The organism is Streptomyces sp. JJ36 (assembly GCF_021696945.1).
Lineage (GTDB): Bacteria > Actinomycetota > Actinomycetes > Streptomycetales > Streptomycetaceae > Streptomyces.
The window spans coordinates 1-57,671 of record NZ_JACYHE010000022.1; the positions used below are offsets into that span (position 1 = coordinate 1).

Consider the following 57,671-nt stretch of genomic DNA (forward strand, 5'->3'; position numbering starts at 1 on the left):
GACGGCTGCAGCTGCCGGAGGTGGCGACACGGCTGCAGCCGCCGGGGGCGGCGACGGGCCCGCGCCCGCCGGTGAGGGTGCCGCCGGGCGGGCCGCGGGGCGGGTCACTCCGGCGGGCAGCGGTCGTCCGGCCTGACCGGCCCGCCGGACCCGCCGGGCGCCTCCGGCCCGCCGGGCGCCCCGGCGGCGCCCTCCGGTGCGACCCGCTCCAGCTCGGTCAGCGCCGCGGCGAGCCACCGGTCCGGTGGCAGCGCGGCGGCACCCCGGCGCAGCCGCCCGAGCCGCAGCGCGCGTTCGGCGTGCGGCAGCCGTAGCGACGCCTCGATCGCCTCCGCCAGCTCCCCGGGGTCCCACGGGTCGACCAGGGTGCACCCCTCCGCGAGGTCGTCCGCGGCGCCCGCGTGCCGGGAGAGGACGAGCGCGGGGCCGCGACGGCCGACGACGGCGCCCTCCTTGGCCACCAGGTTCATCCCGTCCCGCAGCGGGTTCACCACCAGCACGTCGGCGAGCGCCATCGCGGCCAGCCCGCGCCCGAAGTCGTTCCGGGTCTCCAGCACGACCGGCTGCCAGCCGTCCGTGCCGAAGGTCCGGTTGATCTCCCGGGTCAGCGTCTCCACCCGTGCCGCGTACTCCCGGTACGCCTCCAGCTCGCCGCGGGAGGCGTAGGCGAGGACGTAGTGCACCACCCGGCCGTGCCGCTCGGGGTGGGCCTGGAGGAAGCGGGCGTACGCGTCCAGGCCGCGCACGATGTTCTTGGACGGCTCCATCCGGTCCACCCGCACCACCAGGCGCGCGTCCCCGGCGAGGGCGCGCAGGTCCGCCTCGTACCGCTGTACGTCCGGCTCCGCGGCCCGGGCGCGCAGTGCGGTCTCGTCCACGCCCACCGGGAAGCAGCGGACGGCCACCGCCCGGCCCCCGGCGTCGCGTACGGAGCGCGCCGTGCGGTCCACGGCCAGGCCGAGCTCCGCGCAGCAGGCGAGGAAGGCGTCGGCCCAGCGCGGCACCAGGAAGCAGACCATGTCCGCGCCGAGCAGCCCGTCCACCAGTTCCCGGCGCAGCTCCGCGGGGAGCGCGGCGAACTGCTCCGGCTCGGCCCACGGCGTCATGGTGAAGTGCGCGCTGCGCACGTCCGGGCGGAGTGCGCGCAGCCGCCGCGGCGCCAGGGAGAGGTGGTAGTCCTGGAGCAGCACGGTGCCGCCCGGCTGCGCCTCCGCGGCGCAGGCGCGGGCGAAGGCGTCGTTGACCGTGCGGTAGTGCCCCCACTGGGCGTGCAGATCCGCGTCCGCCGTCCGGGGCGTTCCGGGTTCGCGCAGATGGTGCTGGAGGAACCACAGCAGTTCGGTGGAGACGGCGCCGTAGTAGCCGGCGTACGCCTCCGGGTCGTGCGCGAGCAGCCGCACGCCGATCGGGCCCTCGGGCAGCACCAGGACGTCCGGTGCGGAGCCCTCGGCCTCCCGGGCGGCGGCGCGGTCCTCCTCGGTGAGCGCGCTGGCGACCCAGACGCCGCCGTGCGAGGCGAGGGCGGGCCCGAGCACGGCGATCAGGCCGCCGGCGCCGCGGTGCCGGACCACCTCGCCGTCCGGGCCGGTGCGGCGTTCGACCGGCCCGCGGTTCGAGGCGATCACCAGCCGCGCCCGCCTCTGTTCTTCCGCTGTGTCCATCTTCTCCGGTCTCCCGTCCGACGCCGTGGCAAGGGGATGCCGGGTATTCACGCAGATGCGCCATGCCTGCGGGAAGGGAGAGTTGACAGGGTCTCGGACGGAATCCGGACGCCGGGTCCGGGCCACTCCTACGCTCTCGACCGTCGTAGCCGAGTGTCCCGAACGCGAGGTGCCGCATGAGGTCGACGATCGATCCCGCGAGTGTCAGTCCGCGGCGCGTGGCCGCCTTCCAGGACTATCTCGCCGTCCAGCACCGCACCATCCGGCTTCCCGAGCAGGCGGTCGCCGCCCGGCTGCGCGGCCGTACGGTCCTCGTCACCGGTGCCGCGGGGTGCATCGGCCGGGCGCTCCTCGCCGAGCTGGCCCGGTACGGTCCCGCGCGGGTGGTGGGCGCCGGGCTGGAGGAGGCGCCCCGGCTCGTCCCGGGTGTGGAGCACCACCGGCAGGACGTCCGGGACCGCGCGGGGCTCACCGCGCTGGTCCGCCGGGTCCGGCCCGACCTGGTCTTCCACCTGGCCGCCCAGCGCGACCCCGGCCTTGCCGAGCGCGAGGCCGGGCTGACCGTGACCACCAACGTGCTCGGCACCGGCAACGTGATCGACGCCTGCGCGGCCGCCGGGGTGGGGCACCTGGTGTACGCCTCCACGGGCAAGGCGCTGCGCCCCTACACCTCGGACGTGTACGCGCAGAGCAAGCGCACCGGCGAGTGGCTGGTCGCGGACGCCGCGGCCGGCGGGCGGCTGCCCGGTGCCGCCGTCCGCTTCACCCATGTCGTGGACAACGCGATCGTCCTCGACCGCTTCCGTGCCTGGTGCCGCGCGGGGCGGCCGCTGCGGCTGCACGACCGGGACACCGTCTTCTACGTGCAGTCCGCCCGGGAGTCCGCCCGGCTGCTGCTGACCGCCGCCCTCGCGCCGCGCGACGAGCTCTTCCGGCTCTACGCGATCCGGGACCTCGGCTGGCCGGTCAGCCTGCTGGACCTGGCCCACGGCGCGATAGCGGAGCAGTCCCGCACCGCGGAGATCCACGTCGTGGGGCACGAGCCGGGGTACGAGAAGTGCCCGTACCCCGGGCTGTACGACCCGCGCTGCTCGGGCGGGGTCAGTCCGCTGGTGAACGGGCTGGAGGCACCGGACACCGCCCCGGGTCCGGGCGGCGACGTGGACTGCGTCACCGGCCGGCCGCCGCTGACCCCCGGGCTGCGCCGCTCCTTCCGGGGCCTGCGCCGGCTGTGCGGCCGTACCGGTCCGGCGGCCGGGGAGGAGGAGGTGCGGGCGGTCTTCGACGCGCTCGCCTGGGAGTTGCTGGACCATGCGGTGGCCTGTGCGCCATCCGACGCGGTGCGCCGCATCGCCCGGTGCACGGCCGCGCAGCGGGAGACGATGTCGGACGAACACCGCGGCATCGACGACCTGTTCCGCAAGCACGCCGGTCTGCCGGTGGGGTCCTCCGCCACCGCCGGGGTGGGTTCCGGTGCGGCGCTCGTCTGACGTGGCGTCCGGGCGGACGCGGGGGAGGACGGCCGGGGACGGCGGGGCGCCCGTCGCGGAGGTGCGGACACGGCCGGCGCCGCACGGGCCGGCACCGGAGCCGGCGTCGGCGTCGCAGGATCGCGCCGCGCGGGGCTCCGTCCCGAAGGGGCCGGCGTCCGCGGGAGCGGCCTCGCAGGGACCGGGGCCGGGGACCGCGCGGGACGGGTCCACGCAGCCGGACGGGCCCGCCCCGGAGACCCCCGGCGAAGGCCCCGGCGGCGCCGCCGGGCCGGGAGCGGCATCGGCCGCCCGTGGCGGTACGGGGCTGCGGCCGCTGCTCGCCGCCCAGGCGGTGGGCGCCCTCGGGCTGGCCGCGGGCGGTACCGCGGGGCCGCTGATGGCGGAGGGCGTGCTGGGCTCCGAGGCGTTCACCTCGCTTCCGCTCGGGCTGCTGGTCCTGGGCTCGGCGGGCTCCGCCCCCGCGGCCACCTCCCTGATGCGCCGTCGCGGACGCGCGGTCGGGCTGGCGGTGAGCTACGCCGTGGCGACCCTGGGAGCGCTGCTGGTGGTCGCGGCGGGCGCCTTCGGCGACACCCTCGCGCTGCTGCTGGGCAGCCTGCTGCTGGGGGCGGGGAACAACGCGGTCATGCTCGGCCGCTATGTCGCCGCCGACGCCGCGCCGGCCGGGCGCACCGGGCGGGCGGTGAGCGCCGCGATGACGGCGGTCACCGTCGGAGCCGTGGCCGGCCCCGCCCTGCTGGGGCCGGCGGGCGGGCTGGCGCCCTCGCTGGGGCTGCCCGAGGCGACCGGGCTCTACCTGCTCTCCGCGGCCGCCTTCCCGGCCGCCGCCGCGCTGGCCCTCCGGCTCCAGCTCCGCATGCACCCGCGGGGCGGGCCCGGGGCCCGCGAGGGCTCCGCGGGGGGCGACCCGGGGGGTACACCGGGCGGGTACGGCCCCGCCGGGCCTCCCGGCGCCGGGCCCGGGACGGAGGACGAGGACGTCCCTGCCGACGCCCCTCGCGCGGGGCGGCCCGGGGACGACCGTGTCGGGGGCCCCGGGGCAGGGCGCCCGGGTGGTGCGCCCGCGGGCGGCGTCCGCCATGACGGACGGTCCGGAGACGGGCACCGCCTGCGCGCCGCCGACGGCTCCGGCGCGGGGCACGCGACCGCGCGGGTGCCCGGCGATCGCGCCGCGGGGAACCGGGAGGGGAGTGCCCCGGGTTCCCGCACGGCCCCCGGAGGCACGCCGCCCGCGCGGCGGGGTTTCCTGCTCGCCCTCGGCGTCCTCGGCGTGGCGAATCTGGTGATGGTGACCGCCATGGGCGTGACCCCGGCGCGTCTGCACGCGCACGGCTGGGGCCTGGACGCGCTCGGGGTGCTGGTGGCGGCGCACGTCGCCGCGATGTTCGCGCCCTCCGCGCTCTCCGGCCGGCTCTGTGACCGGGCCGGGCCCGTCCTGACCGCGGTGTGCGGTTCCTTCGTCCTGCTGGCCGCGCTGCCGCTGCTCGCCACGGGGCACGGAAGTCCCTGGACCGCCGTGCCGGGCATGCTGCTGCTCGGCCTCGGCTGGAACGTCCAGCTCGTCAGCGGCTCCGCGCTGGTCGTGCAGCGGGTCGCGGCGGCCCGGCGGCACCGGGCCGAGGGGCTCGGCGAGTCGGCGATGGGCCTGGGGGCGGTGTGCGGCACCCTCGGCCTGGCCGGGCCGCTGGTGGCGGCCGGCGGGCTGCCGCTGCTCTGTCTCGCGCTGGGCCTGGTCGTCCTGGTGGCGGCGCTGCCCCTGGTGCGGGAGGCCGGCCGGTGACCGGCTCCGGGGGCACCGCCGGTCCGTACGGCGGTCCCGGCCGGTACGAGGCCCCGGGGGTGGACGGTGATCCGGCCCCGCGCGGCCCGTACGCCCGGCACCCGGCGGGCGGCCCGCGCCGCCCGGACCTCGCCGGCGCGCCCCCCGAGGCGGTGCTCTTCGACTTCTCCGGCACGCTCTTCGACGACACCTCGGTGATCCGCCCGGAACGGCTGGCCGCCCGCTGCGCGGCCCGCGGCCGGCCGCTCGCGCCGGACCGCGCGGCCGAGCTCTGTGCCGCCGTGCTCGCCGTGGTGGACTCCCCGGAGGGACGCCGCCGGCGGGCGGGCGCAGATCTCTCGCCGGAGCGGCACCGCGCGGTCTGGACGGAGCTGGCGGCCTCGGCTCCCGGAGCGGACCGGCTGGTGGCGGAGGCCTTTCACGCGTGCGTGACGGCGGCGGACGGCTGGCGCCCCTACCCCGACGCTCCCGGGGTGCTGACGGCGCTCCGCACCGCCGGGGTCCCGGTGGCGGTGGTCAGCAACACCGGCTGGGACATCCGCGGTTCGTTCGCCGCGGCCGGGCTGGCGGACCTGGTGGACGCGTGGGTGCTCTCCTGCGAGCTGGGGGTGGAGAAGCCCGCACCGGAGATCTTCCGCACCGCCTGCGCGGCGCTGGGCGTGCCGGGTGAGCGGGCGCTGATGGTGGGGGACGACCCGGTCAAGGACGGCGGTGCGGTGGCCGCAGGGCTCCCGGTCCACCTGCTCCCGGCGGAGCGCGGCCCGGACCGGCCGCGGGGGCTGGCGGCGGTGCTGCGGCTCACCGGTGCCGGGCCGCCGGAGCGCCGGCCGCTCTGGACATCCCCGCGGACCGTCGGGTAGCTTCACGCCCAGGGGTGCTGAGCAAGCGCTTAGACAGTGCTTGGCCGGGCGGCCCTGGCCCGGTCCGACGGTCAGTGCGGTGACGAGGAGGTGCGCGCAGTGCGGCGTACGGTGTTCAACGAGGACCACGAGGCGTTCCGCCGGACGATGCGCGACTTCATCGAGGCCGAGGTGGTGCCCCACTACCCGGAGTGGACGAAGCAGGGCTTCGTGCCGCGCGACTTCTACAAGAAGCTGGGCGAGCTGGGCGTCTTCGGCATCGAGGTGCCGGAGGAGTACGGCGGCGCCGGGGAGACCAGCTTCAAGTACAACGCGGTGATCACCGAGGAGTGCGCGCGGGCCGGCGTCAGCTTCGGCGGCTCCAGCGTGCACACCGCGCTCTGCCTGCCGTACCTGCTGGCGTACGCCACCGAGGAGCAGAAGCAGCGCTGGCTCCCGCCCTTCGTCTCCGGCGACATGATGACCGCCATCGCCATGACCGAGCCCGGCACCGGCTCCGACCTGGCCGGCATGCAGACCACCGCCAAGCTCTCCGAGGACGGTACGCACTACGTGCTCAACGGTGCCAAGACCTTCATCACCGGCGGCGTGCAGGCCGACCGGGTGCTGGTCTGCTGCCGCACCTCGCCGCCCACCCCGGAGGACCGGCGCGGCGGCATCTCGATCCTGGTGGTGGACACCTCCTCGGAGGGCTACGCGGTCGGCCGTACGCTCGACAAGCTCGGGCTGAAGACCTCCGACACCGCCGAACTCTCCTTCACCGACGTCAGGGTGCCCGTGGCGGACCTGCTCGGCGAGGAGGGCAAGGCCTTCGGCTACCTCACGCACAACCTTCCGCAGGAGCGCCTGGGCATCGCCCTCGGGGCCTACGCCCAGGCCGCCGCGGCCGTGCGCTTCGCCCACGAGTACGTCAGGGAGCGCACGGTCTTCGGCAAGGAGGTCGCCTCCTTCCAGAACACCAAGTTCGTGCTCGCCGACTGCCAGGCCGACGTGGACGCGATGCAGGCCGTCGTCGACCGCGCCCTGGAGGCGCTGGACGCCGGGGAGCTGACGCCCGCCGACGCCGCCTCGGCCAAGCTCTTCACCACCGAGCTGGCGGCCAAGGTGATCGACAAGTGCCTCCAACTGCACGGCGGGTACGGCTACATGATGGAGTACCCGGTCGCCCGGCTCTACGCGGACACCCGCGTCACCCGGATCTACGGCGGCACCAGCGAGGTCATGCGCTCCATCATCGCCAAGTCCATGGGGCTGTGACCCTCCGGTGAGCGCACTGACCGGCCTGCTCGACCTGCTCGATCTGGAGCGGGTCGAGCAGGACATCTTCCGCGGCCGCAGCATGCACTCCGTCGTCCCCCGGGTCTTCGGCGGGCAGGTCGCCGCGCAGGCGCTGGTGGCCGCCTGCCGGACGGTCCCCGAGGGGCGGCTGCCGCACTCGCTGCACGCCTACTTCCTGCGCCCGGGCGACCCGGGCGCCCCGATCGTCTACACCGTGGACCGCATCCGCGACGGCCGGTCCTTCACCACCCGGCGGGTGGTCGCCGTCCAGCACGGCCAGCCGGTCTTCCACCTCTCCGCCTCCTGCCAGGCGTACGAGGAGGGGCTGGAGCACCAGGAGCCCATGCCCGAGGCCCCGGACCCGGAGACGCTGCCCACCGCCGACGAGGCGATGCCGCGGTACGCGGAGTTCTTCCGCGACCCCGGCGCACCGGAGCGGCTGCTGCGGGCCCGGGCGGCGGTGGACATGCGGTACGTGGAGGAGCCGCCGTTCGCCAGCGCCGGACGGCCGCGCGCGCCGCGCTCCCAGGTCTGGTTCCGCACCGACGGGAAGCTGGACGGGACCCGGGACGACCCCACGCTGCACCTCTGCCTGGCCACCTACGTCTCGGACATGACCCTGCTCGACTCGGTGCTGCTCGCCCACGGTCGCGGAGGCTGGGCCGTCGGTGACGTGGTGGGGGCCAGCCTGGACCACGCGATGTGGTTCCACCGGCCCTTCCGGGCCGACGAGTGGCTCCTCTACGACCAGGAGTCCCCGACGGCCCAGGGCGGCCGGGGCCTCGGCAAGGGCCGCATCTTCACCCGGGACGGGCGGCTGGTCGTCTCGGTGATCCAGGAGGGCGTGGTCCGCGTCCCCCGCGAGGAGCAGTAGCCCCCGGCGACCGGTGCGCCGCCGCCGGGGGTGCACCACCTGCCGGACGGCGTTCCGCGCCGCGGTGCTCCGGGAGCCCGGCGCGGCGCGCGTCCTTCGGGGTCGTCTCCGCGGGCTCCCTGTGCGGCGGGCTGCTCGGCGGTGCGGCCACCCGCTGGTGGGACGACCGCGCCGCACTGCTGGTGGCCGGGGTGCTGCTGGTCCGCCGGGTCAGGCTGGTCGCCGAGGAGCGGCGCGCCGGTGCGGGTCGGTGAGGACCAGGGCGCGGAACAGCTCCGCCCAGTGGTCCGGGTGCACCAGACCCACCGGCAGTGACGGGTCCAGCCCCAGCGCGCGGAACGCCGCGCGCACCCGCGCGGGACGGTGCCGCCGGGAGAGGGTGGCCGCCAGCGAGCCTCCGGTGCCGGTGAAACCGTGCTCGACGAAGGCCCGGTACGCCGGCAGCCGCCCGTACGGCAGCAGCGGGGCGGGGCGGCGCACCAGCCGCAGCACCGCCGAGTCGGTGCGCGGCACCGGTGTGAACGCGGCGCGGCCCACCCGCGGTCCGCGCCGCCAGGCGTACTCCGGCCACGTCCGTACGGTCAGCAGCGACCAGCGGCCGTAGCCCCCGGTGCGCTTGCGCGCGTACTCGAGCTGGGTGAGGAGGGTCGCCGAGGTGAGGGCGGGCGCGGCCAGGCACCAGCGCACGATGTCCGCGGTGCGGGAGTACGGGATGTTGCCGACCACGGCGAACGGTTCCCGGGGCGGGTCCGCCCGCAGGAAGTCGCCATGGACGACCCGGACACCGGCGGCGAGGTCGCCGAGGCGCCGGGGGAGTCCGGCCGCGAGGCGGTGGTCGAGTTCGTAGGCGACGACGCGGCGGCCGCTGCGGGCGAGGGCCCGGGTGAGCGCCCCCTCGCCCGCGCCCGGCTCGACGACCAGGTCGTCCGGGGCGAGTGCGGCGGCGCGCACGATGCGGCGCACGGCGGCGGGGTCGTGCAGGAAGTTCTGGGAGAGCGTGGTGCGGCGGCGTGCCACGGTGGAGATCCTCTGGTGCGAGGACAGACCGGGCGGGCGCACGACGCGGGGAGCACGCGGGCGCGTACGGCGCGCATACGGGCGCAGGGGCTTGGAGCCCGCGCCACGGGGGTGCGGGCGGGCAGGCGGACGCCGGGCCTGTCCGGGTCGACGGGGACACCGGAGGCCCTGGGCACACGGGATGCGGGAGGTCGCGGGACGCGTCACCGGCGGAGCCGGTGCGGCGCGGAGGCGTGCGGGCGTGCCGGCCCGCGCGGGCCGGCACCGGCCGGAACAGTCAGGCGCCGGGGGCGTCCTGGCAGGTCACGGGTGCCAGGGCCGGGCGCCGGTCGCGCGGGCGGTGCAGGAGCGGGAAGCACCAGCGGAGGCACCGCGCACCGGCGTGCGCCCCGTTGGTGATCGCCTGGGAAGCAGCGGACATGTCCCGGACGGTAGCTCCGTGCCCCGGCCGGGACAACCGGATTTCCCGCCGCGCGCCGCCGGACCGGAGATGCCCCGCCCTCACTCCGCGGTGAGCTCCGCCGCGGAGAGCAGATAGGCGGTCATCGGCTCGTAGAAGCGGGGGTCGGCCACATGGTCGTCCAGCGGGACCGCGACCGAGAGGGTGCCCTCGGACTCGCCGAGGAAGAGCGCGGGGTCGTTGCAGTCGGCAAAGCCCACCGCCTCGATCCCGCGCTGGGCGGCGCAGCCGGCCCAGCCGTGGTCCGCGACGACCAGGTCGGGCAGCGGCTCGCCGCCGCGTATCAGCCCGTCCAGGATCTGCGTCATCGGCTCGGGGGAGTGGGTGTGCCACAGCGAGGCGCCCCGCTCGTGCACCGCCACCCCGGCGAACTGCACCACCACTCCCTCGTCCGCGAACAGCCCCAGCGGCACCCGGACGACGTCGCAGCCCGCGGACCGCAGCGCGGCCGCCAGGGTGCCGTGCAGGTCCAGCAGCGCGCCCGGGTGGCCGGTGGCGAAGAGCACCCGCTGCCGCCCCTCGGCGGCCTTCCGCAGCAACGGCGCGGCCCGGTCCAGGGCGCCCACGGTCAGTTCCGGGTCGATGGTGTCCTGGCCGTGCCGGTGGTCCGGGTCGTCGCTGACGCCCACCCGCTCGGCCATCACGGCGAGCACGTCCTGCTCGTCGGACCAGCGGTCGCCCAGCTCCAGGCCCAGCCAGTAGTGCCGGTCGCCGTTGGCGAGCCGCCGGTAGTGGGCGAGGTTGTTCTCCCGCGGGGTGGCGACCTCGCCGGCGATGCGGGTGCGGACGAGATGCTCGATCAGCTCCGTACGGCCGGGAGCCGCGGGCAGGGGCAGAGGCAGTGGCATGCCGCCATTGTCCCCCGTGCCGCGGGTCGATGGACGGAGTGTCCAAAATGGGGGCCGGTCCCCCTCGCATCCGTCCATACGGAGTGCCTGCCTCCGCCTCTACCCTCGCCCCTATGAGCACCTTCCCCACGGACCCCGAGGCCCCCGGACCGCAGCCGCGCGGTCCCGTCGACTCCTCCCGCACACCCCGCTACGCGGGTCCGGCGACCTTCGCCCGGCTGCCCCGCCTGGACCAGGTGGACGCGGCGGACGTGGCCGTGGTCGGCGTGCCCTTCGACTCCGGCGTCTCCTACCGGCCGGGTGCCCGCTTCGGCGGCAACGCCGTCCGCGAGGCCTCCCGGCTGCTGCGCCCCTACAACCCGGCGCAGGACGCCTCGCCCTTCGCGCTCGCCCAGGTGGCGGACGCGGGCGACATCGCGGCCAACCCCTTCCACATCGACGAGGCGGTGGAGACCGTGGAGGCCGCGGCCGGCGAGCTGCTGGACACCGGCGCCCGGCTGATGACCCTGGGCGGCGACCACACCATCGCGCTGCCGCTGCTCCGCGCGGTCTCCCGGCGGCACGGCCCGGTGGCGCTGCTCCACTTCGACGCGCACCTGGACACCTGGGACACCTACTTCGGTGCCGCCTACACGCACGGCACGCCCTTCCGGCGCGCGGTGGAGGAGGGCGTCCTCGACACCTCGGCCCTCTCCCACGTCGGCATCCGCGGCCCGCTCTACGGCCGCAAGGACCTGGACGACGACGAGAAGATGGGCTTCGGCATCGTCACCGCCGCCGACGTGATGCGGCGCGGCGTGGACGAGGTGGCGCAGCAGCTCCGCGAGCGGATCGGGGACCGGCCGCTCTACGTCTCCATCGACATCGACGTGCTCGACCCGGCGCACGCCCCCGGCACCGGCACCCCGGAGGCGGGCGGGCTCACCTCCCGCGAGCTGCTGGAGATCCTGCGCGGCCTGGCCGGCTGCCGGCTGGTCTCCGCGGACCTGGTCGAGGTCGCGCCGGCGTACGACCATGCGGAGATCACCTCGGTGGCGGCCTCGCACACGGCGTACGAGCTGACCACCCTCATGGCCCGGCAGATCGCGGAAGGCCGGGACGCGGGCTGACGCGTACGGCCGGCCACGGGACCGGCCGGCACTCCCTTCTCCCGTCCGAGGTCCCCCGTTCGAGGGACGGTTTCCGGTCGTGTTCGCCCTCCGTTCGGGACGCCCCGTGCGGCGGGGGAACCCGCCGGGTCCACCTGCCGTTGCACGCAGTGCACCGGGAACACGCTGGTGGGAAGCCGGAGCGCGACCGGTGTTCAACTCTCCGTGGAGTTACGGAACGCCATCCGTTTAACACGCAACGTTACTGGTTTTGTTCGGTGCGTGTGCACCGCGTGCAGGTTTCCGACAGACTCACCAGCGTTGTCCCGCGGGACGGGGCGTCGAACGGACGGAGGGCTGGCCCTGTGGGGGGTGCCTGGTCCTGCCGAAGGCCACCGACACGACGCCCCGGACGGTACGGCCCCGGAGAAGTATGCGGCTCCTCCGGGGCCGTCACCGGTTCCGGGCCCGTGCGCCCGGGCGGCCCGCGGCGCCCTCCGCACCGGCCCGATCCGCCGCGCCCGCCGCGGCCCGGCCCCGCTCGTACGGGCACCGCCTCCGCTCCCGCCGGCCCCGGCTCCCCGCCCGCGCCGGAGACGGCTCCGCTCGCGCGGGATGAACTCGCGCGGGATGAAATCGCCGTCACCGGGCGTTGCACCTCTCCGGCAGTATCCGGGACGGCGGAAGGACACGCGGCGTGGGGGACGAACGGACGACGGAGGACGGACCGCGAGGCTGGGCGCGGCGCCTGACCGCCCACTGCCTGCACTACCGGCGCAACGTCCTCCTCGCGCTGGGTGCCTCCCTCGGCGGCATGGCGATCATGGCGCTGATGCCGCTGCTCATCAAGGTGATCATCGACGAGGTCGTGGTCGGCCGGGAGGGCGGCCTGGCGGGCTGGATATCCCTGCTCATCGCCGCCGCGGCAGCCGTGTACGGCCTCACCTTCGTGCGCCGCTTCTACGGCGGCCGGCTCGCCCTCGACGTCCAGCACGACCTGCGCACCCGGATGTTCGAGGCCCTGGTGCGGCTGGACGGCCGGCGGCAGGACGAGCTGAGCACCGGCCAGGTGGTGGGCCGCGGCACCAGCGACCTCCAGCTCGTGCAGAGCCTGCTCTTCATGGTGCCGATGATGATCGGCAACATCCTGCTCTTCGTGGTCGCGCTCGTCGTGATGCTGGTGCTCTCCCCGCTGCTCACCCTGGTCTCGATGGCGGTCGCCCCGCTGCTGTGGTGGATCGCCGACCGCAGCCGCAAACGGCTCTTCCCCGCCACCTGGTACGCCCAGCAGCAGGCCGGCGCGGTCGCCTCCGTGGTGGACGGGGCGGTCACCGGCGTCCGCGTGGTCAAGGGCTTCGGGCAGGAGCGGCAGGAGAGCGGCAAGCTGCGCGCCATCAGCCGCACCCTCTTCGCCGCGCGGCTGCGCACCGTGAAGCTGAACGCCCGCTACACCCCCGCCCTGCAGGCCGTCCCCTCCCTCGGCCAGGTGGCGATGCTGGCGCTGGGCGGCTGGCTGGCCACCCGCGGCCAGATCACGCTCGGCACCTTCGTCGCCTTCTCCACCTACCTCGCCCAGCTCGTGGGCCCGGTGCGGATGCTGGCGATGATGCTCACCGTCGGGCAGCAGGCCCGGGCCGGGGTCGAACGGGTCTACGACCTCATCGACACCGAGCCGACCATGGCCGAGCGCCCGGACGCGCACGAGCTCCCCGCCGACGCCGACGCCACGGTCGAGTTCGACGACGTCACCTTCGGCTACGGCCCCGACGCCCCGCCCGTGCTGGACGGCTTCCGCCTGCGCATCGAGGCGGGGGAGACCGTCGCCGTCGTGGGCACCAGCGGCTCCGGCAAGTCCACGGTCTCGCTGCTGCTGCCCCGCTACTACGACGTCACCGGCGGTGCCGTACGCGTCGGCGGGCACGACGTGCGCGACCTGACCCTCGGCTCCCTCCGCGCGGCCATCGGCCTGGTCCCCGAGAACAGCTTTCTCTTCTCCGACTCGGTACGCGCCAACATCGCCTACGGCGCCCCGGACGCCACCGAGGAACAGGTCCGCGCCGCCGCCCGCGCCGCGCAGGCCGACCGCTTCATCGAGGAGCTCCCCGACGGCTACGACACATCCGTCGGCGAGCAGGGCCTCACCCTCTCCGGCGGCCAGCGGCAGCGCATCGCCCTGGCCCGCGCGATTCTCACCGACCCCCGGCTGCTGGTGCTGGACGACGCCACCTCGGCCGTGGACGCCCGGGTGGAGCACGAGATCCACGAGGCGCTGCGCGGCGTCATGGCCGGCCGCACCACCCTGCTCATCGCCCACCGGCTCTCCACCCTCTCCCTCGCCGACCGGATCGCCGTGCTGGACGGCGGCCGGCTGGTCGACGCCGGCACCCACGAGGAGCTGACCGCCCGCTGCGCCCTCTACCGGCGGCTGCTCACCGACCCCGACGAGCTCGGCGAGGTGGAGCGGGACCCGGCCGGCATGGCCGCCCGGGACGCCCACCGCCGGGTCGACGGCGTCACCCCCGAGCTCTGGGTCCGCCCGGACGGCGAGGAGGAGACCGCCGGCGTGGAGGGCGTGGGCGGCGCCGGCGCCCGCAGCGGCGCCGCCGCCGCACAGAGCGGCCGCCCCGGCAGCTTCGGCGCCGAGCTCGCCGCCATGCCCGGCAGCCCCGAGCTGCTCGCCCGGGTGGCGGCGCTCCCGCCCGCGGACGACGTGCCCGAGGTCGACGAGGAGCAGGCCGAGCGCCCCGAGGAGTCCTACGGGCTGCGCCGGCTGCTGCGCGGCTTCGGCCGGCCGCTCACCGTCGCCCTGTGTTTCGTCGCCCTGGACGCCCTCGCCGGGCTGCTGCTGCCGGTGCTCATCCGGCACGGCATCGACGAGGGTGTCAGCCGGGCGGCCCTGGGCGCGGTGTGGACGGCCTCGGTGCTGGCCCTGCTGGTGGTCGCCGGGCAGTGGGCGGCCCAGACCGCCGCCATGCGGCTCACCGGGCGCGTGGGCGAGCGGGTTCTCTACGCCCTGCGCGTCAAGATCTTCGCCCAGCTCCAGCGGCTCGGCCTGGACTACTACGAGCGGCATCTGGGCGGCGCGGTGATGACCCGGATGACCACCGACGTGGACGCCCTGTCCACCTTCCTGCAGACCGGGCTCGTCACCGCGCTCGTCTCGCTGCTCACCTTCGGCGGCATCCTGGTCGCCCTGCTGGTCATCGACCTCCAACTGGCGCTGGTCGTCTTCACCGCCCTGCCGCTGCTCGTCGTCGGCACGGTCTTCTTCCGGCGGCAGAGCGTCAAGGCGTACGAGCTGGCGCGGGAGCGCGTCAGCGTCGTCAACGCCGACCTCCAGGAGAACGTCGCCGGGCTGCGCATGGTGCAGGCGTTCCGGCGCGAGGAGGGCGGCGCCGAGCGGTTCGCGGAGCGCAGCGGCGCCTACCGCCGGGCCCGGGTCCGCGGGCAGTGGCTGATCTCCGTCTACTTCCCCTTCGTGCAGTTGCTGGCCGCACTGGCCACCGCCGCGGTGCTGGTGGTCGGCGCCGGCCGGGTCGCCGAGGGCACCCTGACGGCCGGCGCGCTGGTGGCGTACCTGCTCTACATCGAGCTCTTCTTCGCCCCCGTGCAGCAGCTCTCCCAGGTCTTCGACGGCTACCAGCAGGCGTCCGTCGCGCTGCGCCGCATCCAGGAGCTGCTGCGCGAGGAGACCTCCACCCCGGCCCCGGCCGCGGCCCGGCCGGTCACCCGGCTGCGCGGCGAGATCGCCTTCGAGGACGTGCACTTCCACTACCGGGGCGAGGACGGCGCGCACGCGGCGGAGGCGGCCCTGGAGGGCGTCGACCTGACCGTGCCGGCCGGGCAGACCGTCGCCTTCGTCGGCGAGACCGGGGCGGGCAAGTCCACGCTGGTCAAGCTGGTGGCCCGGTTCTACGACCCGACCTCCGGCACGGTCCGCGCCGACGGCACGGACATCCGCGAGCTCGACCTGGCCGGCTACCGGCACCGGCTCGGCGTGGTCCCCCAGGAGCCGTACCTCTTCCCCGGCACCGTCCGGGACGCCATCGCCTACGGCCGCCCGGACGCCGGGGACGCCGAGGTGGAGGCGGCCGCCCGGGCGGTGGGCGCGCACGACATGATCGCCTCGCTGCCCGGCGGCTATCTGGCCCCGGTCGCCGAGCGGGGGCGGAACCTCTCGGCGGGGCAGCGGCAGCTCGTCGCCCTCGCCCGCGCCGAACTCGTCGACCCGGACGTGCTGCTGCTGGACGAGGCCACGGCCGCGCTGGACCTGGCCACCGAGGCGCTGGTGAACCGCGCGACCGACCGCCTCTCCCGCACCCGCACCACGCTGGTGGTCGCGCACCGCCTCACCACCGCGGCCCGGGCCGACCGCGTCGTGGTGCTCGACCACGGGCGGATCGCGGAGACCGGCACCCACGAGGAGCTGCTGGCCCGGGACGGCCGGTACGCCGAACTGTGGCGGGTCTACGCGGGCGAGCCGGAGCGCGCCCCGGTGTGACGGAGGGCCGCCGCGGCGCCGCGGCCGGCTGACCCGCCCTCAGCGGCCGGGCCGGGCAGCCGGCCCGGCCGCAACGGCCGGTGCGCGACGGGGTGGACGACACTTCTCCGCCTTCTCCGCCTTCCCCGCCCACCCGTTCCCCGCCCACGCGGTGACCTTCCTGCGCCTGTGGCCCGCCGCGGGACGGTGACCCTGCGGAGCCGCACCCCGGTCCCGCCGCCCGGACGGGCCGGGGGCGCGGTCACCCCGGGCAGTGCGCGATCAGGTACTCGTCCACCGTCTGCACCTCGCCGCCGCCGGGCAGCGGCTCCAGGCCGCGCCGCCAGTGCGCCGCGGACACCTCGGCGTTCGGCGTGAACGGCTGCGGCGCCTCCGTACGGGCGGTGAACACCGCGCCGTACCAGACCCGCTGCCGCGGGCCCAGGGCCGTCCGGGCGAACCCGGCGAAGCGCAGCGCCTCCGGCGGCACCCGCTGCCCGGCCTCCTCCCACACCTCCCGGGCGGCCGTCTCCCGCGGCCGCTCGCCCGGCTCGATGCCGCCGCCGGGCAGTTCCCAGCAGTCCCGGGAGCGTACGTGCACCATGAGCACCCGGTCGCCGTGGCGCAGCAGCAACAGGGCATAGCGCACGGGCGCGTCCGGGAACTCCGCCTCCTCCGCGACCCCGCACGTTCCGCCGGTCGCCCCGGCCTCCCCGTTCTCTCCGGTCTCTCCGGCGCGGTGAAAGGACAGCAGCCGCATGCCGAGCGGGCCGCTCGCCAGCGGGCGGGGTTCCGGGGTGTGGGCCATGTGGCCGAGCGTACGGCCTCCGGCGCCCGCTCCGCCCGGCGGCGGGCCGCCTCCCCGGGGGCGAACTGCTCCGCGTGCGGCGCGACTTCCCGCGGGCGGAGCCGTTAGGGCGCATGGCCCACGTGCCCTGGCGGGGAGGCCACTGCGCCGATAGGTTCGCCTGCGACCTTTGTGGACCCATGGGGAGGGCGTATGCGCAAGGCGCTCAGAGGGCTGTTGTCACTCGTGGTGCTGATAGGCACCATCGGTGCCGGCAGCGCGTCGGCAGGTGCCGCCACCGCGGCCGGGACCGGCGACGGCAGGGACGGCGGCAGGGACATCGAGGACCGCCTGCGGGCGATACCCGGCATGACCCTGGTCGAGGAGAAGCCGGTCGACGGCTACCGCTTCTTCCTGCTCACCTACGAACAGCCGGTCGACCACCGTGACCCGGATGCCGGAACGTTCCAGCAGCGGATCTCCATCCTGCACAAGGACGAGGACCGCCCCACCGTCTTCTACACCTCCGGTTACCACCTCAGCACCCAGCCCCGGCGCAGCGAACCCACGCAGATCGTCGACGGCAACCAGGTGTCGATGGAGTACCGCTTCTTCACCCCGTCCCGGCCCGACCCCGCGGACTGGAGCAAGCTCGACATCTGGCAGGCCGCCAGCGACCAGCACCGCGTCCACCGGGCACTGGAGGACGTCTACGACGAGAACTGGGTGTCCACCGGCGGCAGCAAGGGCGGCATGACCGCCACCTACTACCGGCGCTTCTACCCGCGGGACATGGACGGCACCGTCGCCTATGTCGCGCCGAACAACGTCAACGACCGGCGGGACGGCGCCTACGACGTCTTCTTCGAGCAGGTCGGCACCGCCGAGTGCCGCGCCCGGCTCGACGCGGTGCAGCGCGAGGCGCTGGTGCGCCGCGAGGAGATGGTGGCGCGCTACGCCGCATGGGCGGAGGAGCAGGGCTACACCTTCGACCTCGTCGGGGACGCGGACCGCGCCTACGAGGTCGCCGTCCTCGACCTGGTGTGGGCCTTCTGGCAGTACCACCTGGAATCGGAGTGCGGCGAGGTGCCCGCCGCCGACGCGCCGACCGACGAGATCTACGCCTTCGTCGACCGGATCTCCGGCTTCGCCTTCTACACCGACCAGGGCATGACCCCGTACGTGCCGTACTTCTACCAGGCCGGCACCCAGCTCGGGCAGCCCGACGTACGCAACCCGCACCTGGACGGCCTGCTCCGCTACCCGGGCATCAACACCCCGCGCACCTTCGTGCCGCGGGACATCCCGATGGAGTTCGACCGGCGCGCCATGCGCGACATCGACCGCTGGGTCCGTCAGCGGTCCGACGAGATGCTCTTCGTGTACGGCGAGAACGATCCCTGGGGCGCCGAACCGTTCCGCGTCGGCCGGCACAACCACGACAGCCACGTCTTCACCGCCCCGGGTGCCAACCACGGCGCCGGGATCGCCGACCTGCGCGAGCGGGACCGGCGCAAGGCCACCCGGGAACTGCTCGACTGGGCGGACGCCGACGACACCCGCCGCACCGCGGAGTCCGCGCCGCAGCGGCTGACCGCTCCGGACAAGCGGCTGGACCGGCCGGAACCCATGAAGCCGGCCCTCCGCCCGTGATGCCGGGTGCTCGCGTGTGATCCCGTGAACCGGTGACCCGCGCCCCGCCGCCCGGCAGGTACCGGGCGGCGGGGACCGGCAAGCCCCACCGTGCCCGCCCCGACACCCGCGTGGCGGGCACGGCCGTGTCGGGCCGGTGCCGCCGCGGGGCGGCGGAGGGCCGGTTTCCGCCGGGCCCGGGGCCGGTTCTCGTCGTGCCCGGAGTCCGGCGCCGTGTCTATCGTGTCGCCGCCACGTGACCGTTCACGAGGGGGGACTTCACATGACCGGCACGAGATCCGGCTTACCCGCACGCCGTCTGCGCCGCCGCGCACTGGCGGTCCTGCTCGCGCTGCTCGCCGCCGTGGTGCCGCACGCCGTCACGGCGCCGGCCGCCTCGGCGGCCGCCCAGGCGGAGCCCGACTTCTCCGGGGACCCGGTGCACTACTGGAACCAGGTGCTGCTGGACGTCTTCCGCCGGCAGGACGGCGGCGCGGCCGCGCCCGGCCCGCTCTCCCGGGCGGCGGCGATGATGCACCTGGCCGTCTACGACGCGGAGAGCGCCTACCGGAACTCCTGGCACACCCTGAGCTACGAGCCGTACCTGGCGGCCCCGGCGTACTCCGGCCCGCCGCTGCAGGAGGGTCCGCACGAGGAGGAACGCGTCATCGGCTTCACGGCGCGACGGGTGCTCGTGGAGCTGTTCGAGGACGACGCGGCCTACATCAACCAGCGGTTCGAGGACCGGTTCGGGGCCCCGTGGGACGCGTTCGACATCCTCAAGCCCCTGGTGGCCGATCCCACCGCGGAGCGCATCCTGGCCGAGCGGGACGCCGACGGATCGGAGGCGCCCGGAGGCTACACCCCGGACGGCGTGCCCGGCTCCTGGGCGCCGACCGGCGAAGAGCACTGCCAGGTGGCCGGGGACGCGGTGACGCCCCGCTGGGGCGACGTCACCCCGTTCGCGCTGGAACGCGGCGACCAGTTCCGGCCACCGACACCCGGGGTGTACCACGACTACCCGACGCTGCTGTCCAGCGCGGCCTACCGGGCGCAGCGGGACGAGGTGCACCGGCTGGGCGGCCGTGACTCCGCGGACCGGACGACGGACCAGACGGCGGCCGCCTGGTTCTGGGCCAACGACGCGGACGGCACGTACAAGCCGCCGGGGCAGCTCCTGGAGACGACCGCGACGGTGTCCCGGGACCGCGGTCTGTCCACCTACGAGAACGCCCGCCTGTTCGCGCTGGTCTCCATGGCGCTGGCGGACGCCGCCATCGCGAGCTGGGACGTGAAGTACGGCACCGCGATCGACCTGTGGCGGCCCCAGCAGGCGATCCACGCCGAGCTCGGGGACACGTCCTGGACCCCGCTCGGCCCCAACCCCTGCTTCCCGGCCTGGGCCTCCGGCCACGCCACGTTCGCCGGCGCCTGGGCGGGGACGATGCAGCGGGTCCTCGGCACGGACGGGATCGCCTTCACCGTCCGCACGGACGACCCGAACAGCCCGGTCGCCACCCGCCGCTTCACCAGCTTCTCCGCCGCCGCGGAGGAGGACGCGCTGAGCCGGCTCTACCTGGGCGTCCACTACCGCTGGGACGCGGACGACGGCCTGGCGCTCGGCGACGACGTCGCCGGCCATGTCGTCGGCACAAGGCTCGGGCGGCTCTGACCGGCGTCCGGCCTGCCGCCCGCCCCTGACGCCCCGCCACGGAACCCGCCGCGCCGGCGACCAGCCGGCACGGCGGGTTCCGCCGGTCTGCCGCCGTGCACGGTTGCCCGGCACGGCGGCCCCTGCTCAGGCCGCGGCGGTCAGGAGGCGCAGCAGGTGGTCGCGGACGGCCGGGAGCGCCGCGGGGAGTTCCGGCACCTCCGGGTACCAGCGCTTCTCGTACTCCCAGCAGAGCCAGCCGTCCCAGTTCGCCCGGGAGAGCACCTCGACCACCTCGGCCAGCGGCAGCACCCCTTCGCCGGGCACCAGCGGGGTGGTGTCCTCGGCCGAGCCGATGTCCTTCACCTGGACGTAGCCCAGGTACGGGGCGAGCAGCCGGTGGCTCTCCTCCGGGTCCTCGCCGCCCCGCCAGGTGTGCATCACGTCCCAGAGCGCGCCGGTCGCGGTGTGGTTCACCCGGGTCAGCACCCGGGCGGCCGCGGCGCCGGTGCCGTGCGAGTCGTGGGTCTCCAGCAGCAGCCGCACGCCTAGGCCGGCGGCGGCCGGGGCGAGGGCCGACAGCCGGCGGACGGCGGTGGCGTCGGCCTCCGCGGGGTCCGCGTCCCCGCCCCCGGGGAACACCCGGACGTACCCCGCGCCCAGGTCCCGCGCCAGCTCCAGCAGGGCCCGGACCTCCGTCAGCACCGGCTCGTCCGCGCCGGGCTCCGCCACCCGGGCGTACCCGGCCACGGCGAGCACGTCGATCCCCGCGGCGGCGCACGCCCCGGCCACCTCCGCACGTGCCGCCGGCGGCAGTCCCGGGTGGACGGGCTCCTCGGGATGGGCGCGGAGCTCCACGCCGTGGAAGCCGCTGCCGGCGGCGAGACGGACCACGTCGGGCACGGGCAGCCCGGGGACGCCGAGCGTGGAGAAGGCGAGTCGCATGCGCTCAGCGGACCAGAGGGCGGCCCCGCCCGACAAGGCGTGTGCGGTCACCGGGGGGCGTGGGCTCCGCCGTACGGGTGAAGTCCGGCCGTTCCGCAGCCCTTCGCCGGAACGCAGCGCAACCTTTCCGCGACCCCGCGTGTCCCACACCACGACGGGTCGTCCTCCGGGGGAGCGAGGGACGGCGGGTCGTCGGGGGGACGGGGCCCGGTCCGCACGGACCGGGCCCCGCTCAGCCCGGGGCGGGCGGCTCCGGCGGCAGCGCGCCGGGCCCGGGGAAGGAGTCCTGCGCCCCCGCCCGGGTGACCGCGGCCGCGCCCACCCGTACGGCGAAGCGCGTCGCCGTCTCCAGGGAGTCCCCGCGGCACAGCCGCCAGGCCAGCGCGCCGGTGAAGGCGTCGCCCGCGCCGGTGGTGTCCACGGCCGTCACCGCCGGGCTCGGCACCTGCCGCACCGGTCCGCCCCGCTCGGCCGCCAGCGCGCCGCGCGCGCCGAGGGTCACCACCACGCTGCGCGGTCCCAGCGCCAGCAGCGCCCGGACCCCCGCGACGGCTTCGGCCGGCCCCGTGGGGGCGGGCTCCGCCGCCGGTCCGCTGCCGGGCTCCGGGCCGGTGCCCGGCAGCGGGCGGTGTTCCGCCGCCCTCGCGTCCCCGGCACCGGCCTCGTGGCCGCCCGGCGGGCCGGGCGCGCCCTCCGCGCCGGGCGGGTTCTCCGCCCCGGCGGGGAGTTCCGCCAGCAGGCGGCGCGCCTCGTGCTCGTTGACCACCAGCGGGTCGCAGGCGGCCAGCACCTCCGCGGACAGCGGGGCGGGCGGGGAGGCGTTGAGCACCACCCGGGTGCCCGCCGCCACCGCCGTGCGGACGGCCGCGGTCACCGTCTCCGGCGGGATCTCGAGCTGGAGCGAGACCGCGCCGGCGGCGGCCAGCAGCGCGCCGGCGGCGGCCACGTCCTCCGGCGACAGCCGGTGGTTGGCGCCTGGGGCGACCACGATGGTGTTGTCGCCCGTGCTGCCCACGGCGATCAGCGCCACCCCGGTGGGGGCGCCGCCGGTCCGCACCGCGCCGGTGTCGACCCCCGCGGTGGCGAGCGACTCCCGCAGCAGCCGCCCGTACGCGTCGTCGCCGACGCGGGCGAGCAGGCCCGTACGGGCGCCGAGGCGGGCGGCGGCGACCGCCTGGTTGGCGCCCTTGCCGCCGGGGTGCACGGCGAGGTCCGAGCCGAGCACCGTCTCCCCGGGCGCGGGGTGGCGGTCCACGGCGGTCACCAGGTCGGCGTTGGCGGACCCCACGACCACGAGCTCAGGACCGGTCAACGGTCTGCTTCTCCCTCCGCTGGCCGGGCCCCTCGGGCCCGGCGGCTCCTTCGGAGGCCGCAGAGCCCTCGGGGACCTCGGATGGCCACCACCGGTGCCGGCTCAGAGGTAGTCCGCGACGTTCTCGTCGGTGACGACCCGTACCGGGACCTTCAGGTTCTTCTCCACCTCGTTGTCGTTGACCGTCCGGACGGCGTTGCGCACCGCCATCCTGCCCAGCTCGTCCGGCTGCTGGGCGACGGTCGCGGCCATGGTGCCCTCCTGGACCGCCTTCAGCCCGTCGGGGGTGCCGTCGAATCCCACCACGGTGACGGTGGAACCGGCCTTGCTGCCCAGCGCCTTGACGGCGCCGAGCGCCATCTCGTCGTTCTCGGCGAAGACTCCGGTGACGCCCGGGTTGGACTGGAGCAGGTTGGTCATGACGTCCAGGCCCTTGGCGCGGTCGAAGTCGGCGGGCTGCTTGGCCACCACGTCGATGTCCGGGTACTCCGCGATGCCCTGGGCGAACCCCTTGCCGCGCTCGCGGGAGGCCGAGGTGCCGGCGATCCCCCGCAGCACCACCACCGTGCCCTTCCCGCCCATCTTCTCGGCCAGCACCCGGGCGGCCTCCTCGCCGCCCTGCACGTTGTCCGAGGCGACCGTGGTGGCCACCTCGGCGCCGTTCACCGCGCGGTCGGCGGCGATCACGGGGATGCCGGAGTTGCCCGCGGCCTTCACCGAGGGGCCGGCGGCGTCGGAGTCCACCGGGTTGATGACGATGGCGTCCATGTTCTGACTGGTGAAGTTCTGGAGCTGGTTGGCCTGCGTGGAGGCGTCGTTCTGCGCGTCGGTGACCGTCAGGTCCACGTCGTGCGCCTTCGCCTCGGCTTCGGCTCCCTTCTTCAGCTCGACGAAGAAGGGGTTGTTGAGGGTCGATATGGACAGGCCCAGTTCGACCTGCTGGTCCTCCTCGCCGGCGCCGCCCGAGCCGTCGCCGCAGGCGGCGGTGGTCAGGGCGAGCGCCGCGACGGCGGCGACCAGGGACGTTCTCTTCTTCACGCTCATTGCTGCGTTCCTCGGCAGTCGACGGCAGTTGAGAGAGCCACGTGCTACTCGGCGGTACACTCTGCGATCATGTACGGCGACGGAGTGTATCGAGGAGTGCCGCCAGTGCAATAACCGCGCCGATCACGACCTGCTGCCAGAACGCCGACACGTTCAGCAGGTTGAGCCCGTTGCGGAGCACCGCGAGGATGAGGGCGCCGATCAGCGTGCCGGAGGCGCGGCCGACGCCCCCGGAGAGGCTGGCGCCGCCGATGACGCAGGCCGCGATGGCGTCCAGTTCGTAGCCGAACGCCGCCTGCGGCTGCGCCGACACCAGCCGGGAGGCCAGCACGATGCCGGCGACGGCCGCGAAGAGGCCGGACAGCCCGTAGATGACGAGCTTCTGGCGCGGCACGCGGATGCCGGAGAGCCGTGCCGCCTCCTCGTTTCCGCCGATGGCGTACATCGCGCGGCCGCTGTAGGTGCGGTTGAGGACGATCGCGGCGACGACGCTCAGGCCCACCATCACCAGGACGGGCACCGGCAGCCGGCCGCCGATGTTCCGGCCCAGCACGCCCAGCGCGTCGGGGAAGGCGATCGGGCTGCCCTGCGAGACCACCAGCCCGAGCCCGCGGGCGACGGAGAGCATGGCGAGGGTCGCGATGAACGGCGGCAGCTTCCCGTACGCCACCAGCAGGCCGTTGACGCCGCCGCAGGCGGCGCCGGTGACCAGCGCCAGCACCACCGCCAGCCACACCGGCAGGCCCTGCTCGGTCGCGGTCCACGCCAGCACCATCGCGGACAGCGCGGCGACCGACCCGACCGACAGGTCGATCCCGGCGGAGACGATCACGAAGGTGACGCCGAAGGCCAGGATGGCGACCACGGCGGCCTGCACACCGACGTTCAGCAGGTTCCGGGTGCTGAGGAAGTCCGGGGAGAGCAGCGACATCGCCGCCACCAGTGCCACCAGCGCGCCGAGCGCGCCGTTCTCCCGGAAGAGCCGCAGCAGCGCCCGGCCCGGGCCGCCGGGGAGGAGGGCGCCGGGCCCGCCGCCGGATCCGCCCGGCCCGCTCTTCCCGGCGCCGTCCGGCCCGCGCCCGTCCCCGGGCCGGTCGCTGTCCAGTTCAGTGGCCACCAGGGCCCTCCCCATCCGCCGGCCCCTCGGCCGGCCCCGCTGTCGGCTCGGTCTCGGTCGCGGTCGCGGTGCCGACCGCCAGCTCCAGCACGGCGTCCTGGGTGGCCTCCGCGGCGCTCAGTTCGCCGGCGATCCGCCCCTGCGCCATGACCAGGATGCGGTCGCTCATGCCCAGCACCTCGGGCATGTCGCTGGAAATCATCAGCACCGCGTGCCCGGACGCGGTCAGCTCGTTGACCAGCCGGTAGATCTCCACCTTGGCGCCCACGTCCACGCCCCGGGTCGGCTCGTCGAGGATGAGCACCCGGCTCTGCGCGAGCAGCCACTTCCCGATGGCCACCTTCTGCTGGTTGCCGCCGGAGAGTGTGCGGGCGGGCTGGTCCAGCCCGGCCATGCGCACCCGCAGCCGGCGGGCCATACGGTCCGCGGCGCGCCGCTGGCCGGCCCGGTCGACCAGCCCGGCCCGGGTGGCGGCGCGCAGCGTGACCAGCCCCAGGTTCTCCGCCACCGAGGCGTCCAGCAGCAGGCCCTGCGCCTTGCGGTCCTCCGGGACAAACCCGATGCCCGCGGCCATCGCGGCGGTCACGTCGTGCCGGGGGAGCGGGCGGCCCTGGGACTCCACGCGGCCGCTGTCGTACGGGTCCGCGCCGAACACCGCACGCGCCACCTCGGTGCGGCCCGCGCCCACCAGGCCCGCCAGCGAGACCACCTCGCCCGCGTGCACCTCGAAGCCGACGTCCGTGAACCGCCCGGCGCGGCTGAGCCCGGACACCCGCAGCAGCGGTGTGGCGTCCCGGCGCACCGGCCCGCGGGCGCGCGGGTACTGGTCCTCGATGCTGCGGCCCACCATGAGCCGCACCAGGTCGTCCCGGGGGGTGCCGGCCGGCACCCGGGCGATGCTGCGCCCGTCCCGGAGCACCGTCACCCGGTCGCCGAGCGCGGCGACCTCCTCCAGCTTGTGGGTGATGAAGACGACGCCCGTGCCCTCGTCGCGGAGCCGCCGCACCAGGGTGAAGAGACGTTCCACCTCACCGGCGGTGAGCACCGCGGTCGGCTCGTCCATCACCAGCACCCGGGCGTGGACGCTCAGCGCCTTGGCGATCTCCACCATCTGGAGCCGGGCGACGCCCAGCCGGCGCAGCCGGGCCCGCGGGTCCACGTCCACGCCCACCCGCTCCAGCAGGGCGGCCGCCTCGGCGTACATCCGGGCCCGGTCGATGAGGCCGAACCGCCGCGGCTGGCGGCCGAGGAAGATGTTCTCGGCGACGGTGAGGTCCGGCACCAGGTTGAACTCCTGGTGGATGGTGGCGATCCCGAGCCGCTCGGCGTCCTGCGCGGTGTGCAGGCGTACGGGCCTGCCGTCCAGCAGGACGCGCCCGCGGTCCGGCCGGTGCGCCCCGGCGAGCAGCTTGATGAGGGTGCTCTTGCCGGCGCCGTTCTCGCCGAGCAGCACGTGCACCTCGCCGGCGCGGACCTCGAAGTCGACGCCGTCCAGCGCGACCACGCCGGGGAAGGACTTGCCGACGCCCTCGGTGCGCAGCAGCGGTGGTCCGGAGGCGCCGGCGGACGTGTCGCCGGGTGCGGGCGGTGGCCGGTCGGTGGTGCTCAACGGTGTGTCCCCTTCGTGCCGTGCCGCGTGCGGTCCCGCCCGTCCTGCTGCGCCGCGGCGCCGGATGCGCCGAGGGGGGCGCCGCCGGGCTCGCCGCAGGAGCGGCGGGCGACCAGCCGGGCCGAGAGGGTCACCGAGCAGGCCTCGCGCCCCTCGACGAGCTCCAGCAGCGCCCGTACCGCCCGGTGGCCCAGTTCCTCGGTCGGCTGGGCGATGGCGGTGAGCGGCGGGTCGGTGTGCAGGAACCACGGGATGTCGTCGAACGCGGCGAGCGCGAGGTCCCGTGGCACCCGCAGTCCGCGGGCCCGGATCTCGTCCATGGCGCCGAGGGCCATCAGGTTGTCCGTGGCGAAGACGGCGTCCGGCGGCTCGGGCAGGTCCAGGAAGCGGGCGGTGGCCCGGCGTCCGCTCTCCGCCCGGAAGTCGCCCTGCTCCTGGTAGTGGGCGGGCAGGGCGAGGCCGTGCGCGCGCAGTGCCGCGCGGAAGGCCTCGGTGCGCTCGGTGCCGGTGGTGGTCGTGGTGGGGCCGCTGATGATGGCGATGCGGCGGTGGCCGAGCCGGTGGAGATGGCCGACGAGGGCGCGGACCGCGGCGTGCCCGTCCGTACGGATCACGGGGACGTCGGCGCCGGGGATCCAGCGGTCGAGGAAGACCAGCGGGAGGGCGGAGCGGCCGACCTCGGCCAGCAGGGGCGAGCTGTCGTCGGTGGGGCTCACCAGCAGGCCGTCGATGCGCCGGTCCAGAAGGGTGCGGATGTGGTGGTCCTGGAGTCCGGGCTGCTCGTCGGCGTTGCCGATGATCACGCTGTAGCCGTGGGCGCGGGCCTCGTCCTCGACGGCGCGGGCGACGGCGGTGAAGAAGGGGTTCAGCACGTCGCTGATGACCAGTCCCAGGGTGCGCGTCTGGTGGGTGCGCAGGGAGCGGGCGACCGCGTTCGGGCGGTAGTCCAGGGCGACGACGGCGTCGAGCACCCGCTCCCGGGTGCTGGGGCGCACTGCCGGGTGGTCGTTCAGCACCCGTGAGACGGTCGCCACCGACACGCCCGCGCGGGCCGCGACGTCCTTGATCCCGGCCACGACGGCACTCCCTTGTGCGGTTGCGTGGTTTCCCGGAGGGGAAACCCGGAATGTGGAAACGTTTACATTAAGGATTGAACCAACGCCCCCGGCGCGGGACAAGCGCCGAGACCCGATCGTGATCCGCTGACACCGGGTCAGCCACCGGCCGGTGCGCGGGGGTTCGGCCGGGGGAGTGCGGGGTGTCGGCGGCCGGCGCTACCTTCGGTGACATGTCGTTCCAGCCCGCGGTGCTCGAGGGCGTCCTCGAGCGCATCACCTACGCCAACGAGGACAACGGCTACACCGTGGCCCGCGTCGACACCGGGCGCGGCGGCGGTGAGCTGCTCACCGTCGTGGGCTCGCTGCTGGGTGCGCAGGTGGGGGAGTCGCTGCGGATGGAGGGCCGCTGGGGTTCGCACCCGCAGTACGGCCGCCAGTTCACCGTGGAGAACTACACCACCGTGCTCCCGGCGACGGTGCAGGGCATCCGGCGGTATCTCGGCTCCGGGCTGATCAAGGGGATCGGACCGCGGATCGCCGAGCGCATCGTCGACCACTTCGGCACCGGGACGCTGGACGTCATCGAGGAGGACGCCGGCCGGCTCGTCGAGGTGCCCGGACTCGGCCCGAAGCGGACGCAGAAGATCGCGGCCGCCTGGGAGGAGCAGAAGGCCATCAAGGAGGTGATGGTCTTCCTCCAGGGCGTGGGCGTCTCCACCTCCATCGCCGTCCGGATCTACAAGAAGTACGGCGACGCCTCCGTCTCCGTGGTGAAGAACCAGCCGTACCGGCTGGCCGCCGACGTGTGGGGCATCGGCTTCCTCACCGCGGACCGCATCGCCCAGGCCGTCGGCATCCCGCACGACAGCCCGGAGCGGGTGAAGGCCGGGTTGCAGTACGCGCTCTCCCAGTCCACCGACCAGGGGCACTGCTTCCTGCCCGAGGAGCAACTGATCTCGGACGGCGTGAAGCTCCTCCAGGTCGACACCGGGCTGGTGATCGAGTGCCTGGCCGAGCTCGCCGCCGAGGAGGAGGGCGTGGTGCGGGAGACCGTGCCCGGTGCGGACGGGCAGCCGGTCACCGCCGTCTATCTGGTCCCCTTCCACCGTGCCGAGGTCGCGCTCGCCGCCCAGCTCCTCCGGCTGCTGCGCACCGAGGAGGACCGGTTGCCGGCCTTCCGGGACGTCGACTGGGAGCGGGCGCTCGGCTGGCTGGCCGGGCGTACGGGCGCCGAGCTGGCCCCCGAGCAGCAGGAGGCGGTCCGGCTGGCGCTCACCGAGCGGGTCGCGGTGCTCACCGGCGGCCCCGGGTGCGGCAAGTCCTTCACGGTGCGGTCGGTGGTCGAGCTGGCCCGGGCGAAGAAGGCCCGGGTGGTGCTGGCCGCGCCGACGGGCCGGGCCGCCAAGCGGCTCGCCGAGCTCACCGGCGCGGAGGCGTCCACGGTGCACCGGCTGCTGGAGCTCAAGCCGGGCGGCGACGCCGCGTACGACCGGGAGCGTCCGCTGGAGGCCGACCTGGTGGTGGTGGACGAGGCCTCCATGCTCGACCTGCTGCTGGCGAACAAGCTGATCAAGGCGGTGCCGCCGGGTGCCCATCTGCTGCTGGTGGGCGATGTGGACCAGCTCCCCTCGGTGGGGGCGGGCGAGGTGCTGCGGGACCTGCTCGCCGCGGACGGGCCGGTGCCCGCGGTGCGGCTCACCCGCATCTTCCGGCAGGCGCAGCAGTCGGGGGTGGTCACCAACGCCCACCGGATCAACTCCGGGACGCCACCGGTGACCCGCGGGCTGCCGGACTTCTTCCACTTCGTCGAGGAGGAGACCGAGGAGGCGGGCCGGCTCACGGTGGACGTGGTGGCCCGCCGCATCCCGGCGAAGTTCGGTCTCGACCCCCGCCGGGACGTGCAGGTCCTCACGCCCGTGCACCGCGGCCCGGCCGGTGCGGGGGTGCTCAACGGGCTGCTCCAGCAGGCCCTCACCCCGCCCCGGCCGGAGCTGCCCGAGAAGCGTTTCGGCGGGCGGGTTTTCCGGGTGGGTGACAAGGTCACCCAGGTCAGGAACAACTACGAGAAGGGGGCGAACGGCGTCTTCAACGGCACGGTCGGGGTGGTCACCGGCCTCCACACGGAGGACCAGCGGCTCACCGTGCGTACCGACGAGGACGAGGAGGTGCCCTACGACTTCGACGAGCTGGACGAGCTGGCCCACGCCTACGCGGTCACCATCCACCGTTCCCAGGGCAGCGAGTACCCGGCGGTGGTGATTCCGGTCACCACGAGCGCCTGGATGATGCTCCAGCGCAATCTGCTCTACACCGCGGTGACCCGGGCGAAGCGCCTGGTGGTGCTGGTCGGCTCGCGACGTGCGCTCGGCCAGGCCGTCCGCACGGTCTCCGCCGGCCGGCGGTGCACCGCCCTCGACCACCGGCTGCGCGGAGCCGTGCCCCCGGGCGCGGTCGCCGGGGGTGACCGGGGTACCCGGCAGGGTGCAGGATGGTCCTGAACGAGACGGCACTGCGTGCCACCAAGGAGCCCGTCGGCCGACCCCGAGTGCACCGCACGGCACCGGATGGGGGACAGTGGAGCACGTCAGGGCACCTCGAAGAAGAGGCACTACGTCGGTGAGGGAAGACGTGAGCGAACACCGCGCAAGTGAGGGATCCGTAGTACTCCGCTACGGGGACGGCGACTACAGCTACCCGATCGTGGACAGCACGGTGGGCGACCGTGGCTTCGACATCGGCAAGCTGCGCGCCCAGACCGGTCTGGTGACCCTGGACTCCGGTTACGGCAACACCGCCGCCTACAAGTCCGCCATCACCTATCTCGACGGCGAGCAGGGCATTCTGCGCTACCGGGGGTACCCGATCGAGCAGCTCGCCGAGCGGGGCTCGTTCATCGAGACCGCCTACCTGCTCATCAACGGCGAGCTGCCGACCGTGGACGAGCTGGCCCGGTTCAAGCACGAGATCACCCAGCACACCCTGCTGCACGAGGACGTCAAACGCTTCTACGACGGCTTCCCGCGTGACGCCCACCCGATGGCGATGCTGTCCTCCGTGGTCAGCGCGCTGTCGACGTTCTACCAGGACAGCCACAACCCGTTCGACGAGGAGCAGCGCCACCTCTCGACGATCCGGCTGCTGGCCAAGCTGCCGACGATCGCCGCGTACGCCTACAAGAAGGCGATCGGCCACCCCGTGGTCTACCCGAGCAACGACCTGGGGTACGTCGAGAACTTCCTGCGCATGACCTTCTCGGTGCCGGCCGCGGCCTACGAGCTGGACCCGGTCGTGGTGAGCGCCCTGGACAAGCTCCTCATCCTGCACGCGGACCACGAGCAGAACTGCTCCACGTCCACCGTGCGCCTGGTCGGCTCCTCGCAGGCGAACATGTTCGCCTCCATCTCCGCGGGCATCAACGCGCTCTGGGGCCCGCTGCACGGCGGCGCCAACCAGAGCGTGCTGGAGATGCTGGAGCGCATCCGGGCCGAGGGCGGCGACGTCGACTCCTTCATCCGGCGGGTGAAGGACAAGGAGGACGGCGTCAAGCTGATGGGCTTCGGCCACCGGGTCTACAAGAACTTCGACCCCCGCGCGAAGATCATCAAGGCGGCCGCGCACGACGTCCTCTCCGCTCTGGGCAAGAGCGACGAGCTGCTCGACATCGCGCTCCGGCTGGAGGAGCACGCGCTCGCCGACGACTACTTCGTCGAGCGCAAGCTCTACCCCAACGTGGACTTCTACACCGGCCTGATCTACCGCGCCATGGGCTTCCCGACCAGTATGTTCACCGTGCTCTTCGCTCTCGGGCGGCTGCCGGGCTGGATCGCCCAGTGGCACGAGATGATCAAGGAGCCGGGCACCCGTATCGGGCGTCCGCGGCAGATCTACACCGGCGTGGTCCAGCGGGACTACGTCCCCGTGGAGGCGCGCTGAGCCCCCGGCACGCCCTGACGGGGATGCCCTGACCCCGGCGTCTCACCGGCCCCGGTCCGCACCGCGGACCGGGGCCGCGTGCGTCCGGACCGGCGTGCCGGTGGTCGTCATACCCGGAGGGGGTATATAGTCGGCGGTGTCAGAGTGACAGCACAACACTGCGGAGGGGTCATGTCCGACATCACCACCACCTACCGGGTCACCGGCATGAGCTGCGGGCACTGCGAGGGCGCCGTCTCCGCGGAGCTCTCCGCCCTGGACGGCGTCACCGAGGTGCGGGCCGCCGCCGACACCGGCCTCGTCGAGGTGGTGTCGCAGGCCGAGCCGGACGACGAGGCCGTGCGCGCCGCCGTCGACGAGGCGGGATACGAGCTCGCCGGCCGCGCCTGAAGCCTCCGGGGCGCCGCTCAGGGCCGCCGGGTCACGGCGCCCTCCGGTGGCAGCGGCATGTTGAACGGCGTGACGACCTGGATCGGGGACGGCCAGGCGGGAACCGCCGACTCCGGCAGGGCGCCGTGCGCCCGCATCACCGCCCGGCAGGCACGGCGCATGTCCTGGCGCAGGTCGTGGTGGAGCACCGCGGAGAGCCGGCGCTCGTGCAGCAGCCGGGTGTTGTCCTCGTCCAGGTCGTGCGCCACGAACACCGCGCACTCCCGGCCCAGCGCCGCGAACGCCGCCAGGGTGGCCGCGTTGCCGCCGCCGATCGAGTAGACCGCGCGGATCTCCGGGTCCCGCTCCAGCGCGGCGAGGACCAGCGCGTACTGCGAGGCGTCCAGCCCGTCGGCGTCGGTGACCTCCACCATCCGCCGTCGCGGCAGGGCCGCCCGCAGGGCGCTGCGGAAGCCCATCTCCCGTTCCTCCTCGTTCCGGTAGAAGCTGCGGCTCAGGGTGGTCAGTACCGCGCCCGGCCGGTCTCCCAGCCACTGCCCGACGAGATACGCGGCGGTGGCCCCGGCCGCGCGGTCGTCCATCCCGACGTACGCGTGCCGTCCGCTGCCCGGCAGGTCCGTCACCAGGGTCACCACCGGGATGCCGGCGGCGATCAGCCGCCCGGCCGCCGAGGTCACCTCGGGCACGTCCGGCGCCTTGAGCACCACGCCCTGGGTGCCGCGCCGCCCGATCCGGTCCAGCGTGTCCGCCAGCTCCGCGGGTGAGCCGGTCTCCCGGAAGTGGAAGCGCGAGCGGACCACGGCCGGGCGCAGCGTCGGCAGCTCGGCCTCCAGCGCGGTCCGTACGGCCGAGGAGAACCGCTCCGGTGCCTGCATCACGATGTCGACCATGAAGGTGCGCCCGCCGATCCGCACCTGGGTGCGTTGCCGGTGCAGGTCCGTGACGGCCTGGCGCACCTCGCGGACGGTGCTCTCCCGCACCCCGCCCCGGTTGTTGAGCACCCGGTCGACCGTGGCCTCGCTCAGGCCCGCCTGGCGGGCGATCTCCCGGATCGGGAAGGGATGTCCCATGGCTGCCGCTCCCTGAGGGGTTTTTGACGGGTCTCTCAGGGTTGTCTGAGGGATCGGGGCCTCACAAGACTGGCAACACGCCTTCTTCCGAAGCCCTCTCCTCCCGCTGCCGCCTCCTCCCGACCCGTCCCGGAAGGACCGCCATGTCCGCCACTCCCACGCCCCCGCCCGCCTGGCTCACCGAGGCCGACTGCGCCCTCGACGACCTGCGCGCCCTCGTCGAGCGCGCCCCGGACCCCGCCGAGCACCCGGGCGCCGACGCCGTCGAGCAGGGCGTCCCGCTCTACGGCGCCGACCGGCTGCGGGACCGCGCCGCCACCCCGGAGGCCCGCCGGGCGGTACAGACCGAGCTGGTCCGGGTCCTCGCCGACGGCCCGGGCATCCTGGTCCTCCGCGGCGCCTGGGACCCGGAGACCACGGACCGCGCCACCGCCGTCTTCGACGCGCTCATCGCCGACCAGCGGGCGGCCGGCACCGCCGCGGGCGACCACTTCGCCGCCCCGGGCGCCAACGACAGGGTCTGGAACGCGCTGCAGAAGGCGGCCCTCCGCGACCCCGGGACGTTCGCCGACTACTACGCCAACGACCTGCTCGCCCTGGTCTCCACCGCCTGGCTGGGCCCCGGCTACCAGGTCACCTCGCAGGTCAACGTGGTCAACCCCGGCGGGGCCGCGCAGACCGTGCACCGCGACTACCACCTCGGCTTCCTCCCCGGCGAGGTCGCCGCCGGCTACCCCGCGCACGTGCACCGGCTCTCCCCGGCGCTCACCCTCCAGGGCGCCGTCGCGCACTGCGACATGCCGGTGGAGAGCGGGCCGACGTGCTACCTGCCGCACTCCCAGAAGTACGAGCCCGGCTATCTCGCCTGGCGGCTGCCCGCCTTCCAGGAGTACTTCGCCGCCCGCCAGGTGCAGCTCCCGCTCGCCAAGGGGGACGCGGTCTTCTTCAACCCGGCCCTCTTCCACGCCGCGGGGGAGAACCGCTCGGCCGGTATCCGGCGCGCCGCCAACCTGCTCCAGCTCTCCTCCGCCTTCGGCCGGGCGATGGAGAGCGTGGACCGGGAGGCGGTGGTGAACGCCGTCTACCCCGAGCTGCTCCGCCGCAAGGCGGCGGGCACGCCCGCCCGGCGGCTGGATCCCGTGATCGCGGCCTGCGCCGAGGGCTACCCCTTCCCGACCAACCTCGACCTCGACCCGCCGGTCTCCGGACTCGCTCCGCCCTCCCAGGCGGAGCTCGTACGGCGGGCCCTGGACGAGGAGTGGGCCCCGGAGGCCCTGCGCGAGGCCCTGTGCAGCGCCACCCGCCGCCGGGAGAGCTGACCGCCCGCCACGCGGCGACCGCCCCGAGGCGCCCCCGGAACCACACCGGTACCCCGAGACCCCCAGAACCGAGGAGACCCCCATGGAATCGCCGAACCCGCTGCAGGACCGGGTGGTGCTCGTCAACGGCGGCACCCAGGGCGTCGGCGCGGGCATCGCCCGCGCCGCGGCCCGCGCGGGCGCCACCGTGACCGTCAGCGGCCGCCGTCCCGAGCAGGGCGAGCCGCTGGCCGCCGAGCTGACCGCCGCGCATCCGGTGCCGGCCGGGCACGCCTACCTGCGGGCCGACCTGACCGACCCGGCCCAGGCCCGCGGCGCCGTGGAGCAGGTGGTGGCGGCGCACGGCCGCATCGACGGCCTGGTCAACGCCGCCGGGCTCACCTCGCGCGGCTCGCTGCTGGACACCACCCCGGAGCTCTTCGACGCGCACCTCGCCATCAACCTGCGGGCGCCGTTCTTCGCCATGCAGGCCGCCGTGCGGGACATGGTGGCGCGGTCCGCGCCCGGCGCCGTGGTCAACGTCGGCTCCAACTGCGCGCACGGCGGGCCGCCGCACCTCGCCGCGTACTCCGCCGCGAAGGCCGGGCTCGCGGCGCTGACCCGGAACGCGGCGCACGCCCACCGCTGGGACCGGGTCCGGGTCAACGGCGTGAACATCGGCTGGACCGCCACCGAGGGCGAGGACGCCGTCCAGCGGGAGTTCCACGGCGCGGGCGACGACTGGCGGGAGCAGGCGGGCAAGCAGCTCCCGATGGGGCGGCTGGCCCGGCCCGAGGACGTCGCCGGGCTGGTCGTCCTGCTCCTCTCCGACCTGAGCGGCGTGGTCACCGGCTCGGTGATCGACTGGGACCAGAACGTCGTCGGCGCCCTCGACTAGGGCCGTCCCCACGCTGACCCCCCGGGGGGCTCACCTCGCCTCCCGCCACGGAACCTGCAAGGAGCACACCCATGCGCATCGGCATCCTCGGCTGCGGGCGGATCGGCGCCTTCCACGCCGCGACCCTGCACGATCTGGACACCGTCGACTCCCTCGTCGTCTCCGACCCCGTCCCCGCGGCCGCGGCCGCCACCGCGGAGCGCTTCGGCGCCGAGACGGCCGCCTCCCCGGAGGAGCTGCTGGCCGCGGGCGTCGACGGCGTGGTCGTCGCGGCCGCCACCGACGCCCACCCGGAGCTGCTGCTCGCCGCGGTGAAGGCCGGACTGCCGGTCTTCTGCGAGAAGCCCGTCGCCCGCACCATCGAGGAGAGCACCCGGGTGCTCAGCGCCGTGGAGGGCAGCGGCGTCCCGGTGCAGATGGGGCACAACCGGCGCTTCGACGCCGGATTCGCCGCCGCCCGGGAGGCCGTGGCGAGCGGGGCGCTGGGCGCGCTGCACACCGTACGGTCGACCACGCTGGACCCGGAGCCGCCCCCGCCCGCCTATGTCGCCGCCTCCGGCGGCATCTTCCGCGACTGCGCGGTGCACGACTTCGACGTCGTCCGCTGGGTCACCGGGCGGGAGGTCGCCGAGGTGTACGCGACGGGGGGCAACCGCGGTGCGGAGTTCATCGCCGGGGCGGGCGACGTCGACACCTCCGCCGCCGTCCTCACCCTCGACGACGGCACCCTCGTCCTGGTCTCCAACAGCCGCCACAACCCGCGGGGTTACGACGTGCGCATGGAGCTGCACGGGATGCGGGACAGCGTCGCTGTCGGTCTGGAGGACCGGCTTCCGCTCCGCTCCGTGGAGCCGGGCACCACCTTCCCGGACGGTCCCCCGCACACCTTCTTCATGGACCGCTTCGCCGCCGCCTACCGCGCCGAACTGGCCGCCTTCACCGAGGTGGTGGCGGCCCGCCGGCCCTCCCCGTGCACCGTGGCCGACGCGGTCGAGGCGGCCTGGATCGCGGAGGCCTGCGCGCGCTCCCTGCGGGAGCGCCGCCCGGTGCGCATGACGGAGGTGCGGGAGGCATGACGACGGAGCGTACGGACGCCGCGGCCCCCGTGGAGCCGCTGCGGATCGGGCTGCTGGGCGCCGCCCGGATCGCCGACCGGGCGCTGGTGGCGCCCGCCCGGGAGACCGGGCACCGCCTGGTCGTGGTGGCGGCCCGGGACCGGGACCGTGCGGAGGCGTTCGCCGCACGCCACGGCGTGGAGCGGGTGGCCGGCGACTACGCCCGGGTCCTCGCCGACCCCGAGGTGGAGGCGGTCTACAACCCGCTCGCCAACGGGCTGCACGGCCCGTGGAACCTCGCGGCCCTCGCCGCGGGGAAGCATGTGCTCACCGAGAAGCCCTCGGCGAGCAATGCGCAGGAGGCCGCCGAGGTGCGGGACGCCGCGGCAGCGGCGGGCCGCACCGTGATGGAGGGGTTCCACTACCTCTTCCACCCGGTGACGCGGCGCCTGCACGAACTGCTGGACTCCGGCGAACTCGGCGCGCTGCGGCACGCGGAGACCCTGGTCGCCATCCCGGAGCCGGAGGACGGCGACCCGCGCTGGTCGCTCCCGCTGGCCGGCGGGGCGCTGATGGACCTGGGCTGCTACGCACTGCACGCCCTGCGCGTGCTCGCGCCCTGGGCAGGGGGCCCGCCCCGGGCGGCCGGGGCCCGTGCCGGCGTACGCGCCGGGGCGCCGGGTGTCGACGAGTGGCTGGAGGCCGACCTGGAGTTCCCCGGCGGCGCCACCGCGACCGCGCGCTGCCACATGGCCTACCCGGAGCTGCGCATGAGCTGCCGGATCGTGGGCTCCCGGGGCACCGCCACGGCGCGGAACTTCGTGCTGCCGCACACCGACGACCGGATCGTGGTGCGGACCGCGGCGGGGGAGCGGGTCGAGCAGCCGGGCCGGCGCTCCTCGTACGCGTACCAGCTCGAGGCCTTCGCGGCGCATCTGCGGCACGGTGCCGCGCTGCCCACGGGGGCGGAGGACGCCGTGGCGACGATGCGCCTGATCGACGCCTGTTACGAGGCGGCCGGTCTCCCGCCGCGCCCGCGCACCGTGCTCTGACGGGCGGCGCGGGAGCGCCTGCGACGACCCCACCTCGGACGGGCGGGTGCCGGAAGCGTGAGAACGCCCCGTCAGGGTCCCCCCACGGGCCCTGGACGGGGCGTTCTCTACCCGGTCGGATTCCCCCCACGGGACCCAGCCGGGTGTCTGCCGGCTGCGCATGCGGCCGGGGGCCGCTCAAAGCTCCGGGGCATGGCAGCGTGGCGCCGGCTCCGCCGGGTGCCGACGTCACCGGGTGAGACCCGCGACCCCCGCGAAAGGTTGTACGCCGATTTTCTGTGACCTGCGTCACATCCCCCGTCGCCGTCCCGGTGGTCCCGCCGGGTGATCGCGGCGGTGTGAGCGCGCCGTCACGCTTCCCCGGCCGCCTGCGCGCCGCAGCATGGGAGCCGGTGCCGCCGCAGGCCGGATGCGGCGGCCGGACTCCCGGGAGAGACGTGTGACCGCACCAGCCCCGACCACCGACGTCCCACCCGCACGCTACGACGACCTGCGGGCGGTGATGATCAACTGCACCCTGAAGCCCTCCCCGGCCCGCAGCAACACCCAGGGGCTGATCGACCGCAGCCGCCGGATCATGGAGGCCCAGGGGGTCCAGGTGGACCTGGTGCGCGCGGTGGACCACGACATCGCCACCGGCGTGTGGCCGGACATGACCGAGCACGGCTGGGAACGGGACGCCTGGCCGGACCTGTACCGCCGGGTGCTGGCCGCCGACATCCTGGTGCTGGCGGGGCCCATCTGGCTCGGCGACAACAGCTCCGTCACCAAACAGGTGATCGAGCGCCTCTACTCCTGCTCCAGCCTGCTCAACGAAGCCGGCCAGTACGCCTACTACGGCCGGGTCGGCGGCTGCCTGATCACCGGGAACGAGGACGGGATCAAGCACTGCGCGATGAACGTGCTCTACAGCCTTCAGCACCTCGGCTACACGATCCCCCCGCAGTGCGACGCCGGCTGGATCGGCGAGGCGGGTCCCGGCCCCTCCTACCTCGACGAGGGCTCCCACGGCCCGGAGAACGACTTCACCAACCGCAACACCACGTTCATGACGTGGAACCTGCTGCACCTGGCACGGATGCTCCGGGACGCCGGCGGCATCCCCGCCTACGGCAACCAGCGCACCGAGTGGGACGCCGGCTGCCGGCACGACTACGAGAACCCGGAACACCGCTGACGGAACCGGCTCAGCCATTCCTCTCCGGGGGCGTGCGCCGCTGACCGCGGCGGCCGCCGTGTCCCGGGCGGCGGGCCACCCAGGCCCGCACCGTGTCCGCGTACCAGAACGGCCTGCCCCCCTCCACCAGGTCGGGCGGGGGGAGCAGGCCGTTCTTCCGGTACGAGCGCACGGTGTCCGGCTGCACCCGGATGTGTGCGGCGATCTCCTTGTACGACCACAGGCTCCGGTCTGCCATGGCGGCACCTCCACGGGACGACGGGGGTGACGACAGGCTGTGGCCGGAGTACGACGCCCGGTGAGCATCCCGGGCCGCTGTCGCCCGGTTGTGACCCGGTGCGGGCGGCATCGTGACCGCTGTGACGGGACCGGGACAGGGGGAGCCGGGCGGACCGTGGGACGGAGCGCGCGGCCGCCCCTCCGGGAGGGAGGTCCTACGGCCGGCCCGCGAGGTACTCGTCGATCTTCCGGCGCATGAAGAGCGACGACTCCCGGGCCCGTTCCTCCCAGGCGAAGACGCAGGAGGTGAGGGTGCCGTCGAAGCCGTTGTCCCACAGGGCGCCGAAGAGCTCGTCGAAGTCCACCTCGCCCTGCCCGATGTCCAGGTGCTGGTGGATCCGGGCCGGGGAGCCGGGCGGGTTGACGATGTAGCGCAGCCCGGAGGAGCCCGTGTGGTCGAAGGTGTCCGCCAGGTGCACGTGGGTCAGCAGGTCGCCGGCGTAGGCGATCTGCCCGGGCGCGTCGTCGCCGTGGTGGAAGGTGTGCGGGGCGCAGTAGAGGTACTTCACCCGGGGGTGGTTGACGCCCCGGATCATGTCGATCGCCTCGTAGCCGTTCTCGATGAAGTCGTCCGGATGCGGCTCCAGGGCCAGGTCGATGCCCTCCCGTTCGAAGAGCGGCAGCAGCTCCTCCATCGACTTCCAGAACTGCGCCTCGCTGCGGGCGGGGTCCTCCGGGCGGCCGTTGAACTCCGAGATCATGCTGTCCACGCCGAGGTCCGCGGCGACCCGGACGGCGCGCTTCCAGTAGCGGACGGCGGCCTGCCGCTCCTCCTCGTCCGGGCCGGACCAGCGGAACAGCGGCAGTACCGAGGAGACTCCGACACCCGCGGCGTCCAGCGCCTTGCGGAACCGCTGCACGGTCGCGTCGTCCACCCGCGGGTGCCGGAAGAAGGGGTTGAAGTCGTCCCGCGGCGAGAGCTCGATCCACTCGAAGCCCAGCTCGGCGGCGAGCGCGGGCAGTTCGAGCAGCGGGACGTGCCGGAACATGTAGGGGTCGAGAGCGATGCGCATGGTCGGGTGCCTCCCGGTACGTCAGCGGTAGAGAGCGGGGCGTTCGGCCAGCGAGACCTCGACGCGTTCGCCGCTCACCTGGGCGCGGACCCCGGCCTCGCAGACCGCGGCGACGGCGTAGCCGTCCCAGGCACTCGGGCCGGTGGTCTCGCCGCGGCGGGCGGCGTCCACCCAGCTCTGCACCTCGCGGTCGTAGGCGTCGGCGAAGCGGGCGATGAAGTCCTGGGTGATCTCGCCGCCCCAGCGGCCGGCCGTGTTGGTCATCAGGCCGTGGCCCTCGCCGATGCGGGCGGTGCCGCCCTCGCAGACCGCCTCCGCCTGCACCTGGTAGCCGAAGCCGCAGGTGGCGAACATCTCGACGTTCACCACCGCCCCGCCGTCCGTCTCGAAGAGCACGAGCTGCGGGTCGCTCAGTCCCTCGGGCGCGCCGGAACTGGGGACGGGACGGAGCACCCGTACCGCGGTGATCTCCTGGTCCAGGAGCCAGCGGGTGCAGTCGATCTCGTGCGCCACCGCGTCGGTGATCAGCATCTCGTCGGTGAAGTAGTCGTGCACCCGCACGTTGCGGTGCCGGCAGTGCAGCAGCAGCGGACGGCCCAGCTCACCGCTCTCCAGCAGCGCCCGGAGCCGCAGGTACTCGCTGTCGAAGCGGCGCATCCAGCCCACCTGGATGCGCCGGCGGCCCAGCTTCTGCTCCGCCTCCAGCACCCGCAGCGCGCTCTCCGCGTCCGGGGTGAGCGGCTTCTCACAGAGCACCGGCAGGTCCCGGGCCAGGGCGTCCAGCAGGGCGGCCTCGTGTGCCGGGCCGGGGGAGGCGATCAGCACGGCGTCCACGGCGGGGTCGGCCATGGCCGCGGCGTGGTCGGTGTAGGCCGTGCAGCCCTCGGTGGTGGCGGCCAGCGCATCGGCCCGCTCCTCGTCGATGTCGACGACGGCGGTGACCCGGGCGCCGCTGATCACCCGGTCGATGCGGCGGACGTGGTCCGCCCCCATCATGCCGGTGCCGATGACGGCGACGCCGAGTGTGCGGTCGGTCATGTGAAGTCCTCGGGAGAAGCGGGTGCGTGGGTGCGTGGGTGTGCGCGCGAGACGCGGGGTCAGGCGCCGCAGGAGCGCAGGAAGCGGCGGGTCCGCTCGGCGATGGGCAGCGGCTGGTCGGGCGGGCACGGGTACATGTCCTGCTCGACGATGGCGAAGAGATCGATGCCGAGCTGCTGGGCGGCGGTCAGCACCGGCTCCATCGCCGGGACGCCCAGCGGCGGTTCGCACATCACGCCCTGCTGCACGGCGGGCCCGAACGGGGTGCCCTTCGCGACCACGTCGGCCAGGATGTCCGGGTCCACCTGCTTGAGGTGCAGATAGCCGATGCGTTCGCCGTAGGTCTCGATGAGCTTGACGTTGTCGCCGCCGCAGTAGGCGTAGTGGCCGGTGTCCAGGCAGAGGCTGACCAGGTCCTGGTCGGTGGCGTCGAGGAAGCGCTCGACGTGCTCCTCGGTGTCGATGTGGGTGTCCGCGTGCGGGTGCACCATGATCCGCAGCCCGTAGCGCTCGCGCACCTCGCGGGCGAGCCGCTCCATGCCGGTGGTCAGGTGGTGCCACTGCTCGGTGGTGAGCTCCGGCGGCTCGATCAGCTCGGCGGTCTTGTCGTCCCGCCAGAAGGACGGGATGACGACCAGGTGCTCGGCCTGCATGGCGCGGGTGAGCTCGGCGACCTCTGCGACGTGCGCCCAGGTCTCGTCCCAGGTGTCCGGGCCGCGGTGCAGCGCGGTGAAGATGGTCCCGGCGGAGACCTGGAGCCCGCGCTGCTGCACCTCGTCGGTGAGCCGGGCGGGGTCGGTCGGCAGGTAGCCGTAGGGGCCGAGCTCGATCCATGCGTAGCCCGCCTGGGAGACCTCGTCCAGGAAGCGCTGCCACGGCACCTGCAGCGGGTCGTCGGGGAACCAGACACCCCAGGAGTCGGGGGCGGAGCCGACCCGGAGGCGGTCCAGGGCGGGGGTGGCGGGGGTGGTCATGCGGTGTCTCCTCTCGCCGGCCCGGCGGGCCGGGGATGCTCGTGAGGTGAGGTGAGGTGAGGTGGGGCGGGGAGGGTGGTGCCGGTGGTGCGTACGGTGTGCCGCGCGGCGGGCCGGCGCACCGGCCGGTCCCGGCGCGCCGCGAGGCGGGGCCCGGGGGACGCGGGGGCTCACCGGCCGGCGGAGCCCTGGCCCTCCAGCTCGGACTCCTCCGGGAGCTCCTCCACGTCGACGCCGCTGACCTGGGACAGCTCGTGCTTGAGCGCGGCGAGTTCGGCGCCGCCGGCCATGTGGTTGGTGAGCTCCTCGAGGGAGACCTCGCTGCGGTCGGCGCTGAGCTCCAGCTCGCCGAGGCGCAGCACGGAGAAGTGGCTGCCGACCATGTAGGCGTGGTGCGGGTTGTGGGTGATGAAGATGACGCCGAGACCGCGGTCGCGGGCGGCGGCGATGTACTTCAGCACCACCCCGGACTGCTTGACGCCCAGGGCGGCGGTCGGCTCGTCCAGGATCAGCACCCGGGCGCCGAAGTGGACGGCGCGGGCGATGGCCACGGACTGCCGCTGACCGCCGGAGAGGGAGCCGAGGGGCTGGTCGAGGTCGTCGAGGACGATGCCCATGTTGCGCAGCTCCTCGTCGGCGATGCGCTTCATCCGCGGGATGTCCAGCCGCCTCAGGGGCCAGACGCCGCGGGTCAGCTCCGAGCCGAGGAAGAAGTTCCGCCAGACCGGCATCATCGGCACCGTCGCGAGGTCCTGGTAGACGGTGGCGATGCCGTGGTCCAGGGCCTCCCGGGGGGTCGTGAGCCGCACCGGCGTGCCGTCGATGAGGAACTCTCCCTCGGTGTGCTGGTGCAGCCCGGAGACGATCTTGATCAGGGTGGACTTGCCGGCGCCGTTGTCGCCGAGCACACAGCTCACCTCGCCGGGCCGGACGGCCAGGTCGACGCCGCTCAGCGCCCGCACGTTGCCGTAGCGCTTGCCGACGCCGCGGAGCTCGACGAGGGGACCGGACGTGTCACGGGTGTTCATGGCGCTCACCTCCGGGTTGCCTGGTTGCGCACGTACAGGTTGACGAGCACCGCGAGCAGGAGCATGGCGCCGAGGAAGAACTTGAACCAGTCGGGGTTCCAGTTGGCGTAGACGATGCCCTGCGTGGCCATGCCGAAGAGGAAGGCGCCGATGAGCGGGCCGATCACCGAGCCGTAGCCGCCGGTGAGCACGCAGCCGCCGATCACGGCCGCGGCGATGTAGATCAGCTCCTGGCCGACGCCCTCGCCGGACTGCACGGTGTTGTAGGCGAAGAGCTGGTGCATCCCGACGAACCAGGCCGCGAAACCCACGGTCATGAAGAGCGTGATCTTGGTGAAGGCCACCGGCACGCCCACGGCGCGGGCGCTCTGCTTGTTGCCGCCGACGGCGAAGATCCAGTTCCCGAACTTGGTGCGCATCAGGACCCAGGTGCCGATGGCGGCGAAGAGGATCCACCACAGGACGGTGACCCGCAGGCCCGTGCCCCCGATGGTGAGGGTGGAGGAGAAGACGGCCCGGGCCTGGTCGAAGCCGTCCATGTCGCGGATGGAGTCGGTGGCCACGTTCCCGGTGACCAGCTTGGTGATCGCCAGGTTGGCCCCCTGGAGCATCAGGAACGTGCCCAGGGTGATCAGGAAGCTGGGGAGTCCCGTCTTGACCAGCATCAGGCCGTTGAAGGCCCCGATCGCCAGGGAGACCGCCAGGGCGAAGAAGACCCCGACCCACACGTTCATGGTGAGCTGGAAGGCGAACATGCTGGCGGCCAGCGCGGAGGTGAGCACCGCGACACCGGCCGAGAGGTCGAACTCGCCGCCGATCATCAGCAGGGCCACCGCGATGGCCATGATGCCGATCAGCGAGGCCTGGTAGAGCACCGTGGCCATCGAGTCCATCTGCCGGAACGGCGGGGCGACGGCGTAGAAGAGGACGTACACCGCGATCGCGCCCAGCAGCGCGCCGATCTCCGGCCGGCTCAGCAGCCGGTGGATCAGGGAGCGCTGCCTGGTGCGGCCGTCCTTCTCGGGCGGCGGCACGGGGCGGCCCCCCGCCGCGGGTGCGGCGGGGGACTGCCCGGCAGGCTGTGCGGGGGACGCTGCCTGCGTCATGGACATCACCGAGTGCCCTTCTGTGCGAAGTCGGCGATCTCGTCGATGTTGGAGTCATCGACGAAGGCGGGGCCGGTCAGGACCGGCTCCTCGCCACCGCCGGCGAAGTTCCCGTTGTGCTCGTAGAGCCAGAGCGCGTCCACCGCCATGTATCCCTGCAGGTAGGGCTGCTGGTCGACGGCGAACTCGATCTTGCCGTCGCGGATGTAGTCCGTCAGGTCCTTGTTGAGGTCGAAGGTGGCGACCGAGGCGTCGCTCCCCGCGGCCTCGACCGAGTCGACCGCCGTGATGGCGAAGGGGGCGCCGAGGGTCGCCACGTAGTCGATCGACGTGTCGGCCTGGAGCTTCGCCTGGATGGTCGACTTCACCGAGGGCATGTTGGTGCCGTTGACGTAGAGTATGTCCGTCTTGCCGTCGAAGGTCTTCTTGACGCCGGCACACCGGGCCTCCAGGGCGACGTGGCCCTGCTCCTGGATGACGCAGATGGTGTGCTTCGCGCCCAGCTCGTTGAGGCGCTTGCCGAAGGCCTCGCCGGCGATGGTCTCGTCCTGGCCGTAGTAGGACAGCATGCCCAGGTCCTTCCACTGGTCCAGGCCCCCGTTGAAGCCCACCACCGGGATGCCGGCCTTCCGGGCCTTGGCGATCACGCCCTTCATCGCCTCGGGCTTGGCCGCGGTCAGCGCGATGCCGTCGACCTTCTGGTCGATGGCGTTCTGCACGAGGTTCGCCTGGTCGGCGGCCTTGGGGTCGGAGGAGTAGACCAGCTCCACGTTGTCCTTGGCGGCGGCCGCCTGGGCGCCCTTGCGGATGATGTCCCAGAAGGTGTCGCCGGGTGCCGCGTGGGTGATCATGGCGACCTTCATGCGGGGCGTGTCCGCCTTGCCGGCGCCGAGTCCTTCGGCCTCCTCCTGGGACTCCTTGCCGCCGGAGCTGCTGGAGCAGCCGGCGGCGAGCAGTGCGGCGGCGGCCAGACCGGCGACGGTGGCGGTGGTACGGCGGGCTCTGCGGGATGGGATGGTGCGCTTCACAGTCCTGACCTCACTTCGGTGGTGAGTGGAGCGGGAGGGGAACGGGGGACCCGCGGGCTGAGGGGGGAAGCGCCGCCCGGGGCCAGGGGGTCCGTTTCCGTCACATGCCGGAAACGGCGCCGTCTTGGGTAGGGATTCGACTCCCTGGGGTGTGGCGCTGTCAAGACTTTGTCAGGACAACACTTCATCTGGACGTAACGGCGCGATAACGCCGTGGCGAGCCGTGAGTCCGGACGTCCGTATGTAATGACAAACTATTGACAGCGGTCGGGTCCGGGTCTACACCTGTGGGGGCGTAGTTCCTCACCGGGCCGTCCTCCAGCACCGTCGTTCCACCGCGGTCCCCTCCGCTCGTCTCGATCTTCCGACGGTCCCAACCTTCGCGCCGTCCGTCCAGAAAGGGCACCCCCCATGACCGAGTCGCTCGACGTCATCACGATGGGCCGCATCGGGGTGGACATCTATCCGCTGCAGACGGGCGTGCCCCTGCCCCAGGTGGAGACGTTCGGCAAGTTCCTCGGCGGCTCCCCGACCAATGTGGCCGTCGCCGCCGCCCGGCTGGGCCGCACCAGCGCGGTGATCACGCGCACCGGGCGCGATCCCTTCGGCGACTACTGCCACCAGGCCCTCAAGGACTTCGGCGTCGACGACCGCTGGGTCACGCCGGTGGCCGCGTATCCCACACCGGTCACCTTCTGCGAGATCTTCCCGCCCGACGACTTCCCGCTCTACTTCTACCGGCAGCCCAAGGCACCCGACCTGGAGATCCACCCGGGCGAGCTGGACCTGGACGCCGTCCGGGCGGCCCGTGTCTTCTGGATGACCGGCACCGGCCTCTGCGAGGAGCCCAGCCGCTCCGCCACCCTCGCCGCCCTGGAGGCCCGCGCCAAGGCCGGGACCACCGTCTTCGACCTGGACTGGCGGCCGATGTTCTGGCCCGACCCGGCCGCCGCCCGCACGGTCTACCGGCAGGCCCTCGCCCACGCGACGGTCGCCGTCGGCAACCTCGACGAGTGCGAGGTCGCCACCGGCGTCCGCGATCCCCGCGGCTGCGCCCGTGCGCTGCTGGACGCGGGCGTGGAACTCGCCGTCGTCAAGCAGGGGCCTGCCGGTGTCCTCGCGGTGCACCGGGACGGCACCACCGCCGAGGTGCCGCCGCACCCGGTCGACGTCGTCAACGGCCTCGGTGCCGGCGACGCCTTCGGCGGCGCCCTCTGCCACGGACTGCTCGCCGGCTGGGAGCTGACGCACCTGATGCGCTTCGCCAACGCCGCCGGCGCGCTGGTCGCCTCCCGGCTCGCCTGCTCCTCCGCGATGCCCACCGAGTCCGAGGTCGCGGGCCTCCTCGGTGCCTGATCCCTCCTGTCCCCGCGCACACCGCGCCCACGAAAGAGAGCTCCCCTTGAGCGTCAGCATCTCCGACCTCGTCAGAGTGCGGGCCCGGCACCCCGAGGCGATCGCCGAGGCCGCGTCGCGGCGGGCCCGCCGCCCGCTCCTCGACGACCGGGGCCGGCTCATGATCATCGCCGCGGACCACCCCGCGCGGGGCGCACTCGCCGTCGGCGACCAGAAGCTCGCCATGGCCAGCCGTGTCGACCTGCTGGAACGCCTGGTGCTCGCGCTCTCCCGGCCCGGCGTCGACGGGGTGCTGGCCACCGCCGACATCCTGGAGGACCTGCTGCTCCTCGGCGCCCTGGAGAACAAGGTCGTCATCGGCTCGATGAACCGCGGCGGACTCGCCGGCGCCGCCTTCGAGCTCGACGACCGCTTCACCGGGCACCGCGCCGAGGACATCGACCGGCTCCGCTTCGACGCCGGGAAGCTGCTGCTCCGGATCGACCACGACGACGAGGGCTCGCTGAGCACGCTCTTCTCCACCGCCCGCGCCATCGACGCGATGGCCGCCCGGCGGCTCCCCGTCTTCGTGGAGCCCTTCCTCTCCAGCCGGGTCGACGGCCGGGTGCGCAACGACCTGAGCGCCGAGGCCGTCACCACCTCCATCGCCATCGCCTCCGGCCTGGCCGGCACCTCCGCGTACACCTGGCTCAAGGTGCCCGTCACCGCCGACCCGGACGACATGGCCCAGGTCATGGAGACCTCCACGCTGCCCGCCGTACTGCTCGGCGGCGAGGTCAACGGCGACCAGGAGGGCGCCTACGAGCGCTGGCGCAAGGCGCTGCGTCTGCCCACCGTGCAGGGCCTGGTCGTCGGCCGCTCGCTGCTCTACCCGGCCGACGGCGACGTGGGGCAGGCCGTCGACACGGCCGTGGGACTGCTCTGAACTCCGGAAACGCCGAGGGAACGCTGAGGGAAAGCTGAGGGAAAGCTGACAGGTATGAGTGACACCGACTTCCACCTCCCGGCCGGCACCGCGGCCGACGGCCCCTACGCCCTGCGCGTCGAACCCGAGACGGCCGGCTGGGGCTACTCCTCCCTGCGCGTCGTCGAGCTGGAGCCCGGCGGACGGCACACCTTCGCCACCGGCGAGAGCGAGTGGATCGTGCTCCCGCTCAGCGGCGGCTGCACGGTCGCCGCCGACGGGGAGACCTTCACGCTGCACGGCCGCACCGGCGTCTTCGCCGGCCGGACCGACTTCGCCTACGTCCCGCGGGACGCCGAAACGACCCTGACCTCCGAGAGCGGCGGCCGCTTCGCCCTCACCGGCGCCCGCTGCACGCGCCGGCTCCCCGCCCGCTACGGGCCGGCCTCCGGGGTGCCGGTCGAGCTGCGCGGCGCCGGGAACTGCTCGCGCCAGGTCAACAACTTCGGTGCGGCCGGCGTCTTCGAGGCGGACAAGCTGATCGCCGTGGAGGTGCTCACCCCCGGCGGCAACTGGTCCTCCTACCCGCCGCACAAGCACGACGAGTGCCGCCCCGGCGAGGAGTCCGAGCTGGAGGAGATCTACTACTTCGAGATCGCCCCGCACGGCGCCACCCCCGGCCTGGGCTACCAGCGGGTCTCGCCCTCCGGCCGCGGGCGCGGCACCGACGTGCTCGCCGAGGTGCGCAGCGGTGACGCCGTGCTCATCCCGGACGGCTGGCACGGGCCGTCCATCGCGGCTCCCGGGCACCACATGTACTACCTGAACGTGATGGCCGGTCCGGAGCCCGAGCGCCGTTGGCTCATCTGCGATCACCCGGAACATGCCTGGATTCGAGGCTCCTGGCCTGATACACCCGTGGATCCCAGGCTTCCTCTGTACGAGACCGAGGAACCTGAAGGATCTGAGGGCGCTGAAGGACGTGTTCCGTCCACCGGAGCCGGCGGCACCGCCGCAGAGAGGGGCACCCCATGACATCCGGACCACGGCTCACCGTCGCCCAGGCGCTGGTGCGCTTCCTCGCCGCCCAGTACACCGAGCGGGACGGCCGCCGGCAGCGGCTGATCAACGCCACCTGGGGCATCTTCGGCCACGGCAACGTCGCCGGGCTCGGCCAGGCACTGCTGGAGAACCAGAGCGCCATGCCCTACCTCCAGGGACGCAACGAGCAGGCCATGGTGCACGCCGCCACCGGCTACGCCCGGCAGTCCAACCGGCTGCGCGCCCAGGCCGTCACCGCCTCCATCGGCCCCGGCGCCACCAACCTGGTCACCGGCGCCGCCCTGGCGACCGTCAACCGGCTGCCGGTGCTGCTGCTCCCCGGCGACGTCTTCGCCGGCCGGCTGCCCGACCCGGTGCTCCAGCAGCTCGAGACCCCGCACGCCGGCGACCTCTCGGTCAACGACACGCTGCGGCCCGTCTCCCGCTACTTCGACCGGATCACCCGCCCCGAGGCGCTGGTCCCGGCGGCGTTGCAGGCGATGCGGGTGCTCACCGACCCGGTGGAGACCGGCGCCGTCACCCTCGCCCTGCCGCAGGACGTCCAGGCGGAGGCGTACGACTGGCCCGCCGCGTTCTTCGCCGAGCGCACCTGGCACGTACGCCGCCCGCTGCCCGAACCCGCCGAACTGGCCGAGGCCGTCACCGCGATCCGTGCCGCGGAACGCCCGCTCCTGATTGCGGGCGGCGGTGTGCACCACAGCGAGGCGGAGGAGGCCCTGCGGGCGCTGGCCGACGCCACCGGCATCCCGGTCGCCTCCACCCAGGCGGGCAAGGGCTCGCTCCGCTGGGACCACCCCGCGGACGTGGGCGGCATCGGCCACACCGGCACCGCGACCGCCGACGACCTCGCCCGGACCGCGGACCTGGTGATCGGCGTCGGCACCCGCTACACCGACTTCACCACCGCCTCCCACACCCTCTTCGCCCGCGACGGCGTCCGCTTCGTCAACCTCAACGTGGCCGCCTTCGACTCCCACAAGATGGCCGCCCAGCCGCTCGTCGCCGACGCCCGCAGCGGGCTGGAGGCGCTGACCGAGGCCCTGGCCGGGCACCGGGTCGGCGAGGCGTACGAGGCCGGGTACCGCGCCGGCAAGGAGCGCTGGGAACGCATCGTGGACGCCGCCTACGCGGCCGAGGACGACAGCGCCCGCCCCACCCAGACCCAGGTGCTCGGGGTGCTGGACCAGGTGGCCGGGGACGAGGACGTCGTCATCAACGCCGCCGGCTCCCTCCCCGGCGACCTGCACAAGCTGTGGCGGGCCCGCTCGCCGCGCCAGTACCACCTGGAGTACGGCTACTCCTGCATGGGCTACGAGATCCCCGGCGGCATCGGCGTGCGGATGGCCGCGCCCGACACCCCGGTGTGGTCGCTGGTCGGCGACGGCACCTATCTGATGATGCCGACCGAGCTGGTCTCCGCCGTCCAGGAGGGCGTCAACCTCAACGTGGTGCTGCTGCAGAGCCACGGCTACCAGTCCATCGGCGGCCTCGCCGAGGAGACCGGCGCCGAGCGCTTCGGCACCCAGTACCGCTACCGCGCCCCCGACGGCACCTACACCGGCGACCCGCTCCCGGTGGACCTCGCCGCCAACGCCGCCAGCCTGGGCATGGACGTGCACCGCGTCGACACGGTCGCCGAGCTGCGCACCGCGCTGCGCGCCGCCCGCGCCTCCGCCCGGCCCACCTGCGTGCACGTCGAGATCGACACCGCGCCCACCGCGCCCGCGGCCCAGGCGTGGTGGGACGTGCCGGTCGCCGAGACCGCCGCCCGCCCCGCCGCACGCAAGGCCCGGGAGGAGTACGAGCGGCACGCCGCCACCCGCCGCCGGCACCTCTAGCCCCCGCGGGGCCCGCCACCGGGCCCCCCGCTCCCGGCCCGTCCGCCCGTCCGCCCGTCCGCACCCTCCGCCCCGCCCGAAGAAAGGCCCCGCACCCCATGAAGACCATCGGTCACTGGATCAACAACAAGCCGGCCGACGGCGCCTCCGGCGCCTACGGCCCGGTCTGGAACCCGGCCACCGGTGTCCAGGCCGCGCAGGTCGCCCTGGCCGGCGTCGCCGAGGTGGACGCGGCGGTCGCCGCCGCCAAGGAGGCGTACCGCACCTGGCGGGACGTCTCGCTGGCCCGGCGCACCGCGATCCTCTTCCGGTACCGCGCGCTGCTCGACGCGCACCGGGACGAGATCGCCGCGCTCATCACCGCCGAGCACGGCAAGGTGCACTCGGACGCCCTGGGCGAGGTCGCCCGCGGCCTGGAGATCGTCGAACTCGCCTGCGGCATCTCCGAGAAGCTCAAGGGCGAGCTCTCCACCCAGGTCTCCACCCGGGTCGACGTCGCCTCCATCCGTCAGCCGCTGGGCGTGGTCGCCGGCATCACCCCGTTCAACTTCCCCGCCATGGTGCCGATGTGGATGTTCCCGCTGGCGCTGGCCTGCGGCAACACCTTCGTGCTGAAGCCCAGCGAGAAGGACCCCTCGGCCTCGCTGCGGCTCGCCGAGCTGGCCGCCGAGGCGGGGGTGCCGGAGGGCGTGCTGAACGTCGTCCACGGCGACAAGACCGCCGTCGACCGGCTCCTCGAACACCCGGACGTCGCCGCCGTCTCCTTCGTCGGCTCCACCCCGATCGCCCGCTACATCCAGCAGCACGCCGTGGCGCACGGCAAGCGGGTGCAGGCGCTGGGCGGCGCCAAGAACCACATGCTGGTGCTGCCGGACGCCGACCTCGACCACGCAGCCGACCAGGCGATCAGCGCCGCCTACGGTTCCGCCGGGGAGCGCTGCATGGCCGTCTCCGTGGTCGTCGCCGTCGGCCGGGAGAGCGGCGACGCGCTGGTCGGCAAGATCGCCGAGCGGGCGAAGAACCTGCGCATCGGGCCCGGCGACGACCCGGCCTCCGAGATGGGCCCGCTGATCACCCGGGAGCACCGGGACACGGTGGCCTCCTATGTGCGCGGCGCCGCCGAGCAGGGGGCCGAGGTGGTCGTCGACGGCACCGGGCTCACCGTGCCCGGCCACGAGGACGGCTTCTTCCTCGGCGTCTCGCTGCTGGACCGGGTCCCCACGGACGCCGACGCCTACCGGGACGAGATCTTCGGGCCGGTGCTCTGCGTGGTGCGCGCCGAGACGTACGACGAGGCGATCGAGCTGATCAACAGTTCCCGTTGGGGCAACGGCACCGCCGTCTTCACCCGGGACGGCGGCGCGGCCCGCCGCTTCCAGCTCGAGGTGGAGGCCGGCATGGTCGGCGTCAACGTGCCGATCCCGGTACCGGTCGGCTACCACTCCTTCGGCGGCTGGAAGGACTCGCTCTTCGGCGACCTGCACGTCTACGGGAACGACGGAATCGCCTTCTACACCCGCGGCAAGGTGATCACCACCCGCTGGCCCGACCCGGCCGACAGCCTCGGCATCGACCTGGGCTTCCCGAACCACGACTGACGCGCCCGGCGCGCCGTGGCGGCACCCGCCGCCACGGCACCCGGCCGCCGCCCCTCCGGCTCCGGGCGTTCCGCCCCGCGGCCCCGGACCCGTACCCTCGGTGATCATGAGCTGGACGCGCGCGCTGCGGGACACCGCCCGCTCGGGGCTGCGGATCGAGCGCACCGCGCACCCCCCGCTGATGGCGGTCCGCGGCGCGGGCGGCGTCGCGCTCATCATCGGGCTCACCCTGTGGCTCGGCTCGCCCGCGCTCGCCGTCTCCTCGGCCTTCGGCGCCTTCGCCTCCGGGGTGGCCACCTTCCAGCGGAGCTGGCGGCCGCGCCCGGTGCTCGCCCTCGGCGCGGCGGGCGGGCTCGCCGTCTCCACCTTCCTCGGCTACCTCTGCGTCCCCTGGCCCGCCGCCTTCCTGGGCCTTCTCGCGCTCTGGTCCTTCGGCGCCGGCCTGGCCTGGGCGGTCGGCCCGACGGCCGGGGTGGTCGCCGGGCTCACCGTCGCCGTCATGCTGGTCGTGGTCACCCTGCCCACCACCGTCGCGGGTGCCCTGGTCCACGCCGGGCTGATCGCCGCGGGCGGCCTCGCCCAGGCCGCGCTGATCGTGCTGCTCCCCGTACGCCCCTGGGGCGAACGGCGGGACGCGCTCGCGGACGCGCTCGCCGGGGTCGCCGACTACGCCCGCCGCCTCCGCCACGACCCCACCGCGCCGTTCGACCCCGTGCCGCTGATGGAGGCGCGCAGCGCGGCGGCCGTGACCCCGCGCCAGGCCCGGCGCCGCCCCAGGCAACTCGCCGGCCACCGCACGCGCGCGGAGCGCTTCCGGTCCGTGCTGGCCTCCCTCGCCGACCCGGTGGTGGGCGGCGCCCCGGAGGAGGGCCCCGAACGCGAACGGGTGCGCGAGCTGCTGGGCGCCGCCGCCACCGTGCTGGACGCCACCGCGCGGGCCGTACGCCGCGGCGAGCGGGTGCGCATCCCCGCGGCCGCGCTGGCGGTGCTCCAGGTGCCGGAGTCCGGGCCGGTGCTGGAAGGACCCGCCCAGAAGACCGCGTTCCGGCTGATCGCCCTGGTCGAGGACACCGTCGAGGCGGCGCAGGAGCCCGTGGAGGTCACCCGGCCCCGCCCGGCGCTGCTGCCGCTGCCCGCCTCGGTGCGGCGGCCCGCCCGGACGGAGGAGCCGCCGGAACACCTCCACCGGCCGACCGTGCCCCGGGCGCTGCCCGTCGCCCTGCACTCCGTGCGCGGCGCGCTGCACCGGGACTCGCCGGTCCTGCGGCACGCGGTACGGCTGGCCCTGCTGGTGCCGCTCGCCCAGCTCCTCGCCTGGGCGCTGCCGCCCGAGCACGGCTACTGGCTGCCGCTCTCCGTCGTCATGGTGCTGCGCCCGGACTTCTCGCAGACCTACGCGCGCGGCGTGGCGCGGGCCGTCGGCACCCTCGCCGGGGTGGTGGTCGCCGGAGGGGTCCTCGCGCTGACCGACCCGGGCCCGTACGCCGCCGCGGCGCTGGCAGTGGTCGCGGTCGGGCTGCTCTATCTGCTGATGAGCACCGGCTATCTGCTGATGTCGGCGTGCATCAGCGCCTATGTGGTCTTCCTGCTCGGCATCGCCGGCTCCCCGGCGGGGCACACCGTCCCGGACCGCCTGCTGCTCACCGCGTTCGGCGCGGCGCTGGCCATGCTGAGCCATCCGCTCCTCCCGGCGTGGGAGACGCCGCGGCTGCGCGACCGGCTCGCGGACTGGCTGGAGGCGACCGGCCGGTACGCCGTCGCCGTGCTGGACGGCTTCGCCCGCCCCGCGCAGCGGCACCCGCGCCAGGTCCGGGACGCCCTGCTCGACCTGCGGTCCGCCCGGTCGGCCTGGGAGACCGCGGCGAGCCGCGCGGGCGCGGAGCCCGTACGCCACCGCGGCCTGCCCCGCCGCGCCGCCCGCGACGCCGAGTCGGCGCTGGTCACCCTGGGCCGGGCGACGATGCTGCTGGAGCCGCACCTGCCGGACCGTCAGGCGCGGCCGTCACCGGGCGCCGCGGCCTTCGCGGGGGCGCTGCGGGGCGTCCTGCCGGGCGCGGTGCGGGCCGTGCGCGAGGGCGAGCGGCCGGACACCGGCCCGGTGCACCACGCGCTGGAGGCCTGGCGGGCCCAGGAGGCCGCGTGGTCGCCGGTCGCGCTGCGCGCCGCCGACCTGCTCACCGACGCCCTGGAGGAGCTGGCCGCCGCGGTGGCGCCCCGGCGCTGAGGCCGGCCCCGGGACCCCGCGGGCGGGGCGCCCGGCGCCGACCGGGCGCCCCGCCGCCTCCCGGGCACCTCACGGGTCCTGCCCCTGTCCCGCCGGGGGAGCCCGGGGCCAGGTGCAGTCCGGGGCCGCCCGGACGGCGAGGCCACGGTCCTCCGTCACTTGGTCAGGACCGAGGAGGCGATCTCGTCGAGTGTGGCGTCCTCGACGAGTCCGGTGTCGTCGAGAACCCGGAGGTGGTCGAGGACCGCCTGGTTCACCTCGATGGCGAAGGCCCGTACGGTCTCGCTCTTGGTGGTGACCCGCACCTGGGCGATCACCGGGAAGATCTGGCTGTGCGCGAGACGGAGCACCTGGGCGAAGCGGTGGTCGAACTCCGCGCCGTGCAGGTTCTTCAGCTCAGCCAGCCACTCCTGCTGCTCCGCGCTGGCCTGGTTCGGGAGCTGGACCCCGAGCCGGGCCGCGCCCTCCCGGACGAGCTGGTCGAGCCGGCTGTGCCCGTCGACCATGTGCCGGCCCGCGCGCTTGACCGCGAGGCTGGAGGAGTGGGTCTCCGCGAGGTCGGCCGCCGGGGCCTCCCAGAGGTTCGCCTGCCGGACCTTCGTCAGGAAGGTCTTGTCGAGTTCGCTCAGGTCCTGGGCCTCCTGGGCGCTGTCGGCGTTCACGGACGCCGGCGGGAAGCCGCCCGACGGCGACGCGTTGCTCTGGTCGTTGCTCTGGATGACGAACACGAGCAGCGTCAGGGCGAGTACCGCCGCGGCGGTGGCCGCGAACGCGGTTCTCGTCTGGGGGAGCCGCGCGGCCACTGTCCTGCGATGTGGGGGCATCGTGCATTCCTCCTTCTCGGAGCGGTTGCGGAGAGAGTGCCGTGCCGGGGGCCGCCGCTGGGGAAGTTGTTCCGGTCCGTGCAAGACGGGGCGCACCGGGCGCGCCGGTGTACTACAGTCCGCGCCCTCCGGCGGGCGCCCCGTCCGTGCGCGGGGTGTGAGGACTTCCGCGCCCGCGCCGCGGCGGGCCCCTACGCTGGGGGCGATGAGGGGCGAGGGCCTGGCACGCGGACCGGTCGTGCGGCGGAACACCGGCATCGGGCTCGCCGCCGGGCTGCTGCTCGCGGGCCTGCTCTTCCTGCTGCCGGGGGACGACGAGGAACCGCCGGAGGCCGACTGCCGCCCCGCCCGGGTGACCGGCCGGCAGCCGGACCCGGCCCTGACCGGTGCGTTCGCGCGCTACGGGAACGACAACACGCGCACCGACGACTGGACCGGCGGCGACGGCACCCGGTCGGTGCGGCTCCCCGGCGGGCGCACCCTCTGGCTCTCCGCCGACACCTTCCTGGACCGCGTCCACCCGGGCGGCCGCCGGGTGCCGCAGCCCTCCTGGGTGCGCAACTCCGCCCTGGTGATGACGCCGGACGGCCACCTCGACCGCACCCTGCTCGGCACGCCCGCCCCGGACGGCCGCCCCGCCGCGCTGTTCCCCGGCGGCGCGACCGGCGACGGGCGCGAGGTGTGGCGGTGGCCGGTGGACGCCGTGGTGGAGCCCCGGAGCCCGGGCGCGGCCGAGCGGGTCGTCCGGGTGCTGCTGTGGAGCCGGGAGGCGGGGCGGCCGCCCTGGGTCTTCGGGGTGCCGCGGGCCACCGAGGTGGCCACCCTGTCCCTGCCGGGACTGGCCCTGGAGAGCATCCGGCCCGTGCACCGCCCGCCGCCGGGCACGGCGCCGGAGCGCCGGGTGCTGTACGGCACCTCGGCCGTACCGGCGGGGGAGTGGACGTACGTGTTCGGCGCCGACGAGGCGGGGGTGCACGGCGGCCGGGCCTCGCGGACCTACGTGGCCCGGGCGCCGCGCGGCGGCCTCGCGGACCCCGGGGTCTGGCGGCACTGGGACGGTGCGCGGTGGACGGCCGACGCGGCCGCCGCCCGGCCCATGGTGGTGCGGACCGCGGAGACGGGCGGCAGCCCGGAGCCCGCCCCCGGGCAGGCCGCGGCGGACCCGGGCGCCTCCGGGGAGCGGCACGGATTCGCCACCAACACCTACACGGTCACCCGGCACGACGGGACCTGGCTGCTGCTCTCCATGGACGCCGGCGGCCCCGACGGACGGCCCTCGCAGACCGTGGTCTCGGCCTGGGCGTGCCGCCCGCAGGGGCCCTGGCACGGGCCGCACCGGGCGGCCGCACCGCCGCTGCCGCCCGGCGGCCGGGAGGCCGGAGCCACCGCCTACAACCCGCAGGCGCACCCGGAGTTCACCGGCGCGGACGGGCGGCTGCTGCTCGGCTACGACGTGAACGTGACCGGCGGCACCGCCGCCGTCCACCGCGACGTACGGCTCTACCGGCCGCGCTTCCTGCGCCTCACCCTCGGACCGCTCGACGGCGCCGGAGCACGGGTGGGATAGGGTCACCGGCGATTTGAACAAGTCTTGACGCGCGGGGGCGGTTCGCATGGTGCTGGTGATGGTGTTCGGAGCGGCGCTGCTGATCGCGCTGCTCCTGTCCGGCCTCGCGGCCCGGTCGGTGCTCTCCACCTCGCTGCTCTTCCTGGTGGGTGGGGCACTGGTGAGCGAGGGCTTCCTGGACCTGATCCACATCAAGCCGGAGAGCGAGATCGTCGCCGTCACGGCCGACCTGGCGCTCTTCGCCGTGCTGTTCACGGACGGCATGCATGTGCGCTTCTCCGAACTGCGGAAACGCTGGCGCAACCCCGCGCGGGCGCTCGGCCTCGGCATGCCGCTGGCGTTCTTCGGCATCTCGCTGCTCACCCACTTCCTGGCCGGGCTGGACTGGACGACCTCCTTCCTGGTCGGCGCGGTCCTCTCACCCACCGACCCGGTCTTCGCCTCGGCCATCGTGGGCCGCAAGGAGGTCCCGGCCCGGCTGCGGCAGCTCCTCAACGTGGAGAGCGGCATCAACGACGGCCTCGCGCTGCCCGTCGTGCTGATCTTCATCGCCGCCGCCGGGCCCACCGGGCACGCCACCGAGGCGTCCTTCGGCACCATCGCCCTGGAGCTCGCGCTCGGTCTCGCCTTCGGTGTCGGGGCGCCGCTGCTGGTCAGCGGGCTGGTGCGGTTCCGGCTGCTGGGCGCCGAGCCGAAGCTCCAGCCGCTGCTCCCGCTGGGCGTCGGGGTGGCGCTGTACGCGCTGTGCCACCTCACGCACGCCAACCCGTACCTGGCGGCGTTCAGCGCCGGCGCGGTGCTGGCCGCGGTCTCGCCGGAGGCGAAGAACGCCTTCGAGCCGCTCGGCGAGTCGCTGGCCGAACTGGCGAAGTACGCCGCGCTGCTGGTCTTCGGCGCCCTGCTGACCCCGCAGCTCTTCGGCGACCTGTCCTCGGGCGGCTACGTCGTCGCGGTGCTGGCGATCGTGCTGATCCGCCCGGCGACGCTGCTGCTCTCGCTGATCGGCACCGAGTTCGACCGGCGCGAGAAGCTCACCGCGGCCTGGTTCGGGCCCAAGGGGTTCGCCTCCGTCGTCTACGGGCTGCTGGTGCTCCAGGCGGGCATCCCGCAGGGCGAGGAGGCGTTCACGCTGATCGCCGTCACCATCGCCTTCTCGATCGTCGCGCACAGCAGCACCGACGTGCCGATCGCCCGGGTCTTCGACGTCGAGGAGCTGGTGGGCATCCCCGACGACCAGCGCGGGCGCCGCTGGCCGCTGGGCCGCGGCGAGCGCAAGAGCGGCGCCACCGCGGCGGCCGCGGAGCGCGCGCAGCCCTCGCGGGCCCCGCAGGGGCCGGAGCGCCACGGGGGCACGGACGGGGGCGACCGCCCGGAGTAGCTCCGCCGGCTCCGCGGTGCGCGCGCCCCACGGAGCCGCGGGTGCGCGGAGGTTGCGGGTGGGGAAGGAGTTCCCGTGCCGGGTGGTGTCCGCGCGGACGGGTGGTGCCCGCGACACCGGGCTCACCGGGTGCGGCGGAGAGCGGGGGTGCGCCGCCGGCTCTGGCGCCCCGCGGCCTGCGGTGCCGCGTGCGCGGGCGCCGACCGCGACACCGGGCGGCCTCCGGGGTGCCGGCCCCGCCACGCGGAGCCCCCGGCAGCCGGCGGCGGTCAGTCGCCGTCGGCCTTGGCGCGGTGCTCGGACTCGATGCGGAGCCGGGCCGCCTCGCGGGCCCGGCGCTTCACCTCGGTGGGGCGCCGTACGAGGTCCTCGGGCTGGTCGATGTCGGCGATGCCGTCCAGGTCCTCGTCCCGGATCTCGTCCTCCCACATCCGCCGGTACTTGGCGTCCCGCAGCTTCAGCAGCACACAGGCGCACACCGCCGAGAGCAGCGAACCGATCAGCACCGCCGCCTTCACATGCTCGGTCGTCTCGGCGTCCGTGAACGCCAACTCGGTGACCAGCAGCGACACGGTGAAGCCGATGCC

44 protein-coding genes and 1 pseudogene (1 of these 45 running past the window's edge) are annotated in these 57,671 nt (G+C 74.6%); 25 read left to right on the forward strand and 20 right to left on the reverse strand.

Annotated features, from left to right (window positions below; all coding sequences use genetic code 11):
- Positions 1-104: 104 nt before the first annotated feature.
- Entirely contained in the window at positions 105-1,661 is a 1,557-nt protein-coding gene (locus HOY81_RS11625; protein WP_237320214.1) for a trehalose-6-phosphate synthase, read from the reverse strand.
- A 176-nt stretch (positions 1,662-1,837) separates the two neighbouring features.
- On the opposite strand from HOY81_RS11625, the gene HOY81_RS11630 reads away from it, so the two are divergent.
- The 5 genes from HOY81_RS11630 (at position 1,838) to tesB (ending at position 7,946) form a co-directional block, all read left to right on the forward strand.
- Complete coding sequence (locus HOY81_RS11630) at positions 1,838-3,151, forward strand: NAD(P)-dependent oxidoreductase (protein ID WP_237320215.1); 1,314 nt, start codon at positions 1,838-1,840, stop codon at positions 3,149-3,151.
- 334 nt (positions 3,152-3,485) lie between these two features.
- Positions 3,486-4,934, forward strand: coding sequence for a hypothetical protein (locus HOY81_RS11635; protein WP_237320216.1), 1,449 nt, complete (start codon positions 3,486-3,488; stop codon positions 4,932-4,934).
- Positions 4,931-5,794, forward strand: coding sequence for an HAD family hydrolase (locus HOY81_RS11640; protein ID WP_237320217.1), 864 nt, complete (start codon positions 4,931-4,933; stop codon positions 5,792-5,794). Before HOY81_RS11635 ends, HOY81_RS11640 begins: the two co-directional genes overlap by 4 nt.
- A gap of 99 nt (positions 5,795-5,893) precedes the next feature.
- Positions 5,894-7,051 (forward strand): acyl-CoA dehydrogenase family protein, encoded by a 1,158-nt coding sequence (locus HOY81_RS11645; RefSeq protein WP_237320218.1) that lies wholly within the window; start codon positions 5,894-5,896, stop codon positions 7,049-7,051.
- Positions 7,052-7,058: 7 nt separating this feature from the next.
- Positions 7,059-7,946, forward strand: a complete 888-nt coding sequence (gene tesB, locus HOY81_RS11650; protein WP_237320219.1) for an acyl-CoA thioesterase II — start codon at positions 7,059-7,061, stop codon at positions 7,944-7,946.
- A gap of 210 nt (positions 7,947-8,156) precedes the next feature.
- On the opposite strand, the gene erm is transcribed toward tesB, so the two are convergent.
- From erm to HOY81_RS11665, 3 genes are all read right to left on the reverse strand, one after another.
- Positions 8,157-8,963 (reverse strand): ErmE/ErmH/ErmO/ErmR family 23S rRNA (adenine(2058)-N(6))-methyltransferase, encoded by an 807-nt coding sequence (gene erm, locus HOY81_RS11655; protein WP_237320220.1) that lies wholly within the window; start codon positions 8,961-8,963, stop codon positions 8,157-8,159.
- A gap of 277 nt (positions 8,964-9,240) precedes the next feature.
- Entirely contained in the window at positions 9,241-9,384 is a 144-nt protein-coding gene (locus tag HOY81_RS11660; RefSeq protein WP_237320221.1) for a hypothetical protein, read from the reverse strand.
- Between the two features lie 80 nt (positions 9,385-9,464).
- Complete coding sequence (locus tag HOY81_RS11665; RefSeq protein WP_237320222.1) at positions 9,465-10,271, reverse strand: phosphatase; 807 nt, start codon at positions 10,269-10,271, stop codon at positions 9,465-9,467.
- A gap of 113 nt (positions 10,272-10,384) precedes the next feature.
- Between HOY81_RS11665 and speB the strand changes: the two genes are divergently transcribed.
- Together speB and HOY81_RS11675 are read left to right on the forward strand one after the other, a co-directional pair.
- The gene (gene speB / locus HOY81_RS11670; protein WP_237320223.1) at positions 10,385-11,380 is read left to right on the forward strand and encodes an agmatinase; all 996 of its coding nucleotides are present in this window, start codon (positions 10,385-10,387) and stop codon (positions 11,378-11,380) included.
- A 676-nt stretch (positions 11,381-12,056) separates the two neighbouring features.
- Positions 12,057-15,860, forward strand: a complete 3,804-nt coding sequence (locus HOY81_RS11675; RefSeq protein WP_237320224.1) for an ABC transporter ATP-binding protein — start codon at positions 12,057-12,059, stop codon at positions 15,858-15,860.
- Between the two features lie 241 nt (positions 15,861-16,101).
- On the opposite strand, the gene HOY81_RS11680 is transcribed toward HOY81_RS11675, so the two are convergent.
- Positions 16,102-16,647 carry an NUDIX hydrolase gene (locus tag HOY81_RS11680; protein ID WP_237320225.1) on the reverse strand — a complete coding sequence of 182 codons (546 nt, stop codon included), beginning with the start codon at positions 16,645-16,647 and terminating at the stop codon, positions 16,102-16,104.
- Between the two features lie 192 nt (positions 16,648-16,839).
- Between HOY81_RS11680 and HOY81_RS11685 the strand changes: the two genes are divergently transcribed.
- Together HOY81_RS11685 and HOY81_RS11690 are read left to right on the forward strand one after the other, a co-directional pair.
- Positions 16,840-18,279, forward strand: coding sequence for a S28 family serine protease (locus HOY81_RS11685; RefSeq protein WP_237320226.1), 1,440 nt, complete (start codon positions 16,840-16,842; stop codon positions 18,277-18,279).
- A gap of 262 nt (positions 18,280-18,541) precedes the next feature.
- The gene (locus HOY81_RS11690) at positions 18,542-19,930 is read left to right on the forward strand and encodes a vanadium-dependent haloperoxidase (protein WP_237320227.1); all 1,389 of its coding nucleotides are present in this window, start codon (positions 18,542-18,544) and stop codon (positions 19,928-19,930) included.
- Positions 19,931-20,056: 126 nt separating this feature from the next.
- Here HOY81_RS11690 and HOY81_RS11695 read toward each other — a convergent pair whose 3' ends face one another.
- From HOY81_RS11695 to HOY81_RS11715, 5 genes and pseudogenes are all read right to left on the reverse strand, one after another.
- The gene (locus tag HOY81_RS11695) at positions 20,057-20,854 is read right to left on the reverse strand and encodes a sugar phosphate isomerase/epimerase (RefSeq protein WP_237320228.1); all 798 of its coding nucleotides are present in this window, start codon (positions 20,852-20,854) and stop codon (positions 20,057-20,059) included.
- Between the two features lie 232 nt (positions 20,855-21,086).
- Positions 21,087-22,166: a ribokinase gene (locus tag HOY81_RS11700; RefSeq protein WP_237320229.1), complete on the reverse strand. Its 1,080-nt coding sequence runs from the start codon at positions 22,164-22,166 to the stop codon at positions 21,087-21,089.
- Between the two features lie 102 nt (positions 22,167-22,268).
- Positions 22,269-24,201 (reverse strand): annotated as a pseudogene (locus HOY81_RS11705) (substrate-binding domain-containing protein).
- A 115-nt stretch (positions 24,202-24,316) separates the two neighbouring features.
- Positions 24,317-25,870 carry a sugar ABC transporter ATP-binding protein gene (locus HOY81_RS11710; RefSeq protein WP_237320264.1) on the reverse strand — a complete coding sequence of 518 codons (1,554 nt, stop codon included), beginning with the start codon at positions 25,868-25,870 and terminating at the stop codon, positions 24,317-24,319.
- A gap of 62 nt (positions 25,871-25,932) precedes the next feature.
- Positions 25,933-27,012, reverse strand: coding sequence for a LacI family DNA-binding transcriptional regulator (locus HOY81_RS11715; RefSeq protein ID WP_237320230.1), 1,080 nt, complete (start codon positions 27,010-27,012; stop codon positions 25,933-25,935).
- A 212-nt stretch (positions 27,013-27,224) separates the two neighbouring features.
- Here HOY81_RS11715 and HOY81_RS11720 point away from each other — a divergent pair, with 212 nt between their 5' ends.
- The 3 genes from HOY81_RS11720 to HOY81_RS11730 all read left to right on the forward strand — a co-directional run bounded on the left by HOY81_RS11720 (position 27,225) and on the right by HOY81_RS11730 (position 31,317).
- On the forward strand, positions 27,225-29,492 hold the full coding sequence (locus HOY81_RS11720) for an ATP-dependent RecD-like DNA helicase (protein ID WP_237320231.1): 2,268 nt from the start codon (positions 27,225-27,227) through the stop codon (positions 29,490-29,492).
- A gap of 118 nt (positions 29,493-29,610) precedes the next feature.
- On the forward strand, positions 29,611-30,927 hold the full coding sequence (locus HOY81_RS11725; RefSeq protein ID WP_237320232.1) for a citrate synthase: 1,317 nt from the start codon (positions 29,611-29,613) through the stop codon (positions 30,925-30,927).
- Positions 30,928-31,098: 171 nt separating this feature from the next.
- On the forward strand, positions 31,099-31,317 hold the full coding sequence (locus HOY81_RS11730; RefSeq protein WP_237320233.1) for a heavy-metal-associated domain-containing protein: 219 nt from the start codon (positions 31,099-31,101) through the stop codon (positions 31,315-31,317).
- 17 nt (positions 31,318-31,334) lie between these two features.
- Here the strand turns inward: HOY81_RS11730 and HOY81_RS11735 are convergent, their stop codons facing one another.
- A complete protein-coding gene (locus HOY81_RS11735) occupies positions 31,335-32,387 on the reverse strand; it encodes a LacI family DNA-binding transcriptional regulator (protein WP_237320234.1) in 1,053 nt (350 codons plus the stop codon).
- A 143-nt stretch (positions 32,388-32,530) separates the two neighbouring features.
- Between HOY81_RS11735 and HOY81_RS11740 the strand changes: the two genes are divergently transcribed.
- From HOY81_RS11740 to HOY81_RS11760, 5 genes are all read left to right on the forward strand, one after another.
- A complete protein-coding gene (locus HOY81_RS11740; RefSeq protein WP_237320235.1) occupies positions 32,531-33,706 on the forward strand; it encodes a phytanoyl-CoA dioxygenase family protein in 1,176 nt (391 codons plus the stop codon).
- Between the two features lie 82 nt (positions 33,707-33,788).
- A complete protein-coding gene (locus HOY81_RS11745) occupies positions 33,789-34,583 on the forward strand; it encodes an SDR family oxidoreductase (protein WP_237320236.1) in 795 nt (264 codons plus the stop codon).
- Positions 34,584-34,654: 71 nt separating this feature from the next.
- Positions 34,655-35,659: a Gfo/Idh/MocA family oxidoreductase gene (locus tag HOY81_RS11750; protein WP_237320237.1), complete on the forward strand. Its 1,005-nt coding sequence runs from the start codon at positions 34,655-34,657 to the stop codon at positions 35,657-35,659.
- Positions 35,656-36,690 (forward strand): Gfo/Idh/MocA family protein, encoded by a 1,035-nt coding sequence (locus HOY81_RS11755; protein WP_237320238.1) that lies wholly within the window; start codon positions 35,656-35,658, stop codon positions 36,688-36,690. Before HOY81_RS11750 ends, HOY81_RS11755 begins: the two co-directional genes overlap by 4 nt.
- Positions 36,691-37,129: 439 nt before the next feature.
- The gene (locus HOY81_RS11760) at positions 37,130-37,867 is read left to right on the forward strand and encodes a flavodoxin family protein (protein ID WP_237320239.1); all 738 of its coding nucleotides are present in this window, start codon (positions 37,130-37,132) and stop codon (positions 37,865-37,867) included.
- 10 nt (positions 37,868-37,877) lie between these two features.
- Here the strand turns inward: HOY81_RS11760 and HOY81_RS11765 are convergent, their stop codons facing one another.
- The 7 genes from HOY81_RS11765 to HOY81_RS11795 form a co-directional block, all read right to left on the reverse strand.
- Positions 37,878-38,105 carry an AlpA family transcriptional regulator gene (locus tag HOY81_RS11765; protein ID WP_237320240.1) on the reverse strand — a complete coding sequence of 76 codons (228 nt, stop codon included), beginning with the start codon at positions 38,103-38,105 and terminating at the stop codon, positions 37,878-37,880.
- 196 nt (positions 38,106-38,301) lie between these two features.
- Positions 38,302-39,159 (reverse strand): sugar phosphate isomerase/epimerase, encoded by an 858-nt coding sequence (locus tag HOY81_RS11770; RefSeq protein WP_237320241.1) that lies wholly within the window; start codon positions 39,157-39,159, stop codon positions 38,302-38,304.
- 21 nt (positions 39,160-39,180) lie between these two features.
- Complete coding sequence (locus HOY81_RS11775; protein ID WP_237320242.1) at positions 39,181-40,197, reverse strand: Gfo/Idh/MocA family protein; 1,017 nt, start codon at positions 40,195-40,197, stop codon at positions 39,181-39,183.
- A 59-nt stretch (positions 40,198-40,256) separates the two neighbouring features.
- Complete coding sequence (locus HOY81_RS11780; RefSeq protein WP_237320243.1) at positions 40,257-41,171, reverse strand: sugar phosphate isomerase/epimerase; 915 nt, start codon at positions 41,169-41,171, stop codon at positions 40,257-40,259.
- A gap of 170 nt (positions 41,172-41,341) precedes the next feature.
- Entirely contained in the window at positions 41,342-42,199 is an 858-nt protein-coding gene (locus HOY81_RS11785) for an ATP-binding cassette domain-containing protein (protein WP_237320244.1), read from the reverse strand.
- Between the two features lie 5 nt (positions 42,200-42,204).
- The gene (locus HOY81_RS11790) at positions 42,205-43,305 is read right to left on the reverse strand and encodes an ABC transporter permease (RefSeq protein ID WP_237320266.1); all 1,101 of its coding nucleotides are present in this window, start codon (positions 43,303-43,305) and stop codon (positions 42,205-42,207) included.
- Positions 43,306-43,310: 5 nt separating this feature from the next.
- Complete coding sequence (locus tag HOY81_RS11795) at positions 43,311-44,321, reverse strand: sugar ABC transporter substrate-binding protein (protein ID WP_237320268.1); 1,011 nt, start codon at positions 44,319-44,321, stop codon at positions 43,311-43,313.
- Between the two features lie 423 nt (positions 44,322-44,744).
- Here HOY81_RS11795 and iolC point away from each other — a divergent pair, with 423 nt between their 5' ends.
- From iolC to HOY81_RS11825, 6 genes are all read left to right on the forward strand, one after another.
- Positions 44,745-45,689, forward strand: a complete 945-nt coding sequence (gene iolC, locus HOY81_RS11800; RefSeq protein WP_237320245.1) for a 5-dehydro-2-deoxygluconokinase — start codon at positions 44,745-44,747, stop codon at positions 45,687-45,689.
- A 46-nt stretch (positions 45,690-45,735) separates the two neighbouring features.
- A complete protein-coding gene (locus HOY81_RS11805; RefSeq protein WP_237320246.1) occupies positions 45,736-46,614 on the forward strand; it encodes a deoxyribose-phosphate aldolase in 879 nt (292 codons plus the stop codon).
- Positions 46,615-46,668: 54 nt separating this feature from the next.
- A complete protein-coding gene (iolB, locus tag HOY81_RS11810; protein ID WP_237320247.1) occupies positions 46,669-47,628 on the forward strand; it encodes a 5-deoxy-glucuronate isomerase in 960 nt (319 codons plus the stop codon).
- Complete coding sequence (gene iolD / locus HOY81_RS11815; protein WP_237320248.1) at positions 47,625-49,493, forward strand: 3D-(3,5/4)-trihydroxycyclohexane-1,2-dione acylhydrolase (decyclizing); 1,869 nt, start codon at positions 47,625-47,627, stop codon at positions 49,491-49,493. The genes iolB and iolD overlap by 4 nt, the downstream gene beginning before the upstream one ends.
- Positions 49,494-49,591: 98 nt before the next feature.
- The gene (locus HOY81_RS11820) at positions 49,592-51,091 is read left to right on the forward strand and encodes a CoA-acylating methylmalonate-semialdehyde dehydrogenase (protein ID WP_237320249.1); all 1,500 of its coding nucleotides are present in this window, start codon (positions 49,592-49,594) and stop codon (positions 51,089-51,091) included.
- Positions 51,092-51,197: 106 nt separating this feature from the next.
- Entirely contained in the window at positions 51,198-53,315 is a 2,118-nt protein-coding gene (locus HOY81_RS11825; protein ID WP_237320250.1) for an FUSC family protein, read from the forward strand.
- A 155-nt stretch (positions 53,316-53,470) separates the two neighbouring features.
- On the opposite strand, the gene HOY81_RS11830 is transcribed toward HOY81_RS11825, so the two are convergent.
- Positions 53,471-54,139, reverse strand: coding sequence for a DUF4142 domain-containing protein (locus HOY81_RS11830; protein WP_237320251.1), 669 nt, complete (start codon positions 54,137-54,139; stop codon positions 53,471-53,473).
- A 205-nt stretch (positions 54,140-54,344) separates the two neighbouring features.
- Between HOY81_RS11830 and HOY81_RS11835 the strand changes: the two genes are divergently transcribed.
- Both HOY81_RS11835 and HOY81_RS11840 read left to right on the forward strand, forming a co-directional pair.
- Entirely contained in the window at positions 54,345-55,706 is a 1,362-nt protein-coding gene (locus HOY81_RS11835) for a hypothetical protein (RefSeq protein ID WP_237320252.1), read from the forward strand.
- Between the two features lie 46 nt (positions 55,707-55,752).
- A complete protein-coding gene (locus HOY81_RS11840) occupies positions 55,753-57,084 on the forward strand; it encodes a sodium:proton antiporter (protein ID WP_237320253.1) in 1,332 nt (443 codons plus the stop codon).
- Between the two features lie 269 nt (positions 57,085-57,353).
- On the opposite strand, the gene nhaA is transcribed toward HOY81_RS11840, so the two are convergent.
- Positions 57,354-57,671 carry the final stretch of a Na+/H+ antiporter NhaA gene (gene nhaA / locus HOY81_RS11845; protein ID WP_237320254.1) on the reverse strand. The gene runs 1,092 nt beyond the window's last position, so the window shows 318 of its 1,410 coding nt (coding positions 1,093-1,410); its start codon lies beyond the right edge, outside the window; its stop codon occupies positions 57,354-57,356.

Excerpts from the sequence above, each read along its gene's own strand:
- HOY81_RS11625 (WP_237320214.1), bottom strand. The coding sequence starts at position 1,661 with ATGGACACAGCGGAAGAACAGAGGCGGGCGCGGCTGGTGATCGCCTCG.
- HOY81_RS11630 (WP_237320215.1), top strand. The coding sequence starts at position 1,838 with ATGAGGTCGACGATCGATCCCGCGAGTGTCAGTCCGCGGCGCGTGGCC.
- HOY81_RS11660 (WP_237320221.1), bottom strand. The coding sequence starts at position 9,384 with ATGTCCGCTGCTTCCCAGGCGATCACCAACGGGGCGCACGCCGGTGCG.
- HOY81_RS11665 (WP_237320222.1), bottom strand. The coding sequence starts at position 10,271 with ATGCCACTGCCTCTGCCCCTGCCCGCGGCTCCCGGCCGTACGGAGCTG.
- speB (WP_237320223.1), top strand. The coding sequence starts at position 10,385 with ATGAGCACCTTCCCCACGGACCCCGAGGCCCCCGGACCGCAGCCGCGC.
- HOY81_RS11680 (WP_237320225.1), bottom strand. The coding sequence starts at position 16,647 with ATGGCCCACACCCCGGAACCCCGCCCGCTGGCGAGCGGCCCGCTCGGC.
- HOY81_RS11685 (WP_237320226.1), top strand. The coding sequence starts at position 16,840 with ATGCGCAAGGCGCTCAGAGGGCTGTTGTCACTCGTGGTGCTGATAGGC.
- HOY81_RS11690 (WP_237320227.1), top strand. The coding sequence starts at position 18,542 with ATGACCGGCACGAGATCCGGCTTACCCGCACGCCGTCTGCGCCGCCGC.
- HOY81_RS11695 (WP_237320228.1), bottom strand. The coding sequence starts at position 20,854 with ATGCGACTCGCCTTCTCCACGCTCGGCGTCCCCGGGCTGCCCGTGCCC.
- HOY81_RS11720 (WP_237320231.1), top strand. The coding sequence starts at position 27,225 with ATGTCGTTCCAGCCCGCGGTGCTCGAGGGCGTCCTCGAGCGCATCACC.
- HOY81_RS11730 (WP_237320233.1), top strand. The coding sequence starts at position 31,099 with ATGTCCGACATCACCACCACCTACCGGGTCACCGGCATGAGCTGCGGG.
- HOY81_RS11735 (WP_237320234.1), bottom strand. The coding sequence starts at position 32,387 with ATGGGACATCCCTTCCCGATCCGGGAGATCGCCCGCCAGGCGGGCCTG.
- HOY81_RS11740 (WP_237320235.1), top strand. The coding sequence starts at position 32,531 with ATGTCCGCCACTCCCACGCCCCCGCCCGCCTGGCTCACCGAGGCCGAC.
- HOY81_RS11745 (WP_237320236.1), top strand. The coding sequence starts at position 33,789 with ATGGAATCGCCGAACCCGCTGCAGGACCGGGTGGTGCTCGTCAACGGC.
- HOY81_RS11750 (WP_237320237.1), top strand. The coding sequence starts at position 34,655 with ATGCGCATCGGCATCCTCGGCTGCGGGCGGATCGGCGCCTTCCACGCC.
- HOY81_RS11755 (WP_237320238.1), top strand. The coding sequence starts at position 35,656 with ATGACGACGGAGCGTACGGACGCCGCGGCCCCCGTGGAGCCGCTGCGG.
- HOY81_RS11765 (WP_237320240.1), bottom strand. The coding sequence starts at position 38,105 with ATGGCAGACCGGAGCCTGTGGTCGTACAAGGAGATCGCCGCACACATC.
- HOY81_RS11770 (WP_237320241.1), bottom strand. The coding sequence starts at position 39,159 with ATGCGCATCGCTCTCGACCCCTACATGTTCCGGCACGTCCCGCTGCTC.
- HOY81_RS11775 (WP_237320242.1), bottom strand. The coding sequence starts at position 40,197 with ATGACCGACCGCACACTCGGCGTCGCCGTCATCGGCACCGGCATGATG.
- HOY81_RS11780 (WP_237320243.1), bottom strand. The coding sequence starts at position 41,171 with ATGACCACCCCCGCCACCCCCGCCCTGGACCGCCTCCGGGTCGGCTCC.
- HOY81_RS11785 (WP_237320244.1), bottom strand. The coding sequence starts at position 42,199 with ATGAACACCCGTGACACGTCCGGTCCCCTCGTCGAGCTCCGCGGCGTC.
- HOY81_RS11790 (WP_237320266.1), bottom strand. The coding sequence starts at position 43,305 with ATGACGCAGGCAGCGTCCCCCGCACAGCCTGCCGGGCAGTCCCCCGCC.
- iolC (WP_237320245.1), top strand. The coding sequence starts at position 44,745 with ATGACCGAGTCGCTCGACGTCATCACGATGGGCCGCATCGGGGTGGAC.
- iolB (WP_237320247.1), top strand. The coding sequence starts at position 46,669 with ATGAGTGACACCGACTTCCACCTCCCGGCCGGCACCGCGGCCGACGGC.
- iolD (WP_237320248.1), top strand. The coding sequence starts at position 47,625 with ATGACATCCGGACCACGGCTCACCGTCGCCCAGGCGCTGGTGCGCTTC.
- HOY81_RS11820 (WP_237320249.1), top strand. The coding sequence starts at position 49,592 with ATGAAGACCATCGGTCACTGGATCAACAACAAGCCGGCCGACGGCGCC.
- HOY81_RS11825 (WP_237320250.1), top strand. The coding sequence starts at position 51,198 with ATGAGCTGGACGCGCGCGCTGCGGGACACCGCCCGCTCGGGGCTGCGG.
- HOY81_RS11830 (WP_237320251.1), bottom strand. The coding sequence starts at position 54,139 with ATGCCCCCACATCGCAGGACAGTGGCCGCGCGGCTCCCCCAGACGAGA.
- HOY81_RS11835 (WP_237320252.1), top strand. The coding sequence starts at position 54,345 with ATGAGGGGCGAGGGCCTGGCACGCGGACCGGTCGTGCGGCGGAACACC.
- HOY81_RS11840 (WP_237320253.1), top strand. The coding sequence starts at position 55,753 with ATGGTGCTGGTGATGGTGTTCGGAGCGGCGCTGCTGATCGCGCTGCTC.